Origin of the sequence: Desulfocucumis palustris, assembly GCF_002933875.1 — a bacterium.
GTDB classification, from domain to species: domain Bacteria; phylum Bacillota; class Desulfotomaculia; order Desulfotomaculales; family Desulfocucumaceae; genus Desulfocucumis; species Desulfocucumis palustris.
Genome location: NZ_BFAV01000042.1, coordinates 1 through 57671, shown reverse-complemented (window position 1 = coordinate 57671; position 57671 = coordinate 1). Strand labels below are relative to the sequence as shown.

Here is a 57671-nt window from a genome sequence, read left to right as displayed (position 1 = left end):
ATTTGTGATGGCGGCCAGCTTGTAATAAATCTCAGTGTTATCGTAGAAGCCGTTAAACATATCGGCGCCGCTGCCCATGGCATAAACCGGCACCGGAAGGCCGGTGTGGGAGTAAGAAGTGAAGCTGAGTCCGGCCTTGTTATTCACGATATGGCACAGGGTTACGCTTAAGGGTTCATAAGTGCCGTAAAGTATATTTTCCTGCTCGTTATATTTCCTCTCTGATTTATCTATCATGGACCAGTCAAGGGCCTTGCGCAGCATGCCCATTTCATACTGGCTCAGATTGGCCGTACTTAATCCATAGGCGCTTTTTATTTCGTCCATCAGGTCTTCCAGTTTGGCCGTATCCCTGGTTGCGGTTTTCTTGTACTGACTTAGAATTTTGTCGAATTCCACATAGGACATGGTCACAGGCTGAAGCTTCTCAAAGTAGGTGCTGTACCCGGTGTTGGCAAAGCCCAGGGTCATACCGCCGCACTCGTGGTCGGCGGTAACCAGAATCAGAGTCTCCTCGGGATGTTTATTATAGAATTTCACAGCTTCTTCAACCGCGTCGGCAAAGGCTATGGTATCATGGATGGAAGCGGCGGCATCGTTGGCATGGTTGGCCCAGTCGATTTTACCGCCTTCCGTCATTATGAAGAATCCTTTGGGGTTATCCAGCACCTCTATGCCCTCTTTAACAAAATCGGCCAGGGAGAGTTCACCCTTTTCCTCATTCCGGTCAATCTCGTAGTTTAAGGCCGTTCCATCCAGCGCCGGACTTATTGCAACCACTTTGCCGGAATTTTTGTCCAGGGCGCGTATTTCTTCATTGGTATCCGCGATGGTGTAACCTGCTTCCTCTACAATTTCAAAAATGGGTTTTTGATCCTTGTTGGTCCCCGTGGGCTTGTCGAAAGAGCCGCCCCCAAAGAAGTCAAACCCGCTGGCCGCCAGTTGCTTGCCTATGTCGTAAGCGTCGTCCCTGCTGGCAACCTTGGCGTAATAAGCGGCAGGGGTGGCATGGGTGATGGGTACGCTGGTGATGATGCCTATTTTGTAGCCCCTTGCTTTTAAGTCTTCGGTAATGGGTTTATATTTTTTGGTTTTGGTTTCATCCATGTTAATTACTCCGGAAAGGGTCTTTTGACCTGAAGCCAGGGAAGTGGCGGTGGAGGCCGAATCAGGAATAAATGACGTGGAATCCTGGGTCATAAGGGCTCCGTGAGTGGGAAACTGGGTAAAATTGACCTGCTTTGGGGTGACTTTTCCGGGCATGGCCTTTTGTCCCATATACATTTCCGCGCTGCTGACCTGGGCATAGCTCATGCCGTCTCCTATAAACACAAAAACATACTTGGGAACCTTCCCGGTGTAAACCTCGCCCTTGCCGGACTTGGCTACTCCCACCGTGGCCGGGCTTGCTATGAAAGACACAAACAGAGCCAGGACGGCCAGCAGGGAAATTATGCCTGCCCAACGTTTTCTTTTGCTCATGGAATGCTAACACCTCCAACTTTTTTTAATGTTCAAATCTTACATGGTAAAAGTTAGGTAATTTTTAGATTTTTGTTAACGTATTGAAAAATTTTAAACCAGGTATTATCCGTATTTGCCTTTATATAATATTTAGATGGAATTTTTTATAACGCCGGCAACTATTAATAATTGTTTTCCGTCATTGGGGAAACATTAGGGCTGTTTATGGGAAAGATTATAAAGTGGTGAATCTCAATAGAAAAGCTTAACCACCGCGAGCCCGGGCAAGGATGGCACGGCAGCTGCCCGGTGGAAACAGAGCTGAAATTTAGGAGGTCTTTTTTGATGGAGCGGCTTGAACTTTTAAGAAAAAACCTGAATAACTCACTAATACTGATTAAAGAATCCGTGGACGCCAGCGTGATATTAATCAAAGAAGGCCACAAACGGGAAGTTACCGGGCTATGGGAAGATTTCCTGGGGACCTTTATAAAATATCTGAGGCAAAAAAGCAAGGAATCCGGCATAAACCTCCTGGCCAGCATAAATTTCATGCGTGTTTGGAGATAGTTTCCACCCTATAGTCAATAATTTGCACAAAAGGAAAGAACCCGCCGGAGGGCGGGTTCCTGCACAGGCCTTTTTCCCATTACCGGCCTGTGGCGCCGTAAGTTCCCGGCATGCCCGGAATGTTCTGGCCCTGCATGCCGTAGTAATTTTGGCCGGCCATACCGGGGCTGATCATTTGCTGAGCAGCCATACCCGCTTGCTGTCCCATGCCCATGCCCACGGAGGTGGCATAGGTTCCGGCGGCGGCTGCCCGGGCAGGTTCCACCTGGTAATATCCCCTGGTATACATGAGTTCAAATATCTGCCTGTGGGTATTGAGCTCGTCGTTATGGAGCTGCATAAGCACATTCCGGGATCTGTCACTGGCCGCCTCCAGGATGGCATGATGGTAACAGGTGGAAATGTGCTTGGCCCCCAGAAGCAAATCCGTGAGTATTTCACGATCGCCCAAATTCATTTTTATCGCCTCCTTTTAAGGTAAAGGGACGCGCTGTCCCTAAATTGGAACACATCCTCCGGTGTCCCCTAATCCACCCATTCTTCACAAATACGAAGATATTTTTCCTGCTTTAATGGCCACCCATACCCGGCATGCCGGTTCCGGCGGTCCCAGCCAGGCTGGCCTCCTGGAGCAGGCTGTTGAGCATGCCGATATGCCGCTGCCCCCGGTCGACACTCTGCTGGAGCAGGCTCTGCACGGCGGGATCCCTGGACATATTAAGATAGTTCTGGGCCTTTTTGGAACATAATTCCTCTGCCTTTAGCTGTTCCATAATGAGAAGTTTTTCAATCTCGCTCAATCTGGTATTCACTTACTCACCTCCCCGCTTTTAGGTACGGTGTTAGTATTATCCATGTTTAATTCATTTATGTAGCCACCGTTTTCACCGGCAAAAATTCAGCTTTATTTACGCACATATTTGAAGGCCCGCCGCATATAAAGGTAAGGTGACACTACCACATTAACGGCGGGAGGCCCTAATATGCCCGGACAAAGATTGCTGATTGCCGTCATCGGCCTGCTGGTGATTTTTTGTTATATCCCCGGCGCGGCGGCAGGGTACAAAATCGTAATAGATAAATCAACCAATCAACTAAAACTTTACAATGATGAAAGGGTTGTTAAAACCTTTCCGGTGGCCACCGGGAAAAACCCCTCCCTCACCCCCGAAGGCAAATTTACCATTGCCAGCAAAATAGTAAACCCTTATTACAGCAAACTGCGGATTCCCGGGGGCAGCCCTCAAAACCCCCTGGGAATCCGCTGGCTCGGGTTAAACCTGGGTGGAGGGGGGCAGTATGGAATACACGGAACCAACAACCCTTCTTCCATCGGCAAATATGCCTCAGCTGGATGCATCAGAATGAATAATAAGGACGTGGTGTGGCTCTATGACACCGTTCCCCTGGGAACACCCGTGGAAATATACCGTTCCGGGGAAAAGAAAAATACTGCTGAAAAGCAAAAAACCCCGGAATTCCGGATTGACCCGGAACTGCCCGGGGATTTAAAAACAGCCCTGAAAAATGGAATGATAGTTCCTGAACAATGGGGCGCGGGAGCCGGGAAGTAAAAATAAACTTCTCACTTCCGGCCTCTCATTGCCGAAATACCGGCCAGGTGGCCGGTGGAAAAGGCAATGTGCATGTTGAAGCCCCCTGTATAGCCGTCAACATCCAGCACCTCTCCGGCAAAAAATAGCCCCTGAACAATTTTGGACTCCATGGTGGCGGGATTGACCCCCTTGACATCCACCCCTCCCGCGGTTACCACCGCTTCCCTGATGGGCCTGGTGGCCGTGACGGTCAATGCCAGCCCTTTCATCGTATCGGCCAGCTTGCGCCGGACAGCCTTTCCGGCCTGTGCCGCCCTGATGCCGTCATTTACACCTGCCGCATTTATAATTACCGGCGCCAGCCTGTCCGGCACCATGCCCCGCAACAGGTTCCTCAGAGTCTTCTGCGCCGCCTGGCGTGCGGCAGACTCCATCGCGCCGGTTATTTCTTCCCTGTCCATACCGGGAAACAGGTCAATCACCAATGTCAGATTCCGTCCCCCGTCTTTCCTTTGGGAAAACCAGGCGGCGGCAGTCCTGCTCACTCTCAGCGCCGCAGGCCCCGATACCCCGAAATGGGTAAATAGTAGATCCCCCTTCGCATTATCCAGCCTGCGCCCCTCATGGAGTAGTTCCACCTTTACGCCTTCCAGGGCCATACCCTGCAACTGTTTATTTTTAATCCATTCATCGGCACAAACCAGGGCCACCCCGGAGGGAAAGAAGCCATTAATTTTATGCCCCGCGGATTCGGCCAGCCGGTAACCCATACCCGTGGAACCGGTCCCGGGATAGGAAAGCCCGCCGGTGGCCACAATCACCCGTCCGTAATATTTCTCTCCGCCGGAAGTTACCGCCCCCAGACATCCGGCGCCCCCCAGCAGCAGTCCCGCAACCTCGCTGGAACATTTAATTTCCACTCCCAGGACATGAAGATAATCCACCAGCGCAGCAACCAAATCCTCTCCGGCCACTCCGGCTGGAAAAACCTTACCTTCATCCTCCACCCGGGAATTTATGCCCAGGGCTTTGAAAAAACCCCGGCAGTCCTCCCCGGTAAAGCAGCGAAAGGCGCTATATAGAAACTTTCCGTTTCCCGGCACATTTTCCACCATTATCTCCGGGCCGGCGACATTGGTAAAATTGCACCTCCCGCCCCCGGCAATGGCCATTTTACGCCCGGGCACGGCTTTTTTCTCCAGCAGCAGCACCCGGCCCCCGGCTTTTGCCGCTGCCGACGCGGCCATCATGCCGGCCGGTCCGCCGCCCACAACCACCACATTATACTCAGAGGATAAATTTTTGCGTTTAATCGACTCAAACCTCCAAAAATATATAAAATTCTTAAGAACATATATGACAGGGATATAAATGTAATTTTACCATTTTATCACAGGTTAAAGACATTACTAACTGAAATTTATTAAGCCGCAAGGATTTAAGCAATTTAAACAGGGTGTGTCCCCCGTCATAAAAGAACAGAGGCATTCAAAAAAGGGCGGATTGCCCAAGCAGGAAATGACAATTTTTTTGTAGAATAGTGTATAATACCCAAAATTCAACAATTGAGGTTGCGCCATGCCAAGTGAGGCTTCTATTCTGGACAAAGTTGTTAAGGATACCATTTCCGCCATAGAAACGGGTAAAAGACAGATTTACGACATAGCCGAACATACCATGGCAGAATATAACCGGCTTAAGAACGAACTGGCAGAGGTAAAAAAAGAAGTAGTTGACCTAATTGATGAAGTCGACAATCTAGCCCTTTTAGAAAGAAAAGCCCGGGTTAGACTGGCTGAGGTCAGTAAAAATTTTCACCTTTACACCGAAGCCGATATTAAAAAAGCCTACGAGGATGTCCAGGATAAAAAACTGCGGCTGATGGATTTAAAAGGCAGGGAAAAGCTGCTTCGTTACAAAAGGGACAACCTGGAATTAAGCCTTCGTAGAATTAAAGATATGCTTGATAAAGCGGAAAAACTAGCTTCCCACCTGGCGGCGGTCACAAATTACCTCAACAGCGATCTGGCCAATATCACCTCCAGATTTTTGGAACTGGAACAACTACAGAACCTGGGGGTAAATATTATTCGCGCCCAGGAGGAAGAACGCAGGAAAGTGGCCAGGGATATTCACGACGGCCCGGCCCAGCTCTTGGCCAATATAGTAATGAGGGCGGAATTCTGTCTTAAACTGATGGAAATAGACCACAACAAGGTCAAGGAGGAACTGACGGCTTTGCAGCAAATGGTCAGGCAAAGCCTTCAGGACGTACGGAAAATTATTTTCGACCTGCGCCCCATGGTGCTGGACGATTTGGGACTGATACCTGCCATTAGGCGGTATTTTGAGGAATTTACCGCGGAGGCCGGCCTGACCGCGGAACTTGTGACCACGGGTGATAACAGGAGATTTGCCACCACCATTGAGGTGGCGCTGTTCAGGGTTTTTCAGGAATGCCTCAGCAATATCAGAAAGCATGCCGCAGCCACTCAACTGCTGGTAAAAATTGAGGTTTTGCACAACAAGGTGAATATGTCCGTGAAGGACAACGGGGCTGGTTTCAACCCCAAAAATGTAATGGCCGACAAAAAATCCGAAGGTTATGGTTTGATAGGCATGAGGGAAAGGATACAGATACTGAAAGGAGAATTTTCGGTAACCTCGGTCCCTAAAAAAGGGACCAGCATACACATATCGGTTCCCCTGGAAGATTGACATAGGCCCCTGCGACCCGGCACAGCAGGGGCCTTGCGCTTTGCTAAGGCCTTTACTTTTTAACCGGGTTACAACTATCTGCTCTTTTAAACAAGGATATATTCTCCCTCCTGTAGAATATTTTTGATTAATATGCAAAAATATCATTTTGAGGTGGCCCATGACATCCGAAGTTGAAACCCTTGACAAGGTCATAAAGGATACCATTGCCGCCATTGAACACGGGAAAAGACAGATATTTGAGATAGCGGAGCATTCCGCTGCCGAATATAAGCGGCTGGAGCAGGAGTTGCAGCAAATAAAAAAAGACGTGGAGGAAATAATTAACGCGGTTGACCAGCTTCAGGCAGAGGAAAAAAAGGCCCGCAGGCGACTTGCCCAGGTAAGTGAGAACTTTCATTCTTTTAAAGAGATTGATATAAAGAACGCCTATATGGAGGCCCAGCAGAAAAAAGTAAGACTGGCTGATTTAAGGGGAAAGGAAAATTTAATAAGAGCCAAAAGAGACTACCTGGAGACAAGTCTCCTGAAGGTGAAAAATATGCTTACCAGGTCGGAAAACCTGGCTTCCCATCTCACAGCCGTCACAAATTACCTGAACAACGCCATGCATGACGTTAATTCCAGGTTCACCGAACTGGAGCAGATTCAAAATCTAGGGGTAAGCATCATCCGGGCGCAGGAAGAGGAGCGGCGCAAGGTTGCCCGGGATATACACGACGGCCCGGCACAACTGCTGGCTAATATTATTATGCGCACGGAATACTGTCTTAAGCTGCTGGACAAGGACCAGGCGGGGGTCCGGGAGGAACTTGTGGCGTTGCAGGCTATGGTGCGCCAGAGCCTGCAAGACGTGCGCAAAATAATATTCGACTTAAGGCCCATGGTTTTGGATGATCTGGGGTTGATTCCGGCGCTTAACCACTTTCTCGACGATTTCTTCATTCAAAACGGAATACCCGTGGATATCAACATTACCGGAGAGCCCAGGCGTTTTTCCATGCCTATGGAAATAGCCCTGTTCAGGGTGGTACAGGAAAGCATCAGCAACATTAAAAAACATTCCCAGGCCAGCCATGTTAATGTGAAAATGGAAATATTGAGCCACAAAATCAATCTAATAATAAAAGATAACGGAAAAGGATTTAATATTAAAGAAGTTTTTGCCGATAAAAAAAGAGAAGGCTACGGGCTCATCGGAATGAGAGAGAGAATACAGGTATTAAATGGTGAGTTTTCAATAAGCGCATCCCCCGGCAGGGGCACCACCATAAATATATCTGTTCCTCTGGATGAGGATTAAAACCGGAGGTTGAATAAATGAACACCATTAAATTAATCATTGTGGACGATCACGCTTTAATACGCGAGGGATTAACCAAAATACTGTCCCTGGAGGGGGATATTGAAGTGGTGGGCGAGGCTGCCAGCGGCTCGGAAGCTGTTGAAAGGGTCGCCTCCATAGATGCCGACATTATTTTGATGGATATCAATATGCCCGGCATGAGCGGTGTTGAGGCCTGCAAAATTATAAAAAAGGAAAAGGAGTCCATAGGAATAATAGCCCTGACCATTCACGACCAGGAGGAATATTTGTTCGAATGTATCAGGGCCGGAGCCTCCGCCTACCTTCTGAAAGATGTAAGCCCGGGGCAGTTGGTGGATACCATAAGGGGCGTTGCCAGGGGAGAGTCCTTTATTCCGCCAAAGCTCATGAGCAAAGTGTTTAGCGAGATTAACAGGCTCACCGACACCCCTAAAACAGGCTCCAGAAATATTAGCGATGAACTGTTGACACCCAGGGAAAAAGAAGTGTTAAGACTGGTGGCTCAGGGTGAATCCAACAGATCCATAGCCAAAAGCCTGTTTATAAGCGAAAAAACGGTAAAGAACCACCTTTACCGTATTTTCCAGAAGCTCGAAGTGGAGGACCGCACCCAGGCCGCCCTTTACGCGGTTAAAAGCAAACTGGTCAACCTCTGACAGACACTTTAAACCTTTTACTTTACACGTTAAACCGGAAGTTGATTATATCCCCGTCCTGAACAATATACTCCTTACCTTCCAGTCTGGCCAGGCCCTTTTCCTTAACCCTGGCCATGGAGCCGGTGTCAATCAGGTCAGCGTATTTAACCACCTCGGCCCGGATAAAGCCCCTCTCTATATCGGAGTGGATTTTACCGGCGGCTCTTTTGGCGTCCGTATCCCTGTGAATAGTCCAGGCTTTTACCTCATCCTCCCCCACGGTAAAGAAGGATATCAGCCCCAGGGTATCGTAAGCTGCCAGGGCCAGCCTTTCCACCCCCAGCTCCGTGAGACCCAAATCGGACATGAATAATTCCCTGTCCTCCGGGGGCAGTTCACTGATTTCCGCCTCCATCAGACCGCACACCTCGATATGTTTTATGCCCCTTTGGGCGGCAAGCTCTTCCACTTCTTTTTTATGGGGGTAATTTCCGGACTTAAACTGCCCCTCGTCGGTGTTTATCACCCAGATAACCTTTTTTTCGGTAAGCATGTTGTAATTAACCAGCAGCCCCCGCTCTTCCTCAGTCAATTCCAGGCTGTGCAGGGGAACCTCATTCTCCAGTGCCGCGTAACACTTTTTAAGCACCTGCAGTTCCGCGGCGTTTTCCTTGGTTATCTTTTTGCCGCCCTCAATGCGCAATATTCTCTTTTCCACCAGCTCCATATCCGCAAAAAGCAGTTCCATGTCAATGGTTTCAATATCCCTCAGGGGATCCACGTCCCCGTCCACATGCGGCACATTACCGTTATTGAAGGCTCTTACCACATGGATAAGCAAATCGGCATTTCTAATGCCCTCCAGGAACTGGTTTCCCACACCCTTACCCTGGCTGGAACCCCTCACCAGGCCGGGAACGTCGCTGAACTGCACCTGGGCGAAAATTGTTTTTTTGGGTTTAAACATGCCGCTCAAAAGATCCACCCGCCGGTCGGGAATCCTGGCCATGCTTACGTTGGTCTCCGTTTTTCCGGATAGAAAATTGGAAGTTTCCGCCCCGGCATTGGTTACCAGGTTGAAAACGGTGGTTTTGCCCACCATGGGAAGTCCTATTATCCCTGCTGTTAACATAATATAACATCACCCGCTACATTTTAACAGAAAATGCCCGGCCAAACAATAACCCTGAAGATGTGGAAGGGGCGGCAAGGTGGTGGGGCTGGCAAGGGCTGGGCTGGCAAGGGGACGTTTCGTTTGCCATCTCAAGAGATGGCAAACGAAACGTCCCCTTGCCAGCCTGCTTCCACCCACTCACCTCACACTTGGTCCCCTGGCACATCAGCAAGCTCCCTCAACTGGTATAAATCAGTGCGGCGGTGAGCCGTCAAAGGAAGTTCCCGCCGAATTTTTTCTATTCTGGCCAATTCCAGTTCCCCGGTCAGCACTTCTTCTCCATGGCCCGCCCGGGCCAGCACCTCTCCCCAGGGGTCAACCATAATTGAATGGCCGAAGGCCACGTAGCCGGCGTTAACATCCCTGGCCGGGGAGGCGGCGATAACGAACAGCTGATTGTCCACCGCCCGCATCCTGAATACAAGATCCCAGTGGGCGGGGCCTGTGGTCATGTTGAATGCCGCGGGAACAACAATTATCTTGGCCCCCTTTAAAGCCATAAGTCTAATCAGCTCGGGGAACCTGATGTCATAACAGATGGCCACCCCCAGAGGGCCGAATTCCGTGGGGACCACCGTTATCCGCTCCCCGGCTCCCAGGGTGCTGGACTCCTTTACCGTTATCCCGCCGGGCAATTCCACGTCAAAAAGGTGCACCTTGCGGTGCCTGCCCAAAAGGTTTCCATCCGGGCCGAAAATGAAGCTGGTGTTGTAAACCCGCTCCCCGTCCCGCTCGGGCAAAGACCCGCCCGCCAGGTATACCTTACTTTCCCTGGCGGCGGCGGAAAGCATTTTAAAAGTCTCCCCCTCCGGAAAGGTTTCCGCGTAAAGGGGAAACAGAGGTGCCTGGTAAGGGCAGTTGAACATCTCCGGCAACACCACCAACCGGGCTCCATTCCCGGCCGCCCCGGCGATCATTTCACTGGCCTTTTTTATATTGGCGGATTTATCTTCCACCACTTTTAACTGGCATACGGCAGCCTTGATGCCCTCCAACTGTCAGCGCCTCCTTCTTCCCCGGCCTCCCCGGGGACCCAGCAATTCGGCAAGTATAATGCCGTAACCGATATTCCGGGGTGTAAACAACTTATTTAATTTACCCCCGCGGTATTCCGATGCCTGCCGGCTCTCCGGAACTGTTTCATCTTTTTGCCGTATTTCCCGGCTATCCCCTGCTTCACATGTTCCTGCATATGTTCTTTCGGCGGGCGCCCTCCGGCCGGCCCGCTCCCTGCCGCCGTCCCGGGGCGGCGGACCGGAAATTTCCCGGGGCTTGCCCCGCTCCCGGGAGGTTTCCCTTGCAACCCTGGGTTCCGGTGGCTCTTCCGGCTGTTTATCCGGACTTTCTCCGGAAGGCCGGGGGGCATCCGGCTTTGTATCCATGGGGTTGTGGTCTTCCCGCCGGGGCTGCGGCCCCCTGCCCCAGGGCCCGGCGACATAATCATCCTCAACAGGCGCCGGCGGTTCGCCCCCGGATTTCCACCAGGGGCCGGGAAGCGGGGTGTCAGAGTCCGCCCCCGCAGGTTCCCGGCCGGGGCGCGGCAGCCCGGAGTAATTATCCCCGGTATCGGAGGCCGGAGGCCTCTCCCCCTTTGAGCCCGGCTCCGGCAGGCGCCCTCCGGGGAAATCCCTGCGCCCCACCCGGGAAACGGCTTTGAAGATAATGTACAAAAGGGCGATTATCCATATATATTCCATCAAACAAAGCTCCTATTTGCCGTCCACCGGAATTTTACCCCGGCGTCCGGTGTCGTCGTCCAGATTAGATATGCTTTCTCTCATCCTGGTGTCGGCCAGCAGGTTCTGCATGTTATAGTAATCCATGACCCCCAGCTTGCCCTGCCGGAGGGCGTCGGCCATGGCTCTGGGCACATCCGCCTCCGCCTCAACCACCTTGGCCCTCATTTCCTCCACGGAGGCCTTCATTTCCTGCTCCCTGGCCACGGCCATGGCTCTCCTTTCCTCGGCCTTGGCCTGGGCTATGCGTTTATCCGCCTCGGCCTGGTCCGTTTGCAGCTGCGCGCCTATGTTCCTGCCCACATCCACATCGGCTATGTCGATGGATAAAATTTCAAAGGCTGTGCCCGCGTCCAGTCCTTTTTCCAGCACTGTGCGGGATATGGAATCGGGGTTCTCCAGAACGTGTTTGTGGGCGGCGGCGGAACCCACGGTGGTTACCACTCCCTCACCAACCCTGGCCAGTATGGTTTCCTCACCGGCGCCGCCCACCAGCCGGTCGATATTAGCCCGAACCGTCACCCGGGCCACCACCTTCACCTCAATGCCGTCCTTGGCCACGGCGGAAACAAGGGGTGTCTGGATTACCTTGGGATTAACGCTCATCTGAACCGCCTGCAGCACGTCCCGGCCCGCCAGGTCAATGGCCGCCGCCCGCTCGAAGGCCAGGGGTATGGCCGCCCTTTCGGCGGCGATAAGGGAGTTGATAACCCGGTCCACATTACCCCCTGCCAGAAAGTGCGCTTCAAGCTGGTTAACCGTGACATTCAAGCCCGCCTTGTCCGCTTTTATCAGCGGCCCGACTATCTGCGCCGGAGGAACCCGGCGCAGCCTCATTCCGATCAGGGTGAATATGCCTATGCGCACCCCGGCTGCCAGGGCTGAAATCCACAGTCCCACCGGGACGAAGGAAAATACAATGGCCACCGCTATAAGTATTAAAACCAGCATAATTATGGAAGAGGTAAAAACAAACATCTAGTTTCATACACCTCCGGTAACTTTATTAACTAAAGTTTATAGTAAAATGGCTGATTTGTCCAACCGGCGGAACAATAAATACCATAAATTGGCAGTATATAAAAAACAAAATTGTAGATAATACAACCAACAGGGTTCGTAATGGCCGAGCCAAGAGTGTCACAGGGTCTTAAAAGGCTCTGTGATAGTCGGCCAAAGATTAATATCGGGTCGCAAAGGCTCGGTATTAGTCGGCGGGAAGACTGGTGTATGTTCCGGCAGGCTATGTTGCAGTCCGAACGATTGCAACATGGTCGTAAGGGATGTACATTGGTCGAGCTAAGATTATTATGGGTTTCGAATATCTCAATCCCGGTTTGAAACAGGTTGATTTTTGAGGTCTGTAACAGTCGAAAGATTGTTGCGGGCTTCTAAGGTATCCATAATAGTCAAGCAAAGATTATTATGGGTGTCGTAATGGTCTATAACAGCCGAAAGGTTGTTATGGGCTGCGCAGATACTCATAGTAGTTGTAGCGTAGGTCATTACGGGCTCTAAATGAAACCCTCTTCAGATCAGGTCTGAAGAGGGTTTCTTATTGGGTCTTTAATTTTCCCCGGCTATTTCTCCCAGCAAAACAGACCTGGCCGGAGGCCGGACTGTGGATGGGGCAATTTCATTTTCATTTCCGGCGCTCTCCATTTTTTGGGCCAGCACAGCCTTTATCAGGGGCTGGCACACTCTGCCCTGGCACATTCCCATGCAGGCCCTGGTGCGTTTTTTTACGCCGCTTACGGTGGAAGCCCCTTCTTCTACGGCCTGGATAATTTCTCCCAGGGTCACTTCCTCACAACGGCACACTATAAGATTGTGGTCCATCCGGGACACCTCCCTCCGGATTTTGCTTCCGGCCGGCCCACAGGAGGCTTATTTTTTTCCTGCCCTCCGGCGCTTCCTGGAAAAATTTTATCGGCGCCTCCTCCCTGGCCCGCTCCAACCGGGAGGCAGCCAATTCCAGTTCTTTTTCCCCGGCCTTGCCGGCTTTGGCCAGATACGACCAGATCCCGGCCCCGGCCAGGGTACCCTGGGCCATGGCCACCGGAGCGCCTTCAATGCCGGTGATATTTCCCGCCACGAACACTCCCGCCCGGGGCGTTTCCATGGCAGGCCCGTGCAGGGGCACCCTGCCGCCCAGCTGGGGCACATCCACCAGGGGGCAGCCCGCAAGGGAGGCCAGTTCGGCCAGGGGGTACAGTCCCCCGGAAATACACACCGCATCCACGTCAATGGCGGAACACTCCTCCTGCTGCCTGCCGCAGTGGGAAACACCGGCGGTGACTATGCGCTCCACGCTGTCCTCACCCTCTATTCTCACCACCGCCCGGCGCAGATGCAGGGGAATGCCCCATATTTTCATGGTGGACAGCCCGCAAAGCCTGGCCCCCAGGTCCCTGTACCTGCCTCCGAATATTCCGGCGGCGGCTTTTAGCAAGGCTCCCGGGGACATATCAGCGGACCGGGAAAGAGAGCCTATAACCTCCGGCGGCATGCCCAGCCGGCCTGTGAGTACCCCGGGGGGAGGCAGGTATATTCCCACCACTTCCACCCCGGCTTTTTTCAATTCTCCCGCCACTGAAATTGCCAGGGGATCTATCCCCACCACGGCCACCCTTTTGCCCGGGCGAACCCTGTGCAAATTGGTGAAAACCTGGGCCGCCCCCACGGACATGACCCCGGGCAGGGTCCACCCCGGCACAGGCACCGCCCGCTCGGCAGCCCCGGTGGCCAGGAGCAGCGCCCCGGCCTCCATTTCACCGCTGACAGCCCCGCTCAAATACAGCCGGCGGCCCGGGGCAATGTTCCAAACGCTTGTCCCGGTTAGAATTTTTACCCCGCTGCCGCATGCCTCTTCCTTCAACTTTCCGGCAATGTCCCTGCCTATCCACAGCCGCTCCCCGGGGGGTTTTTGGGGATTTTCAAAAAGCTGTCCCAAAAGCCGTCCCCCCGGGATAAAATACTCGTCCAGCACCGTGACCCCCAGCCCCTTTTGGGCCAGGAACACTGCCGCGCTGAGTCCGGCGGGGCCGGCGCCCACGATGGCCACGTCAGTTTTCATGAATCCCCGCCACCCTTTCCCAGCCTGACGAAATCACCATGTCTTTTCGCAGCGGGGTTATACAGGCCCGCACACCGGGCACTCCGTCCACCGTCACCCGGCACTCGTAGCAGTGCCCTATGCCGCAATATATCCCCCTGGACCTGCCGCTTTTTTCATGGCGGCGCAGGGTCCTTACGCCGTTGGCCAGGAGAGCGGCGGCAATAGGCTCCCCGGCAAGGCCTTTAAATTTTCGTCCGTCAAAAACAAATTCAACCTCTTCCCGGCAGCGGGAATCTTCCTGTCCGCACTCGCCTTCGATGCGCAGCATATTTTCCTCCAAGCAAAAGAATTATGTGTAAGCGGCTTAATGAAAACCGCTATCTGGCCGGCCGGAGGGCCGACTCGCTCATTTCATCAATGACCGCCAGCTGATTCTTGGTCATGAGTGATACAATGATCGCCAGCAGCGCCGTTAAGGGAATGGCCCAAAGCACTCCCAGGCTCAAGGCTATCACCGCCCCGGCAACCAGGGCCACCCGTGCCCCCCAGGGGGTAAGCCGGCTGTTGTGCCTGCCGCCGGCCTCAAAGGGCCGGCCGTAATCCCGCTTCCACAGCAGCCCCACCAGGTAAACCGGCACCACGCTGCCCCCGGCCATGGTGTAGGCCTTGGAGAAAAGGGTCATGATGCTGGGCGAATACATGGCGGCCAGGGCGGCAAATATGCCCACCACCACGGTCAGCCCCTTGGCCAGGCTTACCTGGGTCTTTTCCCCCACAGTGGTGTTGAAGGGGCGGATAAAGTCATTTACCAGTATCACCGCCGCGGAATTAAGATTTGAGGCCGCACTGGAGATGGCCGCGGAAAGAATAAGGGTAAATACAATGGCGGTCACCGCCAGGGGCAGCTGGTGAACCATGAGCCAGGGCATGGCCATATTGGGGTCCAGGCCGGGATTTAAGGTTCTGGTGACCATGCCCACCAGCACCGTCAGGCAGGTGGTGACCAGGGCGAAGGTACCCGCCACCAGCATGCCGTTGCGGGCGGTTTTGCCGTCTTTTGAGGCGAAACAGCGCTGCCAGTACACCTGGGCCGCCAGTATGCCGAAACAGGCGGTGATAAAGTTATTCACTGCGGGCCAGGAAAGCTTGAAATCCGTCAGTTCCCCCGCCCCGGCCGCTGAAAGTTTGGCGCTGAGCTCAGTTATGCTGTAATCCACCGGGGCGAAGGCCACCAGGTAGAACACCACTCCGAAAATCGCTATAATGATTCCTTGCAGGTACTCTGTCCAGACCACCCCGTGAATTCCGCCTATATAGGTGTACATTATGAATATGGCTGAAAAGAAAAGTATAATATACGTAGGATTGGCCCCGGTAAATTGCCCGAAAACGTAGCCGAGACCCATTCCCTGCCCGCCTATCCAGGCTATCATGATAGAAACTGTAAGCAGCCCCACAATGGCCCTGGATATTTTGTCCCTGAAAAGCAGGTCGTCCATCATTTCGGCAATGGAGCGATAAAAAAACCTTCCGGCAAAACCGGCAAAAAGCAGCGCGAATATTATTTTCGACCCCTGCTCGCCAAATACGAAAAACAGCTGGCTGAAGCCGATTTTAAAGCCGTTGGTGGCATGGCCCATAAAATTGCCCGCCCCCATGATGGTGGACATATCGGTGAACATCACCAGCACAAAGGGCAGGGTGCCGCCCGCTATGGCGTAGCTGGTAAAGCTTTCCGAAGCCTTATCCCTGACCCGCCAGGCGATCCAGAGAAAAATAGCACAGAATACAATGGTAATAATCCACGTGATGTAAAACAAAGACATACTAAAATGTTACCTCCCTCTTTTTACTTTTTACAATGTACTGTTTCTCTCCTTTCCGCTTCTTTGCATATTTTAAAGGTCTCCGGCGACCAACCTGTCCGGTTAAAGATTGAATACCACCAAACGCTGCTCGGTCATCTCCTCTATGGCGTAGCGGGGGCCCTCCCGGCCCACGCCGCTTTCCCTGGCCCCCCCGAAGGGCATCAGGTCCACCCGGTAGCAGCTGTTTTCATTCACCATGACCCCGCCCACCCGGAGCCTTTTGGCCGCATACCAGGCGGCGTCCAGATCCCTGGTGAATACCCCGGCCTGCAGACCGTAGCGGCTGTGGTTTACATTGCTCACCGCCTCTTCCAGCCGGTCGAAAGGAAAAATGCTCACCACCGGGGCAAATACCTCCTCACACACCACCGGGTGCCTGGCCGGAACATTTTCCAGCACGGCGGGCTCCAGTATGCTCCCTTCAAGCCCTCCGCCGCAAAGCGCCACGCCGCCGGACTCCACCGCCGACTGCACCAGCTCGCCGGCGCTGCGGGCCGCCTGGGAGGAAATCATGGGTCCCACCGCCGTATCCTCCTCCAGCGGGTCCCCGGTCTTAAGGGAACTGGCAAGGTCTGTGAGCCGCTCCCTAAAGGCGGGATATATATCCCGGTGAATAAAAATTCTCTGCACGCTGTCGCAATTCTGGCCCGCATAGGAAAACGCCCCCTCCGCACAGCTGCGGGCCGCTGTTTCCAGGTCCGCGTCCCGGTGCACGATTACGCCGCAGTTGGAGCCCAGTTCAAAGGCGGCCCGCCTGATGCCTATGGCTTTTCTGATTTGCTTGCCCACTTCAAGGCTCCCGGTAAAGGTATAAAAATCTATCCGGGGGTCCGCCAGCAGGGCGCTGCCGACGGTTTTGCCCGAACCGGGCAGCATGTTTAAAAAGCCGGCCGGCACCCCGGCCTCCTCCAGGGCCTCCGCCAGCAGCACCGCGGTAAGCGGGGTGAGGCTGGACGGCTTCCAGACCACGGCGTTTCCGGCGGCCAGGGCCGGGGCTATTTTATGGCAAACAAGATTTAAGGGATAATTAAAGGGAGTAATGGCGCAAACCACGCCCAGGGGAAAGCGCATGGTGAAGCCCAGCCTGTTGGCGGCGCCGGGTGCTGCGGACACGGGCACTTCATGCCCCGCTATGCGCTTGGCCTCCTCTGCCGAGACCGTGAGGGTCTCAATGGCCCTGGACACCTCCCCCCGGGCATTTTTGATGGGTTTCCCCGCCTCCCGGGCAATGGTGCGGGCAAAAAGCTCCCGCCGCTGTTCCACCAGTGAGGCGGTCCGGTTAAGCCACCCGGCCCGCTCCAGGGGCGAGGGTATGGGTCCGTCCGCAGCCTCCCTGGCGGACCGCACGGCCTTCTCCAGCATATCTCCGTCAGCCCTGCTGACCCGTCCCAGCACCTGCCCGCGATATTTATCCAGCACGGGTATGCTCTCACCCGTTATAATCCACTGGCCCCCCACAAACAAACCGTATTCCATATTTCCTCCGGTCAGGGTTGCTGTTTCCATATTGCTACTCCTCCCATGACAAAATTAATGAGATCTACAGAATGTAATCATTGAACCTGGTGATGCTGAGAGGGCTTAAATCCCAGCCGCCGGCGGTTCCGGCCACCATATCCGCCAGCAGGCTGCCGGTGACCGGGCCCAGGGCGATGCCGTCACCCTCGTGGCCGGCGGCTATAAAAAGCCCCGGCCTTTCCGGAACCGGCCCCACTATGGGCATCCCGTCCGGCGTATAGGGCCTTAATCCCGCAAAAGTTCTCAATAAATTCACTTTTTTCAATGCCGGAAACAACCTCACAGCTTCTCCGGCTATGGCCCTGACGGCCTCCGGTGTGGTGCCGCAATCATAACCGGCAAATTCCCTGGTGCCTCCTATCAGCAGATTGCCGCTGCGGGTCTGCCCCATGGAAAGGCCCAGGCCCAGCGCGCTGTATTCACCCCCGGCTTTGGCCAGCTCCGGATTGTGCTTGCAGGCTATGTACCTGCCGCTTAATATATTTCCGTTAATCAGCGGGGATATTTTTTCAGTTACCAGTATCTGCCCCTTTCTGGGTATGATGGGTATATGAAGGCCCGCCATTTTTCCCAGTTCCGGTGTCCAGACGCCGGCGGCGATGATCACTTTGCCGGCCTTTATATCACCGCTTCCGGTGCGGACGCCGGCGATCCCGTCCTTGTCTTTTATAAACCCGGTGACCCTGGTTCCCAGCCTGATGTCCGCCCCCCTGGAGGCTGCGGCCCTTCCCATGGCAAAACAGACCTTGACGGGGTTTACATCGGCATCACCATTCCAGTAGGTGGCTCCCAGCACGTGGGGGGATACCGCGGGCTGCCGGGCCAGGGTCCCGGAGCGGCCTAATATGACCACATCAATTCCGGCCTCCCTCTGACGGCCGACAATTTTCTCCATGACCCGCATTTCCTCTTCACTCTCAATTAGTATCATTCCCCCGATTTTGCCGTATTCCAAATCCTCTCCCAGCTCGGATTCCAGGCTTTCGTAAAGTTTGGAACCGGCCAGGGCCATGCTGAGAGGAAGCCCGGGATTCTTTGATTGGATCATAATCGCCCTGTCACAGGACCCGGAGGTTCCACCCGCCAAGTCGCCGGACTCGAGAAGAGTGGTGCGGACTCCTTTCCGGGCCAGATAATAAGCGGTTGAAACGCCTATTATGCCCCCTCCAATGATCACTGCCTCCGGGGAATTCAATTTCACTTTACTACCTCCGAATTGTGCCGTATATTCTGGAATTCCGCCGGCTGCGCCGGCAGGCTTCCGCCGTCCCCCTCCACCCCTCCCGGGGTGGTCATGCCCAGGGGGGAAAGCAGTTCAGCCAGCTCCTCCCGGGTGAGCAAATTCCGCCGCAGCAGAACCTCCACCGGGGAGTCGCCCCTCTCACCGGCCTCCCTGGCCGCCGAGCAAGCCTCCTTATAGCCTATCCGGGGAACCAGCGCGGTCAGCAGGCCAAGGCTCTTCTCAACCAACTGGCCGCACCTTCCGGCATTTGCCTTTATCCCCCTGACGCAGCGGCGGTCAAAGGCAGCAATGGCGTTGGTCAGCAGGTGCAGAGAATTTACCAGGTTGTAAACGGTTACCGGGGACATTACGTTAAGCTCCAGTTGTCCTGCCTGCATGGCCAGGGAAACCGCCAGATCATTCCCCAGCACCTGGAAGCAAACCTGGTTAACCGTCTCGGGTATAACGGGATTTATTTTGCCGGGCATGATGGAAGATCCGGCCTGGACCTCCGGCAGGGTCATTTCCCCAAAGCCGCACCTCGGCCCCGAAGACATCAGCCTGAGGTCGCCGGCTATTTTTGACAGCATCACCGCCAGTTCCCTGAGGGCCCCTGAAAGCTCCAGCAGCACATCCTGGTTTTGGGTGGCATCCACCAAATCGACGGCCCGGAACAGTCTATGGCCGGTTATGGCGCAAAGATGCTCCAGGGCCAGCCCGGAAAATCGCCTGCCAGCGTTTAATCCCGTGCCCACAGCGGTGGCCCCCAGATTTATCTCCCTCAATCCCCCGGCGGCGGCGGTCACCCTGTTCAAACTTCTTTTCATCACAGCGGAGTAGGCTGAAAACTCCTGGCCCAGGCGGATGGGCACGGCATCCTGCAAATGGGTCCTTCCGGTCTTGACAACCCCGTCAAACTCCTCCGCCTTCCGGCCCAGCGCCTCAATCAGCCCCCCAAGGCTGTCCGCCAGGCGCTCCGTTTTATTCAGCAGGGCGATATGTATGGCGGTGGGCAAAACATCATTGGTGGACTGGGCCATATTCACATGGTCGTTGGGGGACACAATGCCGTAATCTCCCTTTTGACCTCCCAACAGCTCTATCGCCCTGTTGGCGATGACCTCGTTTACATTCATGTTGATGGAAGTTCCCGCGCCCCCCTGGATTGAATCCAGGGAGAACTGCTCCATAAAATTTCCCTCCGCCACCTCCGCCGCAGCCCGGGCAATGGCGCCGCCCTTATCGCCCTCCAGGCGGCCCAGCTCCATATTGGCCAGGGCGGCGGCCCTTTTGACCAGGGCCAGGGACATGATTATTTCCCGGTCCACGGGGATTCCGGTTATATTGAAATTCTCCCGGGAGCGGGCGGTGTGAATCCCGTAATAGGCTTCGGCGGGTATGTCCAGGAAGCCCAGTAAATCCTGCTCGGTTCTGTACATTCGTCAATGCCCCCCCAAACACTATTTATCTTAAAGGGAGTTGTAAACCATATTGATCAAGCTGTTCAAATGAAACACCGGCAAGCCCGAAGCCTCCCTGATCCGGGGCTCGAAGGGGGGCAGGTTGGTGCATTCCAGGACAATGGCCCCCACATCCCCGGGCCCGGCAAAACGGGACGCCACCCGGGCCACCTCCCGCTCCAGCAGGTGAAAATCGGCATCCGGGCTGTTGCCCACAAAAACCCTTGAAAACTCCGGCTCCTTTTCCATACCCTGAATTGACACGGGAACGCCGCCCGCCCCCACCGCGGCCAAATGCTCCCTGGTCAGGTGCCCGGAGTGGGCCGTCAATATGCCCACTTTTTTTTCAGCCCCCAGCAGGCTGTACACCAGGGGCACCTGCAGCAGGCTGGAGGATATGAAGGGAACCTTTAATTCCCGGGCAATCTGGCTCTGGAAGAGGGACAGAAAGCCGCAGCTGGTGCATATGAGCCTGGCCCCTTCCTCTTCAAGCTGTTTGGCGGCCCTTATAAAAGGAATAATCAGTTCCCGGTCGGACTCACAGACAACCCTCACCGGAAAGGCGCCCCTGACCACCAGTCGCCTTACGGGAAAACTGAAGGTCCCGGGATTTCCTATGTCGCCGGCATAGCGGGGAAAAACCGTATCAAGCATAATCACACCAAGCAAGGCAATATCCTCCGGAATTATTTTTTAAGCCAGGGCGGTCAGGTCGTCAATAAGCCCTTCTCCTTTATAATGCTCCAGGCACCGGCGTATTTTTTCCTTCAGCCCGGAATCGGCCTCTATCAGCGGCAGCCGGCAGCCGCCCACGAAGACCCCCAGCTGTTTCAACATTTCCTTTATGGGAATGGGATTGGTGGCGGCAAACTGCATTTCAAACAGCGGCAGCAGCTTAAGGCTCATTTCCCCGGCCTTGGCGTACTCGCCCAGTTCGCAGAGGCGGAGCATTTTTTTAAGCGCTCCGCCGGCTATGTTGCCGGCTACACTCACAACCCCGGCAGCCCCCATGGACATCATGGGCTGGGTAAGGGCGTCGTCACCGCTGTACACTTTAAAGTCGCCCGGAACACTGCGCAAAAGCCCGGCCACCTGCCCCAGGTTGCCGCTTGCCTCTTTGATGGCCTTTATATTAGGTATTTCCGCAAGCCTGGCCACGGTCTCCGGCAGCAGGTTGCAGGAGGTTCTGCCGGGAACATTGTAAAGCATCACCGGCAGGGAAGTGGAAGAGGCTATTTTTTTAAAATGCCGGTACAGCCCCTCCTGGGGGGGTTTATTATAATAGGGCGTCACCAGGAGCAGCCCGTCCACTCCGGCTTCCGCAGCCTCGGCGCTGAGCCGCACGGACTCCGACGTAAAATTTGTGCCTGTGTTGGCAATCACGGCACCCTTGTTGCCCACGCAGTATTTTACGGTTTTGAAAAGCTTCTTTTTCTCATTGGTATATAAGGCGGCGGATTCCCCGGTGGTCCCGGCCACAACCACGGCGTCGCTGCCGTTTTCTATTATAGCCCCGGCCAGGGCGCCCGCCTTGCCGTAGTCAATGGAACCATCACTGTTAAAAGGAGTGACCATGGCCGTTATTAATTTTCCCCATTTTTGCATAGTCTGTCCCTCCCTGTTTATTTGGGGATATACAGCATAAACCGTGCCAAAAACAAAAGCCCCGCAAGGCGGGGAATACGCGGGCTCCGCGGTATTCGCGCCACAGCGCGGGGCAGATTTATTCCAGGTTTTTAGAATCTATTTTGCGAAATGCCTGTATATATAGAATTTTTTATAAAAAGACATTTCTAGAATACTGGAAACCTTTCCAGCATTCTAGAAATATTAAAAACAATAAAGTTAAACTTTCATCAATTAATATTATATTTTTTCAATTTATTATAAAATGTGGCCAGGGATATTCCCATAAATTTGCTGGCCTTTCTTTTCCCCTCCACCGACCGGCCGTAAAAGTCCAGCGCCCTTAAAAGGGCCTGCTCCTCGGCCTTTTCCAGGGTAAGCAGCGGCCCGCGCTCCTTCGCCGCGCTCTTTTTTGTAAAGGGGTCAAAATGCATGGCCAGGCTATCCGCGGTTATGTTGTCTCCCTCCACATAATACAGCAATCTTTCCAGCATGTTTTCCAGTTCCCTCACATTTCCGGGCCAGGAGTGTTCCTGCAGGAATTTCAACACCTCCGGGGATATGCTTTTTGGGGGCATTCCCAGCTTCAGGGCAACCTTTTGCAGCAGGTGCCGGGCCAGCACGGGAATATCCTCAATCCTTTCACGGAGCGGCGGCACCACCAGGTGCAGCACGTGCAGCCGGTAATACAGGTCTTCCCGGAATTCTCCCTTTACCAGCATTTCTTTCAAATTTCTGTTGGTTGCCGCCACCACCCTGACGTCGGCCCGGATGGTGGCGGAGCCGCCAACCCTTTCGAATTCCCTGCTCTGCAGCACCCTTAGCAATTTGGCCTGCATTTCCTGCTTCAATTCGCCAATCTCGTCAAGAAATATGGTGCCTCCTCCGGCCAGTTCGAAACGGCCCCGCCTTTGCCTGTCGGCCCCGGTAAAGGCCCCCCTTTCGTGCCCGAACAACTCGCTCTCCAGCAGGTTCTCCGGTATGGCGGCGCAATTCACTTCCACCAGGGGCCTGCCGGACCTTCTGCTGGCCCGGTGGATGGCGTGGGCAAAGAGCTCCTTGCCGGTCCCGCTCTCACCCTGGATCAGCACTGTGGAATCGGAGAGGGCCATTTTCCTGCCCTGTTCCTTCAGCCGCCTTATTTGCTCAGATATCCCCATAATATCGTCAAAACTGTATTTGCTGCTCTGAAAATGCTCCAGTCGGCTGCTCAAATCCGCGATCACTTCGTTGGAGTGCTTCAATTCACTGTTCAGCCTCAGCATATCGGTAATATCCCTGAAGGCCACCACCGCCCCCAGCAGCTCGTCCCCGTCAAATATAGGCGAAGCATTGGAAATAACTTCGGTTTTTGAGTACACCGCGGTGTTGCGCAGGCCAAAAACCGGCTTTTTTGTTTTCAGGGCCAGCACCAGGGCGCCGTCCCGGGACATGTTATACACGTTGGTGCCTATCCGCTCCCTGGGGTCGATTCCCGTTATCCTGGTATAGGCGGGGTTTACGTACCTCAGTTCGCCGTCCCTGTCCACATACTGAATGCCCTCCTGCACATTGTCCAATATGATTCCCATCAATTCTTTATCCCTGATCAGCTGCATCAATTCACCGTGGTTCTTTATCAGCCGGAAAAGCTTCTCCAGCGCCCGGGCCCCCGCCACAATCACCCCGAAGGGGGTGTAACAGTTGGATTCCTCCACCACGCCCGCATTTTCCCGGTCTTCAACCACGAACTGCAGTCCTGGCAATTTAATCAATTCCTCCACACTGTCCAGAACGTTGATGCCCGGTTCCAGGGCAGCCGGGCGTAGCCCCGCGCCGCCGGCGGGATCAACCGCTCCGGCCAGGCTAACAAAATCAAATTCGGAAAACCTGCCCGCCAGGGACTTGAGCCTTGCGGCCCTGCAAATAAAACCAACTTTAATTTGCGGCATTTTCCATCACCCGCCACATTTTTCTGTTATTCTAGATTTGCCCTCCAATTCAAAAAACCTTTCCCCAATAAAAGGAAAGGTTTTCTGTTGGGGGTGGCAAGGGGACGTTTCGTCTGCCATCTCAAGAGATGGCAGACGAAACGTCCCCTTGCCACCCCCGTCCCACTTATGAATGGTTGGATCTTATGGCTATTACCTCGTCCAGGATGCGGTTGGCCAGGGCCGGCTTGTCCATCAGCGGCAGGCTCACTATGCTGCCGTCCGGGTAAATCAGCTTGGCTATGTTGGTATCGGTCCCGAAACCGGCCCCGGGTAAAGTTACATCGTTGGCCACCAGCAAATCCAGGTTCTTTTTCCTCACCTTTTCCCGGGCGTTTTCTATCAGGTTTTCAGTCTCCGCGGCAAACCCCACCAGGGTGACGCCCTCCATTTTGTTGATCCCCAGATCAAATAGTATGTCCGGGTTCTTTTCCAGTTCCAGGGTCAGGGTGTCCCCCTCTTTTTTTATCTTTTGCTCCGCCTTAAGCCTGGGCCTGTAATCGGCAACGGCGGCGGCCTTTATAACCACGTCCGCCTCGGCGTAACGGTTCATGACGGCATCATGCATTTCCAGGGCTGTTTCCACCCGCACAACGTCCACTCCCGGGGGAGGCTCCAGAGATGTGGGCGTGGTTATCAGGATTACCCTGGCACCCCGGTTAAAGGCCGCCCCGGCAAGGGAGTAGCCCATTTTGCCGGAACTGCGGTTGGATATATAGCGGACGGGATCTATGGGCTCCCTGGTGCCCCCGGCGGTAATCAGCACCGTTAAGCCGCCAAGGTCCCCCACCGGAGGAATTAATTCAATTATCCTGTTGATGATTGCCTGCACCTCGGGCAGTCTGCCCTTTCCCTGATGACCGCAGGCCATCCTGCCGGATTCGGGCTCCAGTATGTAATAACCGTGTTTTTTTAATATTTCCGTGTTGGACTGGACCACCGGGTTTGCGTACATGTGGACGTTCATGGCAGGACAAATCAAAATGGGGCATCTGGCAGCCAGCACCGACGTGGTTAACAGGTCGTCGGCTATGCCGTGAGCCATCTTCCCCAAGAAATTTGCGGTGGCCGGGACCACAGCCATGATATCCGCGTTATATGCCAGCTCTATATGCGGAACCCGGTAGCCGGGTGACCGTTCGAAAGTATCACAATGAACGGGATTACCCGTTACCGCCTCAAAAGTAAGCGGTGTTACAAAATTAGTGGCAGACCGGGTCATAATGACATTTACCCGGGCGTTTAATTTGGTAAGCTTGCTGGCCAGGTCCGCCGCCTTGTAAGCGGCTATGCCTCCGGTCACCCCCAGGGTGATAGATTTGCCCCCCAGCATGACCCATACCTCCGTTATTTTATTCCCTGCTTGGTACGGCGGTAATTAACCCTATTGCTAACTATTTCCTGAAGCGCTTCCGTAACGGGCTTTTTTACCAGCCCGTCCATATTTTCTTCCTTGAGGTTTTCCTTCTTTTCCGTTAACTGCCTGGCCCTTTTTGCCGCTACCACCACCAGGGTATAGCGACTGTCCACCTTCTGCATCAATTGGTCCAGAGACGGCTGGTTCAATGGCGACCCTCCAAATCCAATTCATAATTATATCACGTCAGTGGTTCAGCCATCCGGGAATTATCATCCTGCGGGGACGGCTTTTTTCCGCCTCTATAATACATTCCAGTTTTCTCACCGCGTTATCCACGGAATCATTTATAACCACATAGTCATACCCGCCGGCCTGCATTAATTCGGTGTCGGCCCATTTGAGCCTGACGTCGATTTCCCTCGGGTCGTCGGTGCCCCTCCCCTTTAACCTTCTCTCCAGTTCCTCCCGGGAGGGGGTGGTTATAAATATCAGTATCGCCCCGGGAAACCTCTCTCTTATTTGAAGTCCGCCCTGAACGTCAATTTCCAGTATCACATCCTGGCCGCTATCCAGCATTTCCCTTACAGGTCCGACAGGAGTCCCGTACATATAGCTGTATATTGCCGCCCATTCAAGAAATCCGTCGGCATCAACCAGCTTTTTAAATTCTTCCCGGGAAAGAAAATAGTAATTAACCCCGTTTATTTCCCCGGGTCTGGGAGCCCTGGTGGTCGCCGACACGGAAATTTTAATATCCGGACGGCGCTCCACCAGATGACCGCAAAGGGTACCCTTGCCGGAACCGGAGGGGCCGGATATTACAATCAATAATCCCTGCTGCATGCTATTTTGGCCTCAAATCACTCGCCGGTTTCTTCAATGGCCGGAGACGCCGGTTCCTTGCCCCCAAGCCGGTGGGCCACCGTCTCCGGCTGCACCGCGGACAGTATTACGTGGTCGCTGTCGGTTATTACAACCGCCCTGGTTCTCCGGCCGTAAGTGGCGTCAACCAGCATGCCCCGGTCCCTGGCTTCGGTTATGATCCTTTTAATCGGCGCGGATTCGGGACTGACAATGGCGATGATACGGTTGGCCGATACTATATTTCCGAAACCTATATTAATAAGTTTTATATCCATTTGTTATGTCCCTCCCAAATAAGGTAAGGGGACACCCTTGCGAAGTAATGTCCCGACCTATTCCAAGTTTTGTACCTGCTCCCTGATTTTCTCCAATTCACTCTTTACTTCCACCGAAGCTTTGGCTATAGACAGATCAGACGCCTTTGAGGCTATGGTGTTTATTTCCCGGTTCATCTCCTGTAATAAAAAGTCCAGTTTTCTGCCCACCGGTTCATCCATTTTCAAGGTGACGGCGGCCTGATCAATATGGCTGTAAAGCCTCACCACCTCCTCGGTGATGCTGGAACGCTCGGCAAATACCGCCACTTCAGCCATTAGCCTGTTTATGTCAAGGGTTGAATCGTTAAGCCACTCCTGCAGGCGCTGGGTAAGCCTTAACCTGTATTCCTCCACCACTCCCGCGGAGCGCTGCTCTATTTCCTTAACAGTAACCTTAACCTGCTCCAATCTGGAAAGCAAATCCAGCCGCAGCCTTGTTCCCTCGGTTTCGCGCATTTCCAGCAGGCGGTCCAGCGCACCGGCCAATGCTTTTTCCAGCACCGGCCAGTAAGCTTCCACATCCTCCTCCGGTTCCTCCAGAGAAATGACGTTAGGAAGAGAAAAAAGGTGTTCCGGCTTAATTTCGGAAGTAATTCCAAGATCCTTGAGAAGTTCTTCCATTGCCTTATAATACGACGCTGCCAGTACTTTGTCAACTTTAACAGCAGGAGTTTTTTCAGCGCTGTTTTCCACGGATACGTAGATGTCAATCCTGCCCCGGGCCAGTCTGGACTGCACGTAACGCCTGGCCTTTTCTTCCAGGGCTGCCATTCCCCTGGGCATTCTCAGCATTACTTCACAGAAACGATGATTAACGGATTTCATTTCCACGGTAAAATTTTTACCCTCTCCCGTGGCTTCTCCCCGGCCGAAGCCGGTCATGCTCATGGGCAAAACATTCACCACCAGTATTTTATGGTCCGTACCGGAGATCAATACAGCTAAGCGTATATTTTATTTATTTTATCCTGCCCAGCAGCGCTTCGATACGGTCAAGCCCCTCTTTTATCCTTTCCATGGAAGCGGCGTAGGAAAGCCTGAAGCACCGGTCATCTCCGAAGGCTATTCCCGGGACCAGGGCCACATTGGCCTCCTCCAGAAATACCGCGGCCAGCTCCGAGGCGCCGTTTATCTTCCGGCCGTTGAAAGAAAGCCCTATATAACGGCTCATATCCGGGAACAGGTAGAATGCTCCTCCCGGCCGGCCGCAGCTCAAACCGGGAATGCTGTTGACCCTGTCCAGCATGTAATCCCGGCGCCGGTTGAACTCCACCGCCATTTCCTTCAGCGGCTCCTGGGTGCCCGTCAGGGCGGCCACGCTGGCGGCCTGGGCGATGGACGTGGGGTTGGAGGTGGAATGGCTCTGCAAATCCGCCATGGCCTTGGCCACGGGCCCGGGGGCGGCGGCATAGCCGATCCGCCAGCCGGTCATGGCATAGGCTTTGGACACGCCGTTTATAACCACCGTCAGGTCTTTTAATTCCGGACTCAGGGAGGCTATGCTGACATGCTCCAGCCCGTCATAAACAAGCTTTTCGTATATTTCGTCGGAAATAATCGCTATTTTATGCCTTACCAGTATATCTCCCAGGGCTGCCAGTTCCTCCCGGGTGTAAACCGCCCCGGTGGGGTTGCTGGGGCTGTTGATCAATATTATTTTGGTGCGGGGGGTTACGGCGCTTTCCAATTCCTCCGGGGTAAGCTTAAAACCGTTGGAAGCCCGGGTCTGCACTATCACCGGGGTGCCGCCGGCAAGCTTTATCTGTTCCAGATAGCTTACCCAGTAGGGAGCGGGAAGGATTACCTCGTCCCCTTTCTGGCAGATAACCTGGAACAGGTTGTAAAGGGAGTGTTTTGCCCCCACGGAAACAACAATCTGGCCTGGCTGGTAGTCAAGCCCGTTATCTTCCTTGAATTTTTTTATAATGGCGGCTTTCAGCTGCTCCGTGCCGGCCACGGCGGTGTATTTGGTCATGCCCTTGTTGATGGCTTCAATGGCCGCCTGTTTGATGTGGTCCGGGGTGTCGAAATCCGGTTCTCCCACTCCGAAATTTACCACATCCGCGCCGGATGCAATCAGTTTTTTAGCCTTGGCGTCAATGGACAGTGTGGGTGATGGGCTAATATTTGCAGCTCTGTCTGCCAGATTCATTTGGAAAAGTGCCTCCTTATAGTACCAGCAATTGATTTTTGCTGTTTTTTCCGTGTTAAAATTTAACCGTGCCTACCTGCTTTTTAATTCTTTCTATGGCCTCTTTCAGCCGCCCGGTGGACAGTGTAAGGGACATTCTGAAATACCCCGCCCCCTTGGGGCCGTAGCCGGTACCCGGAGTAACCACCACCCCGGCCTTTTCCAGTACCAGTTCCGCGAAGGACTCGGAGGTGTGTCCCGGCGGCACGGGCGCCCAGACATAAATAGTGGCTTTCGGTTTCTCCAGTTTCCAGCCTATTTCATTAAGACCGTCCACCAGTATATCCCGGCGCTCCCTGTAAACTCCGTTGTTATATGCCACGATGTCCTGGGGTCCGCTTAAAGCGGCAATGGCGGCGTACTGAATTGCCTGGAACTGACCGGAGTCAAGGTTGGATTTCAATCTGCCCAGGGCCTCCACCACGTCGGGATGACCCGAGGCCCAGCCGATTCTCCAGCCGGTCATGTTATAGGTTTTCGACACTGAGTGAAACTCTATTCCCACTTCCTTTGCCCCGGGCGTCTGCAGGAAGCTGATGGGTTTATAGCCGTCAAAGGCCACCTCGGTATAGGGAGCGTCATGACAAATCAGTATCCGGTATTCCCTGGCAAAGGCGACGGCTTCCCTGAAAAACTCCTCCGTGGCCACCGCCCCGGTGGGGTTGTTGGGATAGTTCAGAAACATCATTTTGGCTTTTTTGGCCACATCCGAAGGTATATCGGCAAAATCGGGCAGAAATCCTCTCTCCGCCGTAAGGGGCACGTAGTAAGGCACTGCCCCCGCCAGTATGGCCCCGCCGGCATATACCGGGTAGGAGGGGTCAGGAACCAGCACCGTATCACCGGGATCCAGGTAACACCAGGATATGTGCCCGATACCCTCCTTGGAGCCGATCAGGGACACGACCTCCGTTTTGGGGTCCAGTTCCACCCCGAACCTGCGGCCGTACCAGTCCGCCACCGCCTGGCGGAAATTAATCATTCCCACGGATGAGGGATACTGGTGATTGGCAGGGTTTTTGGCTTCCCTGCTCAATTCCTCTATTATGTAATCGGGGGTGGGCATATCCGGGTCGCCAATACCCAGGCTTATGATATCCACTCCTTCCGCCCTTTTCTGAGCAATCATCCTCTCAATGCGGGCGAATAGATATGGCGGCAGGTTCTTAATTCTCTGGGCTTCGATAATTTTCATGTTAGAATGCCTCCTTGATGCAGATTGGTTTTCAAACAGGTCCTTATATACTTTACTCCAACGGGTAGTCCCCAGTAAATACCTTCCTGGCCGGTCCCGTCATGTATACATGATTATTAACAGACCATTCTATTTCCAGGGGGCCCGCCTGCAGGTGAACCATTACCTTCCTGCCGGTGTAACCGTTCAGGCACGAGGCCACCCCCGCCGCGCAGGCGCCTGTTCCGCAGGCCATGGTGTATCCCGCCCCCCTTTCCCAGACCCTCATGATTACTTCCCCCTGGTTTAGCACCTGAACAAATTCAATATTTGCCTTCCGGGGAAAGGCCGGGTGAACTTCCAGTTCCGGTCCCAGCTGATAAAGGGGAACCGCCTGGACATCATCCACAAAGATAACGCAGTGGGGATTACCCATGGACACCGCGGTTACCCTGAAAATTTCACCCCGGTGTTCCAGCGGTTCGCCCACAACCCTGCCCGCTGGTCCCAGCATGGGAATATCCGACCGCTCCAGTCCCGGCTGGCCCATATCCACTTTAACCATGGCAGCCTTATGGTCATCCGTTATTATTTCCGGCAGTATAATCCCGGCCAGGGTCTCCACCCTTATCTGCCGCCGGGGCACAATTCCGGCGTCATAAACATATTTGGCCACGCAGCGGATGCCGTTGCCGCACATTTCCGGCTCGCTGCCGTCGGAGTTTATTATTTGCATGTATATATCGGCTTTATCTGACTTTTTTATCAGAATCAATCCGTCCGCTCCCACGCCGAAACGCCTGTGGCAGACATCCCTGGCCAGTCCCGGCAGCTCCTCCCGGTTTTCCGGCAGGCCGGATTCCTCCAGGGCGTCAACAATCACAAAATCGTTGCCCAGACCGTGAAATTTAACGAATTTAATTGCAATCACCCCCGTAAACACCTTCAGGTGTGCCCCATAAAGGCACACCTTTTTACTTTCCCCAACCAGTATACTATTTCCTGCTTTATTATAAACTCACCGTAAAAAACCTGTTCCTTCACCAATCCGGATTAAAGGCGCGCCACCCGGGCAGCCGGTATTCACACCTTTAAATACATTATTTTCTCCCCGAACCTTTTCCTTATACGGCGGAATACCAGGACGGCGGGCAGCGCAAGGGCGCATACCGCCAGTATTAAGCCCCATTGGTGTAATTGCAGCGGCACGGTATGAAACAGGGGGGTTAAAAGGGACAGGTAAGTTACCGCCAGCTGAAGCGCCAGAATCGAAACGGCAGCGGCCGTCAGCCGTTGATTCGCCGGGGGGAAGAATTCCCCGCCGGCATGGTATTCATTATGGCCTGTAAATGTGCAAAACAGCATCATAAGCACCATGGCGTTCAACGCTGCCGTCCTGGCCGCGTCCAACCCCCCGGGGCTGCCGCCGTAAAGCAGGCAAAATACCGACATTACCGCCAGCCCTGCCACAATCCCCCTGGAGGCGACCTTGCGGGCCACAGCCATGTTTAATATGCCGCTTGTTTTTTCGGGCATGTTGAAAAGCACCCTTTTATCCGGCGGGTCCATCCCCAGAGCCATAACCGGAAGCCCCCCGAATAACAAACCCAGCCAGAGTATCTGCACCGGTAAAAAGAGGGGCGGAAAACCGGCCAGAACCGCGGCCAGTGTAACGGCCAGCAGCGACAGACAGCAGGAAAGCAGATAAATTAATATATTTCGCGCATTCCGGCAGATACCCCTGGACTCTTCCAGGGCACCGGCAAAAGAGCTGAAGCCGCCGCCCCGGAGCACCAGGGAGGATTTGTCTATAAGGGCGGGCGCCGCCCGGCCTTCCAGGGCTATGCCCAGATCAGCCTCATTAATAACAGGTATGTCGGCCACCCCTTTACCGGTGCAGGCCACCACATGTCCGGATTGTTTCAAAGACTTGATAATACGCAGTTTCCGAAAGGGATCAACCCTGGCGAAAATGCTTCCCTTTTCCAGTTCCCGGGCCAGTTCCCCGTCATTCATCTGATCCATCTGCTCTCCGGTTATTACGCTGTTTGTAAGCCCCCAGAACCCGGCTTCCGCGGCCAGGGCCCGGGCGGTCAGCGGGTGCTCCCCGGTCGCCAGAACAGCTTTTACCCCGGCCCGCCTAAGCCCGTACAGGACGCCGGCGGCGGCAGGGTCCGGAGTATCCCCCAGGCCTGCGAGCCCCAGAAAAACCAGTTCCCTCTCCACAGCTTCCGGTTCATAAACTTTAATATCCTCCGTCATTTCCCGGCAGGCCAGGGCCAGCACCCTAAGCCCCCGGGCCGCCAGCCCGGAAACCTGCCGGAGCAATTTCTCCCTGTCCTCCAGACCCATGGGAACAGGCACTCCATCCTGGTAAAGGCTGGCGCACCTGTCCAGCAATTCCTCCGGGGCGCCTTTCACATAAGCGGTTACATTACCCGTATTTCCCCGGTAAATAACCGTCATGCGCCTTCTCCCGGGACTAAAGGGTATTTCCCTCACCCTGCTTTCCTTTTGCTCCAGTTTTTCCCTCCAGACACCGCCCCTGGCGGCCATCACCAGCAAGGCTCCCTCGGTGGGGTCGCCGGAAATTCCCCACTGCCTGGGACTCAAACCCTTTCCCATATCCCGGAACAGTCCCCCAATGGTTATTTCTCCCCTGTGCAGCACGGCATTGTTGCACAGTGCGGCAGCTCTCAATAAAAGCTGCAACTCCGGGCCCTTTATCAGCCCCCTGTCATATTTCAACGCCCCCCGGGGCTCATATCCTTCTCCTTCCGCCGTCACCTCGGCGTCCCCCGCCAAAACCAGGCGAACCGTCATTACATTGCGGGTAAGGATGCCTGTTTTGTTCAGGCAGAGCACTGTGACGCCGGCTGTTTTTTCCACGGCGGAGATCTCCCGGGCCACCACACCCCGGCGTAGCATCCTGATCAACCCGAGGCCCAGGGAAAAATTCAATACCGCGGGCAATCCCCCGGGCACAGCAGCGGCGGCCAGACTTAAACCGGTCAACAGCATCAGATAAACATCCTGCCCCCGGTACACGCCTATCACCGTTACTGCCAGGCATGCCGCCAGCCCGGCGTAAAAAATGAAACGGCCCCGGTAAGCCAAAAAGCCCTGCATAGGCGCGTCATCTTCGGAATGGCCGCTCACCCCGGCCTCAAGCCCTATTTCAGACAACATCCCGGTGGCCACAACCACCCCCCTGCCACTGCCGCCGGACACCACCGTACCCCCAAAAGCCATGTTCCGGCGGTGCCCCGGGGAGTCCTCCCCGGATTCCTCAGGCTCCGACTTTATTACCGGGCCGGTATCCCCTGTAAGAACAGCTTCCTCAATTTGCAGACTGCTTGTCCAGGTGAGTCTCAGGTCGGCCGGAACTATGTCGCCCTGTTCCAGGATAACCAGATCGCCGGGTACAATTAATTTTGCCGGCACTGTTTTTTCCTTGCCGTCCCGGACCACCCTGGCCCGGGGAACTATTGCATCCTTTGCCCGGCGTATATTTTTTTCAGTACGGTATTCCTGGATAAACCCGGTCACAGCCCCCAGCAGGGCCATGACCAGCACTGCCGCCGCCCCGGCATATTCCCCCGTGAGCCCGGTTAGAGCCGCCACCGCCAGCAAAGCGGAAAGCTTTATATCCCTGAATTGCTCCACAAAAATCTGCCCGGCGCGTAAAACCGGCTCTTTTCCAATTTCATTGGGGCCGAACCTGGCCAGCCTGTCCGACGCCTCCTTCTCCTCCAACCCCCTGACCGGATCGGAGCGAAAAACCTCCAGTACCTCCTCCGGGGTCATCAAATGCCATTTTCCGGCCACCCCAACCACTCCTCGATTAAATTATGAAGCTTGTATACTACATTGATATGAACAATGGAGTGGAAAAAATAACCTTTATTTAACAACTTGGCCGCCCGAACCCCCAAAAATATCCAACTGCATCCATTCCGGGTATGGGGGGTTGGATGACGGGTCCGGCTGAAACCGTAAAAAATCCGGGATTGGCTTTTAAAGTACACCTAAGAAGGAAAAAGAATATTCACGTCCGTGTTTACGGCAAAAATAAAACCCGGATTTATATGCTAAATCCGGGATATTTGACAGTATCGCACTTTCCTGTCATATAGAGATTATTATTTTTATATGATGCCCTTATCCTGTAAAAACTCTACCACCACATCCTTGGCTTCCCGCTTTTTCTCCGCCACCTGGTAGTTTAATTGCTGCATTTCCTCATCGCTTATTTTTCCTTCCAGCAGGTTGATGGTTTCTTCAAGCTCCGGATATTTTTTAAGGGTGTCGTTCCTTACCACCGCCGTGCAAAAATAAGGTGGAAAGAAATTTTTATCGTCTTCAAGTATTTTTAAATTATAAGTAATTAATTCTCCGTCGGTGCTGAAGGCATCGGTGACATCAATTTTTTTCTGGGCCGCGGCCTGGTATTTCAACGCGGTTTCAAAGGATTTGGTATCCTTAAATTTAAGCCCGTAGGCTTTAATCAGCCCGTCGTAACCATCCTGCCTGTTAAAAAACTCCTGTTCCCCTCCAAAAAGCATGTCCCCGGACAAAGCGGCAAGGTCGGAGGTTTTTTGCAAATTATATTTTTCCGCGGTTTCCTGACGAACGGCAATGGCGTAGGTGTTGTTAAACCCGAAAGGTTTCATCCATTTCAAATCGAACTGTTTATTGTATTCCTCCTGCACAAGGTTATACACCTTGTCGGGGTCGGTTTCAACAGGCCTTTTTAATATGGCCATCAGGCCGGTTCCTGTATAGTCGGGGTACAGGTCCAGATCGCCCTTTTTCAGGGCGTTAAAACACACCATCGTTCCCCCGAGATTGGGTTTGTGTTCCACGGTTAAATCGGTTTTTGCCTCAATCAGCTGGGTCAGCATCTCTCCAAGAATGATATTCTCATTAAAATTTTTCGAACCCACCACAACTTTGCCCTTTGAACCCGCAGGGGAGTTATCGCCCCCGCATCCGGCAAACACCAGCGCCATTGACAGCAATAAAACCGGTAATATAATTTTTCTAATAATAAACAACCCCTTCAATCAGCTATTTTAACTCTCATTCCTCTTGGAATCACGGTTTTTTCCAGCCTGCCCAGCAGAATATCCGACAGAACCGCCATCACGGCTGCGGGAACGGCTCCCCAGAGAATTAAGGCCGTGTCGGAAAGCTGTATCCCCCTCCAGATAGGATCACCCAGCCCCCCCGCGCCAATCAGCGTACCAACGGTGGCAATGCCGATGGAAGTCACTATGGCCACCCGGAAACCTGCCAGAATTACCGGCAGGGCTATGGGAATACGAACCAGCCTGAGTATCTGCCAGCGGGTCATACCCATTCCCTTTCCCGCCTCCAGCAATTCCCGGTTCACACCGTCCAGCCCGACGTATGTATTTCTAACAACGGGCAGCAGCGCGTATATAAAAAGCGCCACTATTAAAGTGGTATTCCCCAGGCCCAGGTAATACATTAGTATTGCCAGCATGGCCAGACTGGGTATGGTTTGAAAGGCATCTATAACAGCCATCACCGGCCCCGCTAAAACACGGTATCGCAGCAATACCACGGCCAATGGCATTCCCACCAGACAGGCTATCAAAACTCCGGCGGCCGACAGCCACAGGTGCTGCAAGGTAAGCGCCAGTATGTTATACATAAACTCACCCCCTCCTTTTTTTTACAGCATAGGCTTACCTCAGTCCCCGGGGCTTAACAGCCCTCTCCAGCCGTCCCAGAATCGAACCGGCCAGAATAGCCAGCAGCGCCGCAGGAATGGTTCCCGCCACAATTAAGCCCAGATCATAAACATTCATGCCGCCGTAGATAAGATCACCCAGACCACCCGCGCCGATAAGGGCGGAAAAGGTTGTCCAGCTGATTATATAAACGGTTGATATTTTTATTCCCGACATTATCACCGGCAACGCCATGGGCAGTTTAACCATAAAAAGCAGTTCCCGGGCGGTCATGCCCATGCCGGTGCCGGCCTCAAGCAAAGCAGGGTTTACCTCCTTAATTGCCGTATAGGTGTTGCGTAATATGGGTAAAACAGAATAAATAAAGAGTACGGTCATGGCCGGCAGCGTGCCGATACCCAGCACCGGCAGCACAAAGCCCAGAAAAGCCAGGCTGGGAATGGTCTGTACCGCCCCGAACACCCCGAGCACCATCCTGGCTGTTTTATCCCTGGAAGACAGCCAGATACCCAGAGGAACGGAAATAAGAATTCCAAAAGCCACTGAGCCCATTGAGAGATAAATATGTTGCCAGAGGGCCACGCTTATTTCCGGCCAGCGTGTGGCTAAAAGTTCAAAAATTGGACTCAACGCCATCCTCCTCTCCCCAAACCACACCAGCCAGGGCATTGACCATGCTGGTCCTGGTAACCAGTCCCAACAGCCGGTTTTGCTCATCAACCACGGGAAGATATTTTAGTCCCTGCCCAATCAAGAGGTCAAAGGCCTCGCTGGCGGAAGATTCAGCCGTAACCACAGGCAAATTTGTATCCATAACATCCTTTATCAGCCGGACTGCTTTGTGTTCCCGATCAAGCTTCTCGATGGACAGCACACCCAGTAACTTTTTCTCCCCATCCACCACCAGCAGGGTATCCACACCTTTGCGCCTCATCAGCGCAAGGGCCTCCGCCCCTCCCTTGTCAGGCCCTATAATCACAGGATTGCTTTTCATGATGGATTCCACGGTTGCCAGCTCACTGCCGACCCGGTGCTTGCCTATGAATTCCACCACAAAATCGTCTTTGGGATGCCTGAGTATTGTTTCCGGGGAAGCCAGCTGGACTATGCCGCCATCCCTCATTATGGCGATACGGTCGGCCAGCTTAATGGCCTCATCCATGTCATGGGTAACAAATACTATGGTTTTTTGCAATTTGTTCTGTAAATTCTTCAACTCATCCTGTAGATTTTCCCGGGTTATGGGATCCAGCGCCCCGAAGGGCTCATCCATCAATATAATTGAAGGTTCCGCGGCCAGCGCCCTGAGAACGCCAATACGCTGCTGCTGCCCGCCGCTCAGCTCGTTGGGATAACGCCCGGCATACATGTCGTAATCCATATCCACCAGTTTGAGCAATTCGCGTACCCTGCCCGCCCTTTTTTCCTTTTCCCAACCCAATAGCCGGGGTACCAAATCAATATTTTCCTCAATGGACATATTGGGGAAAAGCCCGATTTGTTGAATCACATAGCCAATTTCCCTGCGTAACATCACCGGGTCAAGCTGCATTATGTCCCTGCCGCCCACCAGAATTTTACCGCCGCTTGGTTCCACCAGCCGGTTAATCATTTTCAGGGTGGTGGTTTTGCCGCATCCGCTGGGGCCGATAAGCACCAGAAACTCTCCCTGGGCCACCTGGAAGTCAATGTTTTTAACAACTGCCTGGGCACCATACACCTTGGATACATTTTCAAATCTAATCAATGCCAAAACCCCTTAGTAAAATATGGTATATCTACAAAAAATGAAAAATTCACCAGTAAACAATTAAAAATTAGTGTTAACCAAAGAAAATATAACATACATCTTAAGTTATAACAATAGGTTGGCGGCAACTTATTAGATCCATGGTAAGGTTTAGCAATACAAAAAGGGGTAGGAGGTTTTATCAACAAAAATAAAACCTCCCGCCCCTTTTTGTAACTGTGAGCAATATTAAACCCTTCTAAACAATAATACCCCTGTTTTCAGGGGTATTGTGCAGACGCGGGTGTTTTTCAGGACTGGCGGCTGCGGAATTCCGACGGGTTAATTCCCTCGCGCTTTTTAAACACCGAGGTAAAATAACTGTTGTTTTTAAACCCCACCGCCGCCGCCACCTCATCAATGGACTGGCCGGTGGTCAACAAAAGGCGTTTGGCTTCCTGCAGGCGCACCCTTGTAAGAAAATCCGTAAAGCTGATACCCGTTTTTTGTTTGAACAGGCGGCTTAAATAGGCCTGGTTCAGGTGTACCATTCCCGCCAGGGTATGCAGGGAGAGCTCCTGGGAGTAATTTTCCCTGATATACTGCTGAACCCGGTGGACCACCAACTGGTCGAAATTCACGCTGCCCCGGAAAAGCCGGTCAAACTCGTCCACCATGCGCCGGCCCCAGCGCAGCATGTCGACGGTGCCGGATATATCAATTATTTGCCCGCCCAGTTCATTTTTCAGGCTGTGCAGTTCCCCGGCGAACAGGTTGCTTTGCTGAAGGTCCTGAAATACTATGACCAGCACCTCCCAGGCAAACCACCTTGCCGGCCCGGCCTCGGGCTTGCCCGGCAGGCTTTCCAGCCACCGGTTGGCCAGCCGTGTCCACCTGGCTGCGGCTTGCCCGGGGTTGCCGCACATTATCTCTCCGGCAATCTCCCGGACTCCCGGGGGTATCACGGGCATTTCCCCGGGAGGCAGTATGGATTCGTGCCGGGAAGCCTCAACTCTGTTTATAGCTCCGCGCAGGGTACCGTACAATTCCTCCGGCTGCACCGGTTTCAGCAAAAAATCCGCCACCCCTATTTTGATTGCCTTCTGGGAATAGGTAAAGCGATCATAGGCCGTCAAAATGATTATCACCGCACCGGGCAGCTGCTCCTTTATTTCCCTGGCCGCCTCCAGTCCGTCCATTCCCGGCATTCTTATATCCATCACCATTATGTCCGGCCGGTTGGCCAGTGCCGTTTGCACGGCCTCCCTGCCGCTGCCGGCCTCGTATATATTGCCCAGGGGAAGTCCGCTTTTTTCCAGCAGGTGGCGCAAAACCTTCCTTTCCAGCGGCTCGTCCTCGGCAATCAATAGGTCAAAGGATCTTTTCATAGCTCCCCGACACCTTCCGAAAACCGCATTTCCACCACCGGCAGGCTCATTATTACCCTGGTGCAGCCCGGTTTACTGTCCACACTCAACCCGTAACTTTCATTATAATACAACTGCAGCCGCCTGTGCACATTGCCCAGGCCCAGCCCGGCCCCGCCGCCGCCGGACAGGTCCGGACCAGTTTTCCCCGAAGTCCCCGCCAAAAAAGCATTAAGCCTGTCCAGCACAGCCGGGGAGAAACCGGGGCCGTTGTCCATAACGCAAATCTCCATATCCGTACCCTTTTTGGCGGCGCTGATATTCAACGCCCCGTCCGCTTCCCGGAACTCCAGTCCATGAACGCAGGCGTTTTCCACCAGGGGCTGCAAAGTCAGGCAGGGTACCGGAGCCTCCAGCAATTCCGGCTGGACATTTATTTCCACCTGTATTTTTTCACCAAAACGCATTTTTTGTATGGCCAGATAATTCTTTACATAATCCAGTTCCTCACCCAGGGGAACCAGATCCCCCCGGTCGTTAAAATTGTACCTCAGCAATCCGGTCAGGGCGTACAATGTGTTCTGGGCCTTGTGGTTTTCCCCCAGTATCACCAGGCCGGTGATGGTATTTAAGGTATTGAACAGAAAATGCGGTTTAATCTGGGCCTGCAGATTCTTCAACTCCGCCATCCGCAGGGCGTTTTCCATCTCCGCCCGGTTTTTTTCCTCGTGCATGAGCTTCAGTTTTTCCCGGGTGCGGGTCTCCCTGAGCTGGTGAAAGTAGATCAGCTCGGCTATGGAATTGACCATATAGCTTATTAATTCCGCGGCAGCCCGGCATTTCTCCGGGGTTACCACCTGCACATCCAAAAAAGACCTGGCCAGTTCCCGGGGATCAAATCCCAAATCCCCGGTGGCCCGGAGCATTTGCTCCAGCGCCTTCCCGTCGGGCTGCTCCAGGCGCATCTGTCCCGCGGTAATGGTGCCGCAGAATTTCCCGTCTATCAGTATGGGTACCGCCACCAGCATGATCCCGGCGTGGCATTTGCACACACTGGCCTGCCCGGTGGCTGAAGCCATAAAACCAACTTCCGCGTTTGATTTGATGCAGCGGCGGAGTCCTTCCGGATTACTGCGAATGGTGCGGCAAAAACCGTAAAAGAAATCATGCTCAACCAGGGGATAGCCCCTGGCATCATTAATGTCGATGGTGATGTCCGTGGCCCTGGTGAACACCTCGATTATTTTCAGGAATTTTTCCTGGTCCACCAGAAGCAGCGGATTGGCTGCAGCACCGGTCGTACAAATTCCTCCCCCCGGCAATCCCGGCCCACGCGGGCCGGATATAAATATTGGCCATCTGGACGGCGGTTCCTGCTTATAAAAATATCTTATACCCGCCCGGATAATGAAGTAATGGAACATGTCTCCTTTTTTAGGACTGATTCTAAACAGAAAAACGCAAAAATAAATAAAAATATCGCAAAAATGACATGCTCTGATCAAGTAAACAATCTACAAAAACATATCATTATTACGACTTACAAAAATTGTCGAAATATTGATAATTAAAAATAAAATCAAATAAAGGAGGGAAAAGCATGTCTCAGAATGTTATGCAAGAAGATCTGCACCGCGGCCTGCAGGAGCGCCATATCCAGCTAATCGCCATCGGCGGGGCCATCGGGGTGGGTCTGTTCCTGGGCTCCGCCACCGCCATAAAAGCGGCGGGACCGGCACTGATACTGTCCTACATTATAGCCGGCCTGTTCATTTTCTTTATCATGCGGGCACTGGGTGAGCTGGCGGTGTCCTACCCGGTGGCGGGTTCCTTCAGCACCTATTCCTACACATTCCTGGGCCCACTGGCGGGCTATATTACCGGCTGGACCTACTGGTTCATGTGGGTGGTTACCTGCATGGCCGAAATTACCGCGGCGGGAGTGTACATGCAATACTGGTTCCCGGGTGTGCCCCAGTGGCTGTGGGCACTGCTGGCGCTGCTGGCCATGACCTGCGTCAACCTCATTGCGGTTTCCGCTTACGGGGAATTCGAGTTCTGGTTCGCGCTGATAAAGGTGGTCACAATCATCGCCATGATTGTAACCGGCCTGGCCATGATAATATTCGGACTGGGCAACCACGGTGTGGCCATAGGCATATCCAACCTGTGGGCCCATGGCGGTTTCTTGCCCATGGGATTTGAAGGCCTGATTCTATCCCTGGTGATTGTAATGTTTGCCTTCGTGGGGGTTGAGGTCATAGGCGTCACCGCCGGCGAGGCCAAAAATCCGGAAAAGACCATACCTTCCGCCATCGACAAGGTATTCTGGAGGATTATGATCTTCTACGTGGGAGCCCTTTTCGTTATCATGTCCCTTTATCCGTGGAATGAGATAGGCACCAAAGGCAGCCCCTTCGTGATGACATTCTCCAACCTGGGAATCCGTTCCGCGGCGGGCATAATTAATTTCGTGGTGCTCACCGCGGCCCTTTCCTCCTGCAACAGCGGTATATTCAGCACCGGCAGGATGCTGTACAACCTCTCTCTGCAGGGCAAGGCCCCGAAAATATTCTCCAGGCTCAGCAAGAGCCGGGTGCCCCTGGCCGGTATACTTATTTCGGCCTTCATACTGCTCCTTGGGGTGCTTCTAAATTACCTGGTCCCCGCCCAAGTATTCGTTTACGTCACCAGCGTGGCCACCTTCGGGGGCATCTGGGTGTGGGCGGTAATCGTCATATCCCAGATGAAGTTCCGTAACAGCCTTGATTCCCGGCAGCTGGCGGGAATCAAATACCGCATGCCCTTTTATCCCCTGTCCAACTGGCTGACCCTGGCCTTCCTGGCCTTCGTGGTGGTCGTGATGGCCCTGGCTCCGGGAACAAGGGTGGCATTATACGTGGGACCGGCCTGGCTTTTACTGCTGCTGATAGCCTACTACACCCTGGGTCTGGGCAGGGAGCAGCCGGCTGCCCGGCGCTAAATATCCCCCCCGGGGGGTTAATGCGACTAAAACCACAGGAGAAGTATAATTCACAGCAACATATAATGGTTTACCATTAACAATTTGCATCAAAACAACAAAACAGGTATTGATTATTACAGAAAAACAGCAATGTTTTTGTTAAACTGACATTAATATATTGACCACCAAGAGGGGAGGATTTGGACATGATTATAGGAGTTCCCAGGGAAATAAAAAACAATGAAAACAGAGTCGCCATCACCCCGGCAGGTGTAGAAGCCTTTAAGGTCGCCGGCCATAAAGTGGTTATAGAGTCCGGCGCCGGTGCCGGCAGCGGCATCAGTGACCGGCAGTACGTGGCGGCAGGCGCGGAAATGCTGGCTTCCCCCGGGGAAGTTTTCGGGGTGTCGGACATGATTGTAAAGGTCAAGGAACCCCTTGCCCAGGAGTATGATCTGTTCAGGGAGAACCAATTGCTTTTTACCTACCTGCACCTGGCCCCGGAGCCTGAATTGACCGGGGCGCTGCTGCGCAAAAAGGTTACGGGCATAGCCTACGAAACCATCCAGACCAGCGACGGGGCGCTGCCCCTGCTGACCCCCATGAGCGAAGTGGCGGGACGGATGTCGGTGCAGATCGGCGCTCAATTCCTGGAAAAACACTACGGCGGACTGGGCGTACTGCTGGGAGGAGTGCCGGGCGTGCCCCCGGCCAAAGTAGTCATTGTCGGCGGCGGTGTGGTGGGCACAAACGCAGCCAAGATAGCGGTGGGCATGGGAGCCGACGTAACCATCGTGGATAAAAATCCCAACCGTTTACGCTACCTGGACGATATTTTCGGCGCCAGGCTGAAAACCCTTATCTCCAACCCGTACAACGTTAAAGAAGCGGTGACCAAGGCCGACCTGGTTATAGGAGCGGTGCTGATACCCGGCGCCCGGGCTCCCCGGGTAATCACCGAAGACATGGTCAAGTCCATGAAGCCGGCCTCGGTTATAGTGGACGTGGCCATAGATCAGGGCGGCTGCGTGGAAACCATAGACCGGGTTACCACCCACAACGACCCTGTATTTATCAAACATGATGTTGTTCACTACGCGGTGGCGAACATGCCGGGCGCCGTGGCCAGAACATCCACCTTTGCCCTGACCAATGTAACCTTACCCTATGCCCTGGCCCTGGCCAACAAAGGCTTTTCACGGGCGGTGCGGGAAGATGCGGCCCTGGCCAGGGGCGTTAATGTAATTGACGGAAAGGTCACCTACCAGGCGGTGGCCGAGGCCCTGGGACTGGAATACACTCCCCTTCAATAGTAGATGGGGTCAGGCTATTAACTTATTAACTTATTTCATGAAATAAGTTAATAAGTTAATAGCCTGACCCCAGAAAGGAAACAGCAATGTTCCAGCGGCCAGTATGGGCTGAGGTGAACCTGCCGGCCATAAGCCAAAACCTTCGCAGGGTGAAGGCCCTGCTCAAACCCGGCACGGCCTTTTGCGCCGTGGTCAAGGCGGATGCGTACGGCCACGGGGCGCCGGCGGTGGCCCGGACCGCTCTGGAAGCCGGCGCGGACCGGCTGGCGGTGGCAATTCTTGGGGAAGCCCTGGAGCTCAGGCGCTCCGGGTTTGACTCCCCCATTCTTATACTGGGCTATACTCCGCCGGAGCAGGCTTCGCTGGTGGTCGCCCACGGGCTTACCCAGACAGTCTTTTCCATTGAGGATGCCCGGGCGCTCTCGGCGGCGGCCCGGTCCGCCGGAACGAAAGCCAAAGTGCATATCAAAATCGACACAGGCATGAGCCGCATCGGCATAAAACCAGAAGACGCGGGCCAATTCGCGGAGGCTCTGGGCGCTATGCCGGGACTGGAAATAGAGGGGGTTTTCTCTCATTTTGCCTCGGCCGACTCCGGGGACAAAACCTTTGCCCAGGAGCAATATAATAATTTTCTGCAGGCCGTGGACCGGATAAAAGCCGGGGGAATAGAAATTAAGATACGGCACATGGCCAATAGCGCGGCCACAGTGGACATGCCGGAGACTCATCTGGACATGGTCAGGGCCGGAATAGTGCTGTACGGCCACTGGCCCTCGCCGGAAGTTGAGCGTAAAATCCGGTTGAGGCCGGCAATGGCCCTCAAAGCCCGGGTAGCTTTCGTTAAAGAAGTTCCGCCGGATACCCCGGTGAGCTATGGCTGCACCTATGTCACCCGGACCTCGGCCACCATTGCCACCCTTCCCCTGGGCTACGCGGACGGCTGGCCCAGAAGGCTTTCCGGAAGAGGCAGCGTTTTTATACGGGGGCGCCGGGCGCCCATTGTGGGAATTGTATGTATGGATCAGTGCATGGTGGACGTTACCGGCATCCCCGGTGTCCGCTCCGGCGACCAGGCGCTGCTTTTCGGCGGCCCGGAGCTGCCGCTGGAAGAAGTAGCCAAATGCCTGGATACCATCAGCTACGAAATGCTCTGCCTGCTGAGCAAGCGGGTGCCCAGGGTTTATGTCACCGATTGAAATTCACCTGTCCCCGGGCAATGGAAAAACCCCGGTCTCTTCCGGGGTTTTTCCATTGTTTATTGTTTATTGTTATTGCCCCGGTGTGACGGCCGCAGGCGCCTGACCGCCCCATCTTCCCATGCCGAAGCCGGCTCCGGGACCCCTGCCGTTACCCATCCCCATGCCATAACCCGCTCCGGGTCCTCCCATGGGGCAGACATAACCGTTCTCCTGGTGGAACTGGTACATCTGGTTAAAATGCTCCTTCCAGGCATCACCCTGCTCGGCGGTAATCCGTCCATCCTTTACAGCCTGATCAACCCAGGCCTTTTTAGCCGTGAACATCTGGTCAAACCAGGCTTTTGCGTCACTGGCGGTGTCGGCGGAAGCCAGAGCGGGCACGGCCACCAGCGCCGCCAGGACCAGCAGCGCCACAGCCACCGCTGTTTTTCTTTTCATCTGGGTCACCTCCATAATTTTTTCCCGGGGGCTGTTTAAAACTTCGCCCGGCAATTCGGTTGCCTGTTGTCAGGCGGCGGCGAACGTCAGGAGCGATAAGCCATTCTTGTCTCCGGTGTACTGCTTCTATCCCGGCATATGACCCTGCTCACCGCAGTTTTAAGGTGCTGCCGGAAACCAGCAAACTATAACCTGAGCACCGGTTTTGCCCTGCTTTGTTTTTGAGCCCCTTTATGGATATCAGTATAGCCTTAAAGTTTTGCAGAATAAGCACGGAAATGTTACGATTCTGTTACAGTTTCAGCGCGCCCGGCTGTGGCACAGCAGACCGGAACAGGCCCTTATCCCCACGCCCCGTTCCTCCAGTTCATCCAGAAAGAGGTTCATGCCCAGGGAGTCGCTGGCCATGTGGCCCGCCACCACCACGTTGACATGGTGTTTTTCCGCCTCCAGCCGGTTTTTCTCCGGAATGTGCATCATCAAAACAGTACCCACCCCGGCCCTGGCCAGGCCTTCGAATATCTTTTCCGGGCCGCTGGTGCCCCCGGCCATGGAAACCATGACCTTTCCGGCTCTGTTTTTTTCCTTGCCCGCGTATACCATGGGCGGAGACTGGTTTTTCGCGGACTCCCGGTATTCGGGAATTTCCTTTAAAATATCGATAATATCCTTTAAAGTTTCAGGCTCTCTATGGTCCATTAATTTTTGCAAATAGTCGGCCACGTTGTTGTCGGCGGCACTGTGCACGCACATAAAAGGTATGCCCAATACCCGGGCCGCATCCACCGGCCGGTTGTGGTTACGGGGCATCAACCCCCTCCTGACCTCGCCGATTCTTCCGGTCATCACGCCTTCGGCAACGTTTACAGGCACACCGAATCCGGCATAGAGATCCTCCTGGGAGTGCATTACCCTGTATAGATTCGCCAGGGCCTTGCCCTCGGGATGGTGGGCAATGACAAGGTCAACGGGTGTGTTTTTCGACCTCAGCCTGTCAGCCAGCAGAAGTTCCTCGACCTCAACGTCTATTCCCGCCAGCACCGATTTTACCTCCAGGTTCTCATCGCCGAAAAGGATGCGGGTATCGTGAAAGGGATTGAACAGCCTGTCCCGGTCGAATTCCTTTTTCTGCTCTTCGGAAAGCTTTTCAAATTTTTCCTTTTCTGCATTCAGCAGCCGTTCCAGCCTTTCAGCGCCCCTTAAATCGCTCTCCATGCCCTTCTCAATGGCCAGCCGGTATATATCGCCGAGGTTCATGTTTAACAAAACTCCCTTTCATATTTATCCCGTCTTCTATGATTAATTCTATCACTGTTTTTACCCGGTCCGATACAAGTTTATTATTTTTCGTCATTGCCTGTCAGGCGATAATCCTCTCAGTAATATCTTCCAGGGAGCCGCATCCGGTTAAAATCATGGACTGTTTCAATTCAGCCGTCATCTTTTCAATAATCTGTTTTACTCCCTCCGCCCCGCCGCCGAAAGCGCCCACCACCAGGGGACGGCCAATCAATACCGCGTCGGCGCCAAGGGCCAGAAGCTTCAAGGTATCCAGTCCGCCGCGCACTCCTCCGTCGGCCAGGACAATAAGCCGCGACCCCACTGCCCCGGCAATGGCCGGCAGGACCGACGCCGCGCCGGGGGTATGGTCCAGAATCCGTCCTCCGTGGTTGGATACCACGATGGCGGCGGCACCTGCCTCTACGGCAGCCTCAGCCTCATCAACGGTCATTATTCCCTTTATAATGAAAGGCAAATCCGTGGCCGCCACCAATTCCTTTAATTCCGCCGGGGTTTTGGGACCCACCGGCTGCCCTTTCAGGGCCATGGTGACAAGGCCGGCGCCGTCTATGTCCACCCCCACGGCCCGGGCGCCGGAGGCTTCCGCCCGGCGTATTCTTTCAATAACCGCGTCCTGCGCCCGGGGTTTAATTATCGCGATTCCCCGGCCGCTTTCAGCGGCAATTGCCTCCAACCCCGAATCGTACATGGCCGGGTCGGCGCCGTCCCCGGAGAAGCCGATGGACCCGGCCTGGCGGCTGCCGGATATAATCATTCCTATAAATTCTCTTTCGGTAAGCGCCCCGCCCATGTTATAGGGGGTGCCCGTCATGGGGGCGGCCAGAACAGGGGTTTTTAAATCCAAACCCAAAATACTCAGTGAGGTATCGGGATCCCGGGCCTCGTGAAGGGTGCGCATGTTCAAACGCACACCTGCCAGGGCCTCCAGGTTGGCCTGAAAGGCCGAACCGGTCCCCACTCCGCCCATGCCCGGCACTTCCCCGGCACAGGCTTTGCCGTTGCATACATTACAAACCCTGCAGTAACCCTCCAGTTTTTTTCTTGCCGCCGCTCTCACCTGTTTTATGTCCATGATATTCCCTCCAAATAATTATGCAGCAGGCATCCCCTGACAAACAGGGACCGCCGCCGCTGTTAAGCCACACCACAATGGTCTGCTGGTCTGACCCAATTAACATAATTATATTAACTAATATTTTATAACGCAATATTTAAGATTCCGTCCTGCCGCCGGCAGGAAATACATGAAGTCAAAACCTGAAATAAGGGACCGGTTTTGCTTTTGTGTTCATAACAAATAATATATAATTATTTGATAGACACCACTATCCGGTAAACAGCCGGCAATTCGGAGCACAAAATGTTTTGAAGTATTCTTCGGGGAAGGAAATATATATGGAACTGCAGCCAATTAAAACAAAACGGATATACGAAACCATCGTGGATCAGATAAAAAGTTTGATCGTCTCCGGAAATTTAAGCCCCGGAGACAAGCTGCTGTCCGAAAGGGAACTTTCGGAGAAACTGCAGGTGAGCAGGACCTGCGTACGGGAGGCGCTATGCGCCCTGGACGTGGCGGGGCTGATCGAAGTCAAACCCGGTGAGGGCGCCTTCGTGCGCCAGTCCAACCCCAATGATATCATTGAGTCCCTTGCTTTTGCCTTTATACTGGAAAAGGATAAAATCAAGGATATTATGGAGGTTCGCAAGGGACTGGAGGTGGAGTCGGCGGGACTGGCGGCGGAAAGGGCGTCGGAGGAAAACATCAAGAACATGGAAAAAGCCCTGGCACAAATGGAAGATGATTTACGCACCGGCTCAACCGGTGAGAAAGCAGATTTACTGTTTCACAACAGCATCGCCGAGGCCACCTGCAACCCCCTGTTAATAAGGATGATGACCACCATATACGATACCATGAATCAGACCCTGCAATTCACCAGAAAACTGTGGATATCGTCAACCTCCGGCACCCCCGGCAGGCTTTATGAAGAACACAGGGAAATATATGAGGCAATAAAAGCCGGAAACAGCCAGAGGGCCAGAAAAATAATGGCGGACCACCTGCGCAAGGTTGTTACCGAAATGGAACGCATCGACCGGCTGGAAAAGGAACAGGAGAAGGATTGAAAGGCGGCACGGGAAAAGGCTGACCTTCGGCCATGAAGAAAAGGAAGCCGATAGGAGGCTTTGCGAAGATGAAAGAAACTAACGGCATTTATACTTATGAAGATTATTTAAAGATTACCGACAATAACCGGTATGAGCTAATCGGGGGTGAACTAATTTTGGTCCCGGCCCCGAAAACCATTCACCAGCTGGTAAAGGCCAACTTAGTTTGGCATATCACATCATTTGTCCGGGAGTACGGTCTTGGAAAGGTTTTGGACGCACCCACCGATGTTGTTCTTAGCCATACGGACAAACCGCAGCCTGACATATTATTTATCTCCGCCAGCCGTCTGGATATTATCACCGAAGATAACATCAAGGGCGCCCCGGATTTAGTTGTTGAAGTGCTGTCACCATCCACAGCCAAATATGACCGGGTGGAAAAAAGCAGGATGTACTACAAATACGGGGTCAAGGAATATTGGGTGGTGGACCCGGAAATTAAAGTCATAGAAGTATACACCGCCGGCGGGAACAACTGGATTATCGCAAACACCTACGATGAAAAAGGGGTTTTGACATCACCTTTATTAAAAGGTTTACAGATAAATTTAGGAGATGTCTTTTGATGGAAGGAAGAAACCTCTTTCTCTCCAAAACAACAAATTCTCAACGGGAAACACCGCATAAAACAGGGCCTTACCTCAAACACTCTTGTTTACCTGAAAACGCCACTTTCTCCCCTTGTTTTCCCTGTTGGCCGGCTTTAGCTATTTATTACTCTTGCCATTACCATTATCATTATCATTTTTTTTGCGGGGAGTCCATATTAACATCACCATAGTAAAAAGAAACAAGACAACTGCAGCAACCTTATGAGCCAGGAATTCACTTTGAAAGAAGAAAAGGCTGAGCATAATATTTAGAATACAGTAACCGTAGAAATCTGCTCTATTTTTCATGGTAATCACCTGGTTTCTAAAAAAATTGGGGGGCCGGCATAAACAGGGCCGGCTATCACGCCGGCCCGCTGTTTTACATTAATCCCTCCGCAGCGCTTCTATGGGATCCATCTTGGCCGCCTTGTTGGCAGGCAGTATGCCGAAAACTATACCGATGGCGGCGAAAAAGTTCGATTTAAAAATATTATCAAATGACCAGTTCATCGTATTGATTGGAATCAAATAAAAAATTCATAGATTGTACATCAAATTTTAAATCAAGTAGTTTAGGATATGATATTGAACAAATGTATCTTCCTAGGGTAAAGGATACTGTCCTGTACTGTCTGAAATTTTTAAAATAGGTAATAACATGGTTTTGATAAACTTCAATCGCACTTATCTCATAAATTTGAAAGGGTATTGTTAGGCCAGTCTTCAATACTTTGGACAATGATTCCTTGGTAGACCACAGAAGTGTAAGTATTTTTTCGCAAGAAAGATGTAGATTTTTAAATAATACGAATTCTTCTTTTGTTATTTGTGATTGTAACACCTCTGTTTTTTTAGGGTCAATCTTTTCAACGTCAATACCCATAGGTGAAGCCTCCGGAAAAGCTATTGCCGCACCCAATTCATCGGAATGGGCAATACTAACCTGTATATTTCCAGTATTATAATAACAATTGACAGGCTGATTAAAAATTCCTTGTTGTATAAGTATTTTTTTCAAGTTATCTTCACCTGTCAGTAAAGAAATAGCCATTTTGGCTGAGTATCTCCCCAAAAGATAACTTTTCCTCCTTCTATCATATATTAAGCTATTATAGTATTTCTTTTCATTTTCATGTAAAAATTTCAATAATTCTTCGTTGTATATCAAGGTCGGTATAAAGCAATAACATACCGATGCCCTATAAACCTTATCATTTTTAAAAAACTCCAGTTCGTTTACATGCGTTTTAATAAAAACCACCCCTGTTATTGGCCATATAATTTTGTTCATTTCCGAACGATAATTTACAAGATTTCAATCCAAGGAATTAAACATTTTATAATCATCTATTATATATCGATACCCTTCTTTAACATTTGCCTGGGTGAATTGAATCCAATCGTCCAAATCCCTATTTCTTAATTCCTTATACTGTTGATTTAAACGGTAATTAAGATGTTTTGCAATTTTCATATTGGGTATGGCATCATAAAAGTGATACGCGTCATAAAAAGGGTTGACAGACAAATGGCTTATTAAACCCATTTCATACGCCTGATATCCATTAATTAACCCCCCTGTTAGATTAAGCAACTTCGTCCGGGCTAATCCCACTTGTGATGCCAAATAACTTAATCCTCCCATTCCTGCATATAAACTTGATTTAATCTCAGGCACTCCAAGCTTTATTTGAGGTAAAACAAACTGAAAATCACAGGAAATTAATAATTCAAACCCTCCCCCCTGGGCAGTGCCTGTACACACTGCCACACACAAAGGGTAATTTTCCGAAGGAGCATAGTTAAATATTAATTTAAAATTTTCAGCCCATTGCTGAAATTTATCTATTTCTTTCTCATTACTATTACTTTGCGCAAAGAAAAGCCGATCGCCTCCCAACAAAAAATGGGTTCCATAATGGGTAAGATATAAAATTGGAATCTTCTCCATATCTATGCCATTATGAATAAGGTCGTTTAAATTAAGCATATCCATTGCTGCTTGTTCCCCAAGCACTTTGATTTTAAATATTATCCAGAGACAATTTCGCTCATCAATCATCACATCAAATGTATTATACAAATAAACATCCACATCTTTTTTAAATATTTTTCTCCTGATTAATTCCTCCCGGGAAATCTTTTTAAGTTTTTGCAAAATTATTTCCCGTTGTTCTTCTATTTCATCTTCTTGCAATACAATTTTTTTAATATCTTCCATGCTTCCCATGGAAAGTATACTTTTAGCATAAAAATTTTCCTCTTTATTTTTTCTTATAACCACACGATTCAGCACTTCATCATCTATCTGTTTTCCTATTTCAAGAACTATATCATTTAAGGTAACACATTGTTTAATCGATGTTATATCCAGGGATGTAAAATATTTTTTCAAATTGCGATATAGATCCATAAAGACTATGGAATCCATCCCGTATTCTGACAGAGAAATATCCATAGCTACTTTCTCCATACTTAAATCCAATACGCAACAAACTATTTCCTTTACCAATATATTTAACTTAAGCATATTTTGCCCTTGCAAATATTCATACATTTCATCTACTGCCTGTTCCACACCAATTAGAGAATGCGCTAGTTTATTTAAAACATTATTAACGGTTTCTTGTAAAGATTGGTTTTCTTGCATATTATTAGTTAGTATGTTAATCATTTTTTTATTTATTGATTCCACAGTAATTTTATTATATTTAAATTGGCTTAAAACCTCATACAATTCCTTTGCAAGCTTACCTTTATTGTCTAAAAATCTTTGTTTAACTTTTGAATTAGAGAAATCTGTATTTGCCATTGGGTAATTTGATTTTTTATTATCACTTTTAAAATTTATCCAATACTGCTGTTTTTCAAAAGGATAAGTAGGCAATGAAATCTTGCGGACCCGTTCCCCTTTGTGGAGTGCTTCCCAGGGAATCTCACCTCCTTTGGCCCAGTAGAGCGCGAGCTTTTCGAGATTTCTTTCCGCCCAAAGCGCTTGCACCAGATTCTCCCCTATCTTCCCGGACAATAGGTCCTTGAGCTCCGAATGTTGCTCTTCCCGCCGGCCTGTAAAAATAGGTATCGGGGTCTCTACATCTTTGTTGGCTTTAATGGATTTCAGATACTCCTTCAAGCCCTGGAGCAATTCTTCCCGGTTATTCACTACCATTACCAACCGGGATTCCATTGCCTCTCGCCCCAGCTGGAGTGTGTAAGCAAAATTTGATAAGGAAAAATCCTTCTGAAGTTCAATAAATTCAAGCATTTGTTGAGCAGCCGCGCATAATCGATCCGTGTTCCTGGCCGAAAGGATCACTATCTGAGGAGAATTTATCGAACGGGTATGAATTTTTTCCTCTTCGGAAGGAATATATTCTTCCACAATCAGATGGCCATTCGACCCTCCTGCTCCGAATGAACTGACTGTGGCGCGCCGCGGAAACTCCCGTTCTTCTCCATCGATTCTGAGCATTGGCCGTTTCCATTTCTGGAATTCCCGCTGTATGTAAAATGGAGTGTTGTTTAAATTAATATTGGGGTTTAGTGGTTCTGCATTAATTGAAGGAACCAGTTGTTGATGCTGTAATTGCAAAATAACTTTAGTAAGCTGGGAAATTCCAGAAGCAGCTTCTAAATGTCCGATATTGGGCTTGACGGATCCCATGGCGCAAAAATACTTGTCCTCTGTGTACTGTGAAAAAGCCTTCGTGAGTGCGGAAACTTCAATAGCATCTCCTAGATTCGATCCAAGCGCAGCAGCTTCAACATAACTTATCGTTCGCGGATCGACTCCGGATTTCTTAAAACTTTCAACAATTAAGTCACTCTGGGCATTAGGGCTTGGAACCATGTAGCCGTTGGTTTTTCCACTATGATTGGTATTACTGCCTATAATTACCGCATAGATATGATCACCGTCTTGTTTTGCCCGGGAGAGCGGTTTAAGCAGCACACAGCCCACTCCCTCTCCAGGCACAAAGCCATCCCCGCCTTGACCAAAAGCAGCACATTGATTATTTTTTGAAACCATTCCAAGAGAACAAAGACCGATATAGCTCGAAGAATGAAGATACAGGTTCACTCCGCCGGCAATTGCCATTTCACATTCTCCATGGTGAAGGTGTTCGCAGGCTTCATGAATTGCAATTAACGAGGAAGAGCACATGGTGTCGATTGGCATGCTGGGACCTCGTAAGTTTAGTAAATAGGAAACCCGGTTAGCCACGGAGCTAAACGAAGTGTGGGGATAGACTTTTTCGCCCTGTTTCCATAAATCAGGGCCATATAAATCAAAACCTGTTTTAGTGATTCCCGCAAATACACCGATCCGGCCATTATACTTCGCTGCAAGTTGCTCCTTATTGTATCCGGCATCCTCCAAAACTTCCCAACATGACTCAATAAACAACCTTTCCTGGGGATCCATATTGCTCGCTTCCCGGGGCGAAATATTAAAAAAAAGAGGATCAAAGTCTGCGAACCCTTCCAAGAACCCACCCCACTTATTATAGCTCTTGCCCTGTGCCACAGCTTCCTGTGGATCCGGATGAAAGAATCCTTCCAATGACCAACGATTTTCAGGAATTTCTGTAATACAATCCTTGCCCTTTTTCAAATTCTCCCAATAATCGTTTAAATTTTCCCCCTGTGGATAACTTCCGCTCAGGCCAATAATGGCAATGGGTTCTCTTAAAGGCCGGGATTCTGATTTTTTTGTTTCCTGATTCTGGTGCCGGAAATGGTGTGCGGATTTTCTAAATGCCGGGATGCGGTGTGCTTGATATGACTTCACAAGGGTGTCGCTATCATTTGCAATCTCCTGGTAAAGTTTCCGTTCTTCCAACCCCACCAGTTTATTCAACGAATCTTTTTGAGCTTTTATCAAGTGTTCCGCTAAAGCATCAATGGTTTGATATTCAAATAATAAAGTATTGCTAATGCCATCCAAGCCTTTTTGTAAGCTATTGGTTAGCTGGCTAATTACAATTGAATCAATCCCATATGCTTCCAATGGTTTTGAGGAATCAATCTTATTGCCGGGAATTTTAAGCGTTTCTCCCACCAATTTCTTAATATATGCTATAGTCTTTTCACGCAGCAAATTTTGTGTTATTCCTCTTGTCTGTGTTGTCAAAGGTTTTTGTTCAGGTAATTGCTTTGTCATCTGAGTAAAGTTTCTCATTTTCACGGGTATTACGCCCGGGTTATGCTTTTGAATTTGGCGAACAACCCCGTCACTTTCAGCAATAACAATCTGTTGACCAAGGTGGTGCGCTTCTTGTGCAGGAAAAAGGACCGATCGATATCCTTCACTTTCCAATACCCTTTGCCAGGTTTCCGGATATAATCCAGGGCATCCCGGGATACGCAATACTTTATCTTCGTACAACCACCATCCTTCTAAAAGTCCAAAGGTCAGGTGAGTAAATAAGGAATTTTGGTTTATTTCATTTAGAACAATCAGACCATTCTTTTTAAAAACTGATTTAATATTGCGTAAGGTCTGCCGAATGTTTTTGGTGGCGTGCAGCACATTGGCTGCAATCACAATATCATATCCCCCGGTGTCGAGGCCTTGTCCGCCAATAGACTCTTCTACGTTAAAGATTTTATAGGTCAAATAGGGGTTTTGCGGGCCGTACTCTTTCTCAGCATGCATTAGAAAGGCTTTGGAAATATCTGTGTAGCAATATTCTTGTATGTAATCCTGATATAACTTTAGTTTTTGGAAAATCATTGCACTGGCCCCACCAGTACCCGCTCCGATTTCAAGAAACCGAATTCGCGGGGTCGAATATTGTTTGAGTTGCTCTTGAATATAGGCAGCTACAGTATTGGCAAGGATCTCGTTAAAGTAATCCGCTACAAAGTTGTTTTTGTATATACCTTCCACCAATTTCATGGAGGAATCCGGGAACATGATATCAGTGGCCGGCACTTTTCCTGTAAGAATTTCCGGCAAAGCCCGTATTGTTGCATCCACCAAAACCATATGGGCTTTCATGTCGGGATCTTCCAGCCATGTAATCTTCAGCCGGTCCCACTCCTTCCATGCAGCGTCCATGTCCATTGGGAGCGCGTCGATCACAATGAATGACTCTCCATGGCGCCTAAGATAGTTATTACGTACTAAAACCGCTATACTTTCTTCCAGCCACCTGTCATACAAATCACACAGCCTGTATTTTGTTTTGAGGTCAGCCATAACTGGATTCTTTTCTGTAAACAGCCCCAAGGATTGTAATTGCCCCCACAATAACCGGCAAAGAAGCTGATCAAAATTATTCATTTAAGATACCCCCTCTCTTACTCCCTGCGTTAATTTTTTTGTTTTGACACTTTAAATTTTTTCATCCTGCTATGCAGGAAAAGGATTGTGTCAAAACTGCCTGGCACTGTTAATAATCTATCGGTGTTGAGCTGTTGCGGAAAATTGCAGCCTTATCAGGCAATAAGATGGTCGGAATATTATTCTTTATTTTTTGGATACTTGATATAAGATTTTCCGGATAAATTACTACCAATTCCTCAGAATTGACACCTTCCAGGGATGAGGTTTTTTTAATCTTCATAAAAGCAATTTGATTCAACGGTCCGGCAAGGAGTGTTTCCAAGGCCTCCATGGCTTCCTGGGGCTCAATAAATCCTATGCCTGCCTGTGCCAGACGATTTTTTAAAGTGTTGGGAATAACGCTTCCAACACCCACGTTACCCCAATAACCCCAATTCATCACTTTCACTGCGCAAGTCAATTCCTGAGAGAGTTGATGCGCAAAAGCATCATTAAAAGTACAGCCGGAGGCATAGCTGCTTTGTCCAAAATCTTTTCCAAATGCGCTTAAGGAAGAAAAAAACAGTACAAAATCCAAGGGCTCTTCAAGAAAAACTTGAGCTATCCGCACACTCACATCAACCTTCGCCGAAAGCCCGGCTTGGAAACGTTCCTCGTCCATATTCGCCAGGCTTTGATCCAGCACGCCAACCGCTGAATGAATCACTCCGTGAATCATTGAATACCTATGTTTAATCTCTGCACAGGCGTTCTGTAGAGCTTTCCCATCGGCTGCATCAGCTGAAATGTAGTAGGGCGCGGGGCCCAGGGCCGCCAGCCTGTCCAATTTGGCCTGAATGCCTTCATCCTTTTGCCGCCGGCCAATCCAAATGATCCGGGCCTGATAGGTGCGAATCATATATTCACTCCAGACTTCCCCGATGCCGCCGGCGCCGCCTATCACTACATATATTCCGCCCTTCCTGTACAATTTTTGTTCCGCTAATGGAGGGCGCCGTACTGGAATCAACTTTTGCCGATACCATTCCCGATTACGATAGATCCAAGCATTTCCCCGGGGATCCGGGGTTAGGGTGAAAACATCATCAATCGGCCAATCACAATGGGCTTCCAAGTCAATAAGTCGAACCTTCCAGTTTGGATATTCTTTTGCCATGGAACCGAAGAACCCGTGGAGACTGGCATGGGTTGGATTAACCAAATCGTTTCCATGGATGGGCTGGGCCTGTGTGGTAATAACTGTCCAGCCTAGATTCCTCGTTCCATACCCTAACTGAAGCAAGGCTTTAATCATTTTGAAAACCAGGAGTGCTCCCTGTTTCTGCTCCTCAATCAATGCTTCCTCCGCCATGGATGCCAAAGTATTTTGGGGAGCAATCCATAAAATGTGGTCTATAAAACCATACGCTTCCAGCCTTGTTACTAATTCATTCACCGAATCATTGGACTGAATCTCCAATATCCGCGCTTTTGAATAATGTTGTTGAATAGCATCCCTACTGTCTTTAACCCCTCCAACAATCACAACTTGCTCTGTTGAGGATGGGAAGTTTTGACTCTTCTCCACTGGCGTTGAATCCCATACGGGGGTCAGCATGACTGTTCCGGAAAGCGGCTCAGAGGGGGCCCCGGAGGTATCCGCATTCCGCACATTGCCGGTTGCGCGCTCTCTCTCCTGCACTCTCGATGAAAATTTCTTCACCCTCACACAAACCTTCCCTTGCCCGTCGCACAAATCAATATCTATTTTCTTTACCTTATCTCCGGCTTTGCTGTCCTCACTGTATCGAATGAAGGCCCACATGGTGGAAGTGCAACTGCCGAGGATTTCAATCTCCTGCAGGGCAAAGGGCAGGATAAGCTTGTGGGAGGCTCTGTTATCGGATGGCGCCGTATTACCGGAGCCCGTCATTAAGCCAATTGACGCCTGAAAAGCTGAATCCAGCAAACTTGGATGCAGTATATATTTATCCCGGGTATCGTAGACTGAAGAAGGTAAGGACAGCCTGGCCAATACTTGCCCCGCTCCCACATATACTTTCTCAATCCCCCGCTGTCCCGTACCGTAGTCGATCCCCATTGCACTAAAAGCCTCATAACATTGGGCTGAACTGAGACTGCTTTGGCTGCACAAAGACTGCAAGGCCCTTAGATCCAATGTTGGAGCTTTTGCATCCATACCCAGCACAGCACTGCCATGGCTGTGCACTATGGGCTCTGCACCGGCCTCTTCCGGCTCACTGTAGATTTCATAAGTGATCTCTCCGTTGTCTTCAGGGAAGAGCCCGATATGTACCTGAACCGGCAGTTCCCCCACGGCAATGGGTCGGGCCCAGATCACATTTTTCAGTCGAATCCCGGGCTGACCTTCTTTTAAAGCCACTGTTGCCTGTTCCACTGCCGCCCTGGCCATCTCCAAATAGGCTGCTCCAGGCAAAACCCTTTGGCCCTTCACAACATGATCCGCCAGAAAAAACTCCCGCCCCGTAAAGGTCGAACTGAACCGCTGTTCTGAAAAGTTGGAGGTGTTTTGATGCAGCAATGGATGAATTGAAGCTGTCCTGGCTAAACCTGCTAAGGTGCTGCTGCCGGCTCCGGCCTCAACCCCGGAAAACCAGCAGCGTTCCCCGGCAAAGGGATATGTGGGCAAGCTGATGCGGCGGGGTCCGGCTCCGCCGTAAAGCTTGTTCCAATCAAAAATTAAACCCTTCACCCAAAGCTCCGATAGTTTGGCATATTTTCCTTTGGCGATCCAGGCATCAAT

General features: G+C 51.9%; 49 protein-coding genes (1 of these 49 running past the window's edge). 10 read left to right on the top strand and 39 right to left on the bottom strand.

The genetic code is table 11. From position 1 onward, the window contains the following. Positions 1-1482 carry the 5' portion of an alkaline phosphatase gene (locus tag DCCM_RS03620; RefSeq protein WP_104371090.1) on the bottom strand. It extends 9 nt beyond the left edge of the window, so only the first 1482 of its 1491 coding nucleotides appear in the window; it begins with the start codon at positions 1480-1482; its stop codon lies beyond the left edge, outside the window. A gap of 327 nt (positions 1483-1809) precedes the next feature. Between DCCM_RS03620 and DCCM_RS03615 the strand changes: the two genes are divergently transcribed. Continuing rightward, positions 1810-2034 carry a hypothetical protein gene (locus DCCM_RS03615; protein ID WP_104371089.1) on the top strand — a complete coding sequence of 75 codons (225 nt, stop codon included), beginning with the start codon at positions 1810-1812 and terminating at the stop codon, positions 2032-2034. A 79-nt stretch (positions 2035-2113) separates the two neighbouring features. Here the strand turns inward: DCCM_RS03615 and DCCM_RS03610 are convergent, their stop codons facing one another. Together DCCM_RS03610 and DCCM_RS03605 are read right to left on the bottom strand one after the other, a co-directional pair. Beyond that, complete coding sequence (locus tag DCCM_RS03610) at positions 2114-2491, bottom strand: spore coat protein (protein WP_104371088.1); 378 nt, start codon at positions 2489-2491, stop codon at positions 2114-2116. Positions 2492-2603: 112 nt separating this feature from the next. Further along, a complete protein-coding gene (locus tag DCCM_RS03605) occupies positions 2604-2846 on the bottom strand; it encodes a hypothetical protein (RefSeq protein WP_231702637.1) in 243 nt (80 codons plus the stop codon). 171 nt (positions 2847-3017) lie between these two features. On the opposite strand from DCCM_RS03605, the gene DCCM_RS03600 reads away from it, so the two are divergent. Next, on the top strand, positions 3018-3608 hold the full coding sequence (locus tag DCCM_RS03600) for a L,D-transpeptidase (protein ID WP_104371087.1): 591 nt from the start codon (positions 3018-3020) through the stop codon (positions 3606-3608). Positions 3609-3619: 11 nt separating this feature from the next. Here the strand turns inward: DCCM_RS03600 and DCCM_RS03595 are convergent, their stop codons facing one another. Beyond that, a complete protein-coding gene (locus DCCM_RS03595; protein ID WP_269433728.1) occupies positions 3620-4867 on the bottom strand; it encodes a BaiN/RdsA family NAD(P)/FAD-dependent oxidoreductase in 1248 nt (415 codons plus the stop codon). A gap of 301 nt (positions 4868-5168) precedes the next feature. Between DCCM_RS03595 and DCCM_RS03590 the strand changes: the two genes are divergently transcribed. The 3 genes from DCCM_RS03590 (at position 5169) to DCCM_RS03580 (ending at position 8291) form a co-directional block, all read left to right on the top strand. Continuing rightward, positions 5169-6308 (top strand): sensor histidine kinase, encoded by a 1140-nt coding sequence (locus DCCM_RS03590; protein WP_104371085.1) that lies wholly within the window; start codon positions 5169-5171, stop codon positions 6306-6308. 160 nt (positions 6309-6468) lie between these two features. Then, the gene (locus DCCM_RS03585; RefSeq protein ID WP_104371084.1) at positions 6469-7611 is read left to right on the top strand and encodes a sensor histidine kinase; all 1143 of its coding nucleotides are present in this window, start codon (positions 6469-6471) and stop codon (positions 7609-7611) included. A gap of 17 nt (positions 7612-7628) precedes the next feature. Next, positions 7629-8291, top strand: coding sequence for a response regulator (locus DCCM_RS03580; RefSeq protein WP_104371083.1), 663 nt, complete (start codon positions 7629-7631; stop codon positions 8289-8291). Positions 8292-8313: 22 nt separating this feature from the next. Here DCCM_RS03580 and ychF read toward each other — a convergent pair whose 3' ends face one another. The 29 genes from ychF to DCCM_RS03435 form a co-directional block, all read right to left on the bottom strand. Continuing rightward, the gene (gene ychF, locus DCCM_RS03575) at positions 8314-9405 is read right to left on the bottom strand and encodes a redox-regulated ATPase YchF (protein WP_104371082.1); all 1092 of its coding nucleotides are present in this window, start codon (positions 9403-9405) and stop codon (positions 8314-8316) included. A 185-nt stretch (positions 9406-9590) separates the two neighbouring features. Beyond that, positions 9591-10442, bottom strand: coding sequence for a carbon-nitrogen hydrolase family protein (locus DCCM_RS03570; RefSeq protein WP_104371081.1), 852 nt, complete (start codon positions 10440-10442; stop codon positions 9591-9593). Between the two features lie 3 nt (positions 10443-10445). Further along, positions 10446-11144: a hypothetical protein gene (locus tag DCCM_RS03565; protein ID WP_104371080.1), complete on the bottom strand. Its 699-nt coding sequence runs from the start codon at positions 11142-11144 to the stop codon at positions 10446-10448. A 12-nt stretch (positions 11145-11156) separates the two neighbouring features. Continuing rightward, on the bottom strand, positions 11157-12134 hold the full coding sequence (gene floA, locus DCCM_RS03560) for a flotillin-like protein FloA (RefSeq protein WP_373855391.1): 978 nt from the start codon (positions 12132-12134) through the stop codon (positions 11157-11159). Positions 12135-12749: 615 nt separating this feature from the next. Then, positions 12750-13022, bottom strand: a complete 273-nt coding sequence (locus DCCM_RS03555) for a (2Fe-2S)-binding protein (protein WP_104371078.1) — start codon at positions 13020-13022, stop codon at positions 12750-12752. Further along, positions 12991-14259: an NAD(P)/FAD-dependent oxidoreductase gene (locus DCCM_RS03550; RefSeq protein ID WP_104371077.1), complete on the bottom strand. Its 1269-nt coding sequence runs from the start codon at positions 14257-14259 to the stop codon at positions 12991-12993. The genes DCCM_RS03555 and DCCM_RS03550 overlap by 32 nt, the downstream gene beginning before the upstream one ends. Next, positions 14249-14569 (bottom strand): (2Fe-2S)-binding protein, encoded by a 321-nt coding sequence (locus DCCM_RS03545; protein WP_104371076.1) that lies wholly within the window; start codon positions 14567-14569, stop codon positions 14249-14251. The genes DCCM_RS03550 and DCCM_RS03545 overlap by 11 nt, the downstream gene beginning before the upstream one ends. Positions 14570-14618: 49 nt before the next feature. Then, entirely contained in the window at positions 14619-16067 is a 1449-nt protein-coding gene (locus DCCM_RS03540) for a sodium:solute symporter family protein (RefSeq protein WP_104371075.1), read from the bottom strand. Positions 16068-16169: 102 nt separating this feature from the next. Beyond that, positions 16170-17615, bottom strand: a complete 1446-nt coding sequence (locus DCCM_RS03535; RefSeq protein WP_104371074.1) for an aldehyde dehydrogenase family protein — start codon at positions 17613-17615, stop codon at positions 16170-16172. Positions 17616-17649: 34 nt separating this feature from the next. Beyond that, the gene (locus DCCM_RS03530; protein ID WP_165792006.1) at positions 17650-18828 is read right to left on the bottom strand and encodes an NAD(P)/FAD-dependent oxidoreductase; all 1179 of its coding nucleotides are present in this window, start codon (positions 18826-18828) and stop codon (positions 17650-17652) included. Beyond that, complete coding sequence (locus DCCM_RS03525; RefSeq protein WP_104371072.1) at positions 18825-20288, bottom strand: aspartate ammonia-lyase; 1464 nt, start codon at positions 20286-20288, stop codon at positions 18825-18827. The genes DCCM_RS03530 and DCCM_RS03525 overlap by 4 nt, the downstream gene beginning before the upstream one ends. A 30-nt stretch (positions 20289-20318) precedes the next feature. Further along, positions 20319-20969, bottom strand: a complete 651-nt coding sequence (locus DCCM_RS03520; protein WP_231702639.1) for an aspartate/glutamate racemase family protein — start codon at positions 20967-20969, stop codon at positions 20319-20321. A gap of 33 nt (positions 20970-21002) precedes the next feature. Continuing rightward, on the bottom strand, positions 21003-21914 hold the full coding sequence (dapA, locus tag DCCM_RS03515) for a 4-hydroxy-tetrahydrodipicolinate synthase (protein ID WP_104371070.1): 912 nt from the start codon (positions 21912-21914) through the stop codon (positions 21003-21005). Positions 21915-22165: 251 nt separating this feature from the next. Next, on the bottom strand, positions 22166-23866 hold the full coding sequence (locus tag DCCM_RS03510) for a sigma-54 interaction domain-containing protein (protein ID WP_231702636.1): 1701 nt from the start codon (positions 23864-23866) through the stop codon (positions 22166-22168). A gap of 166 nt (positions 23867-24032) precedes the next feature. Further along, on the bottom strand, positions 24033-25238 hold the full coding sequence (gene coaBC, locus DCCM_RS03505) for a bifunctional phosphopantothenoylcysteine decarboxylase/phosphopantothenate--cysteine ligase CoaBC (RefSeq protein ID WP_104371069.1): 1206 nt from the start codon (positions 25236-25238) through the stop codon (positions 24033-24035). 14 nt (positions 25239-25252) lie between these two features. Next, positions 25253-25471: a DNA-directed RNA polymerase subunit omega gene (gene rpoZ, locus DCCM_RS03500; RefSeq protein ID WP_104371068.1), complete on the bottom strand. Its 219-nt coding sequence runs from the start codon at positions 25469-25471 to the stop codon at positions 25253-25255. Positions 25472-25508: 37 nt separating this feature from the next. Beyond that, complete coding sequence (gene gmk / locus DCCM_RS03495; RefSeq protein WP_104371067.1) at positions 25509-26108, bottom strand: guanylate kinase; 600 nt, start codon at positions 26106-26108, stop codon at positions 25509-25511. Between the two features lie 17 nt (positions 26109-26125). Beyond that, positions 26126-26404: an extracellular matrix/biofilm regulator RemA gene (gene remA / locus DCCM_RS03490; RefSeq protein ID WP_104371066.1), complete on the bottom strand. Its 279-nt coding sequence runs from the start codon at positions 26402-26404 to the stop codon at positions 26126-26128. 57 nt (positions 26405-26461) lie between these two features. Continuing rightward, positions 26462-27382, bottom strand: a complete 921-nt coding sequence (locus DCCM_RS03485; RefSeq protein WP_307718792.1) for a YicC/YloC family endoribonuclease — start codon at positions 27380-27382, stop codon at positions 26462-26464. A 22-nt stretch (positions 27383-27404) separates the two neighbouring features. Beyond that, entirely contained in the window at positions 27405-28598 is a 1194-nt protein-coding gene (locus DCCM_RS03480; protein ID WP_104371065.1) for a pyridoxal phosphate-dependent aminotransferase, read from the bottom strand. A 55-nt stretch (positions 28599-28653) separates the two neighbouring features. Continuing rightward, on the bottom strand, positions 28654-29832 hold the full coding sequence (locus DCCM_RS03475) for an LL-diaminopimelate aminotransferase (protein WP_104371064.1): 1179 nt from the start codon (positions 29830-29832) through the stop codon (positions 28654-28656). A gap of 52 nt (positions 29833-29884) precedes the next feature. Continuing rightward, entirely contained in the window at positions 29885-30733 is an 849-nt protein-coding gene (gene dapF / locus DCCM_RS03470) for a diaminopimelate epimerase (RefSeq protein WP_104371105.1), read from the bottom strand. A 161-nt stretch (positions 30734-30894) separates the two neighbouring features. Further along, positions 30895-33639 (bottom strand): cation-translocating P-type ATPase, encoded by a 2745-nt coding sequence (locus tag DCCM_RS03465; RefSeq protein ID WP_104371063.1) that lies wholly within the window; start codon positions 33637-33639, stop codon positions 30895-30897. A 320-nt stretch (positions 33640-33959) separates the two neighbouring features. Next, positions 33960-34868, bottom strand: a complete 909-nt coding sequence (locus DCCM_RS03460; protein WP_231702635.1) for a glycine betaine ABC transporter substrate-binding protein — start codon at positions 34866-34868, stop codon at positions 33960-33962. Positions 34869-34873: 5 nt separating this feature from the next. Next, positions 34874-35491, bottom strand: coding sequence for an ABC transporter permease (locus DCCM_RS03455; protein ID WP_104371062.1), 618 nt, complete (start codon positions 35489-35491; stop codon positions 34874-34876). A gap of 34 nt (positions 35492-35525) precedes the next feature. Beyond that, on the bottom strand, positions 35526-36161 hold the full coding sequence (locus tag DCCM_RS03450; protein WP_231702634.1) for an ABC transporter permease: 636 nt from the start codon (positions 36159-36161) through the stop codon (positions 35526-35528). Beyond that, positions 36145-37278: an ABC transporter ATP-binding protein gene (locus tag DCCM_RS03445; RefSeq protein ID WP_104371060.1), complete on the bottom strand. Its 1134-nt coding sequence runs from the start codon at positions 37276-37278 to the stop codon at positions 36145-36147. The genes DCCM_RS03450 and DCCM_RS03445 overlap by 17 nt, the downstream gene beginning before the upstream one ends. A 293-nt stretch (positions 37279-37571) precedes the next feature. After that, positions 37572-38648 (bottom strand): response regulator transcription factor, encoded by a 1077-nt coding sequence (locus DCCM_RS03440; RefSeq protein ID WP_104371059.1) that lies wholly within the window; start codon positions 38646-38648, stop codon positions 37572-37574. Continuing rightward, entirely contained in the window at positions 38645-39949 is a 1305-nt protein-coding gene (locus DCCM_RS03435; protein WP_231702633.1) for a sensor histidine kinase, read from the bottom strand. Before DCCM_RS03435 ends, DCCM_RS03440 begins: the two co-directional genes overlap by 4 nt. Positions 39950-40227: 278 nt before the next feature. Here DCCM_RS03435 and DCCM_RS03430 point away from each other — a divergent pair, with 278 nt between their 5' ends. From DCCM_RS03430 to alr, 3 genes are all read left to right on the top strand, one after another. Further along, a complete protein-coding gene (locus tag DCCM_RS03430; RefSeq protein WP_165792005.1) occupies positions 40228-41610 on the top strand; it encodes an amino acid permease in 1383 nt (460 codons plus the stop codon). A 188-nt stretch (positions 41611-41798) separates the two neighbouring features. Continuing rightward, positions 41799-42905, top strand: coding sequence for an alanine dehydrogenase (ald, locus tag DCCM_RS03425; protein ID WP_104371057.1), 1107 nt, complete (start codon positions 41799-41801; stop codon positions 42903-42905). A gap of 86 nt (positions 42906-42991) precedes the next feature. Then, entirely contained in the window at positions 42992-44104 is a 1113-nt protein-coding gene (gene alr, locus DCCM_RS03420) for an alanine racemase (RefSeq protein WP_104371056.1), read from the top strand. Positions 44105-44176: 72 nt separating this feature from the next. On the opposite strand, the gene DCCM_RS03415 is transcribed toward alr, so the two are convergent. The 3 genes from DCCM_RS03415 to DCCM_RS03405 form a co-directional block, all read right to left on the bottom strand. Further along, complete coding sequence (locus DCCM_RS03415) at positions 44177-44545, bottom strand: DUF2680 domain-containing protein (protein ID WP_104371102.1); 369 nt, start codon at positions 44543-44545, stop codon at positions 44177-44179. Positions 44546-44845: 300 nt separating this feature from the next. After that, positions 44846-45802: an NGG1p interacting factor NIF3 gene (locus DCCM_RS03410; RefSeq protein WP_104371055.1), complete on the bottom strand. Its 957-nt coding sequence runs from the start codon at positions 45800-45802 to the stop codon at positions 44846-44848. 103 nt (positions 45803-45905) lie between these two features. Further along, a complete protein-coding gene (locus tag DCCM_RS03405) occupies positions 45906-46919 on the bottom strand; it encodes an alpha-hydroxy-acid oxidizing protein (protein WP_104371054.1) in 1014 nt (337 codons plus the stop codon). Positions 46920-47242: 323 nt separating this feature from the next. On the opposite strand from DCCM_RS03405, the gene DCCM_RS03400 reads away from it, so the two are divergent. Continuing rightward, a complete protein-coding gene (locus DCCM_RS03400) occupies positions 47243-47977 on the top strand; it encodes a FadR/GntR family transcriptional regulator (protein WP_104371101.1) in 735 nt (244 codons plus the stop codon). 68 nt (positions 47978-48045) lie between these two features. Further along, positions 48046-48588: a Uma2 family endonuclease gene (locus DCCM_RS03395; protein ID WP_104371053.1), complete on the top strand. Its 543-nt coding sequence runs from the start codon at positions 48046-48048 to the stop codon at positions 48586-48588. A 520-nt stretch (positions 48589-49108) separates the two neighbouring features. On the opposite strand, the gene DCCM_RS03385 is transcribed toward DCCM_RS03395, so the two are convergent. The 3 genes from DCCM_RS03385 to DCCM_RS03375 all read right to left on the bottom strand — a co-directional run. Then, positions 49109-49666 (bottom strand): 4'-phosphopantetheinyl transferase family protein, encoded by a 558-nt coding sequence (locus DCCM_RS03385; RefSeq protein WP_165792004.1) that lies wholly within the window; start codon positions 49664-49666, stop codon positions 49109-49111. A 264-nt stretch (positions 49667-49930) separates the two neighbouring features. Then, entirely contained in the window at positions 49931-54904 is a 4974-nt protein-coding gene (locus DCCM_RS03380; RefSeq protein ID WP_104371050.1) for a beta-ketoacyl synthase N-terminal-like domain-containing protein, read from the bottom strand. 109 nt (positions 54905-55013) lie between these two features. Then, on the bottom strand, positions 55014-57671 hold a 2658-nt coding region (locus DCCM_RS03375), incomplete at its 5' end, for an SDR family oxidoreductase (protein ID WP_123057282.1).

Excerpts from the sequence above, each read along its gene's own strand:
- DCCM_RS03565 (WP_104371080.1), bottom strand. The coding sequence starts at position 11,144 with ATGGAATATATATGGATAATCGCCCTTTTGTACATTATCTTCAAAGCC.
- DCCM_RS03550 (WP_104371077.1), bottom strand. The coding sequence starts at position 14,259 with ATGAAAACTGACGTGGCCATCGTGGGCGCCGGCCCCGCCGGACTCAGC.
- DCCM_RS03540 (WP_104371075.1), bottom strand. The coding sequence starts at position 16,067 with ATGTCTTTGTTTTACATCACGTGGATTATTACCATTGTATTCTGTGCT.
- dapA (WP_104371070.1), bottom strand. The coding sequence starts at position 21,914 with ATGCAAAAATGGGGAAAATTAATAACGGCCATGGTCACTCCTTTTAAC.
- DCCM_RS03380 (WP_104371050.1), bottom strand. The coding sequence starts at position 54,904 with ATGAATAATTTTGATCAGCTTCTTTGCCGGTTATTGTGGGGGCAATTA.
- DCCM_RS03405 (WP_104371054.1), bottom strand. The coding sequence starts at position 46,919 with ATGGACATAAAACAGGTGAGAGCGGCGGCAAGAAAAAAACTGGAGGGT.
- DCCM_RS03480 (WP_104371065.1), bottom strand. The coding sequence starts at position 28,598 with ATGAATCTGGCAGACAGAGCTGCAAATATTAGCCCATCACCCACACTG.
- DCCM_RS03585 (WP_104371084.1), top strand. The coding sequence starts at position 6,469 with ATGACATCCGAAGTTGAAACCCTTGACAAGGTCATAAAGGATACCATT.
- gmk (WP_104371067.1), bottom strand. The coding sequence starts at position 26,108 with ATGCAGCAGGGATTATTGATTGTAATATCCGGCCCCTCCGGTTCCGGC.
- DCCM_RS03395 (WP_104371053.1), top strand. The coding sequence starts at position 48,046 with ATGAAAGAAACTAACGGCATTTATACTTATGAAGATTATTTAAAGATT.
- DCCM_RS03580 (WP_104371083.1), top strand. The coding sequence starts at position 7,629 with ATGAACACCATTAAATTAATCATTGTGGACGATCACGCTTTAATACGC.
- floA (WP_373855391.1), bottom strand. The coding sequence starts at position 12,134 with ATGCTGGTTTTAATACTTATAGCGGTGGCCATTGTATTTTCCTTCGTC.
- DCCM_RS03545 (WP_104371076.1), bottom strand. The coding sequence starts at position 14,569 with ATGCTGCGCATCGAAGGCGAGTGCGGACAGGAAGATTCCCGCTGCCGG.
- remA (WP_104371066.1), bottom strand. The coding sequence starts at position 26,404 with ATGGATATAAAACTTATTAATATAGGTTTCGGAAATATAGTATCGGCC.
- DCCM_RS03475 (WP_104371064.1), bottom strand. The coding sequence starts at position 29,832 with ATGAAAATTATCGAAGCCCAGAGAATTAAGAACCTGCCGCCATATCTA.
- DCCM_RS03555 (WP_104371078.1), bottom strand. The coding sequence starts at position 13,022 with ATGGACCACAATCTTATAGTGTGCCGTTGTGAGGAAGTGACCCTGGGA.
- DCCM_RS03430 (WP_165792005.1), top strand. The coding sequence starts at position 40,228 with ATGTCTCAGAATGTTATGCAAGAAGATCTGCACCGCGGCCTGCAGGAG.
- ald (WP_104371057.1), top strand. The coding sequence starts at position 41,799 with ATGATTATAGGAGTTCCCAGGGAAATAAAAAACAATGAAAACAGAGTC.
- DCCM_RS03400 (WP_104371101.1), top strand. The coding sequence starts at position 47,243 with ATGGAACTGCAGCCAATTAAAACAAAACGGATATACGAAACCATCGTG.
- coaBC (WP_104371069.1), bottom strand. The coding sequence starts at position 25,238 with ATGCTGGGGGGCAAATCTATCACCCTGGGGGTGACCGGAGGCATAGCC.
- DCCM_RS03590 (WP_104371085.1), top strand. The coding sequence starts at position 5,169 with ATGCCAAGTGAGGCTTCTATTCTGGACAAAGTTGTTAAGGATACCATT.
- DCCM_RS03455 (WP_104371062.1), bottom strand. The coding sequence starts at position 35,491 with ATGTATAACATACTGGCGCTTACCTTGCAGCACCTGTGGCTGTCGGCC.
- DCCM_RS03610 (WP_104371088.1), bottom strand. The coding sequence starts at position 2,491 with ATGAATTTGGGCGATCGTGAAATACTCACGGATTTGCTTCTGGGGGCC.
- DCCM_RS03615 (WP_104371089.1), top strand. The coding sequence starts at position 1,810 with ATGGAGCGGCTTGAACTTTTAAGAAAAAACCTGAATAACTCACTAATA.
- alr (WP_104371056.1), top strand. The coding sequence starts at position 42,992 with ATGTTCCAGCGGCCAGTATGGGCTGAGGTGAACCTGCCGGCCATAAGC.
- DCCM_RS03385 (WP_165792004.1), bottom strand. The coding sequence starts at position 49,666 with ATGGCTATTTCTTTACTGACAGGTGAAGATAACTTGAAAAAAATACTT.
- DCCM_RS03535 (WP_104371074.1), bottom strand. The coding sequence starts at position 17,615 with ATGGAAACAGCAACCCTGACCGGAGGAAATATGGAATACGGTTTGTTT.
- DCCM_RS03600 (WP_104371087.1), top strand. The coding sequence starts at position 3,018 with ATGCCCGGACAAAGATTGCTGATTGCCGTCATCGGCCTGCTGGTGATT.
- ychF (WP_104371082.1), bottom strand. The coding sequence starts at position 9,405 with ATGTTAACAGCAGGGATAATAGGACTTCCCATGGTGGGCAAAACCACC.
- DCCM_RS03410 (WP_104371055.1), bottom strand. The coding sequence starts at position 45,802 with ATGAACCTCGGCGATATATACCGGCTGGCCATTGAGAAGGGCATGGAG.
- DCCM_RS03510 (WP_231702636.1), bottom strand. The coding sequence starts at position 23,866 with ATGCCGCAAATTAAAGTTGGTTTTATTTGCAGGGCCGCAAGGCTCAAG.
- DCCM_RS03525 (WP_104371072.1), bottom strand. The coding sequence starts at position 20,288 with ATGTACAGAACCGAGCAGGATTTACTGGGCTTCCTGGACATACCCGCC.
- DCCM_RS03415 (WP_104371102.1), bottom strand. The coding sequence starts at position 44,545 with ATGAAAAGAAAAACAGCGGTGGCTGTGGCGCTGCTGGTCCTGGCGGCG.
- DCCM_RS03440 (WP_104371059.1), bottom strand. The coding sequence starts at position 38,648 with ATGAAAAGATCCTTTGACCTATTGATTGCCGAGGACGAGCCGCTGGAA.